At 72.2% G+C, this 57,359-nt stretch carries 52 protein-coding genes, 1 tRNA gene and 1 pseudogene (2 of these 54 running past the window's edge); 36 read left to right on the forward strand and 18 right to left on the reverse strand.

The annotated features are described in order from the left end of the window. Positions 1-130 carry the beginning of a sensor histidine kinase gene (locus G7072_RS04940; protein ID WP_240917254.1) on the reverse strand. The gene continues 1,040 nt to the left of window position 1, outside the view, so the window shows 130 of its 1,170 coding nt (coding positions 1-130); its start codon is at positions 128-130; its stop codon lies beyond the left edge, outside the window. Between the two features lie 138 nt (positions 131-268). Between G7072_RS04940 and G7072_RS04945 the strand changes: the two genes are divergently transcribed. Next, positions 269-946: a DUF4386 family protein gene (locus tag G7072_RS04945; protein WP_166084520.1), complete on the forward strand. Its 678-nt coding sequence runs from the start codon at positions 269-271 to the stop codon at positions 944-946. 25 nt (positions 947-971) lie between these two features. Here the strand turns inward: G7072_RS04945 and valS are convergent, their stop codons facing one another. Further along, a complete protein-coding gene (gene valS / locus G7072_RS04950) occupies positions 972-3,587 on the reverse strand; it encodes a valine--tRNA ligase (RefSeq protein WP_166084521.1) in 2,616 nt (871 codons plus the stop codon). 88 nt (positions 3,588-3,675) lie between these two features. Between valS and G7072_RS04955 the strand changes: the two genes are divergently transcribed. From G7072_RS04955 to ndk, 3 genes are read left to right on the forward strand one after another with little or no spacing between them, the layout of a single operon-like run. Further along, positions 3,676-5,067 (forward strand): folylpolyglutamate synthase/dihydrofolate synthase family protein, encoded by a 1,392-nt coding sequence (locus tag G7072_RS04955; RefSeq protein ID WP_166084522.1) that lies wholly within the window; start codon positions 3,676-3,678, stop codon positions 5,065-5,067. Continuing rightward, positions 5,067-5,411 carry a DUF4233 domain-containing protein gene (locus G7072_RS04960; protein WP_166084524.1) on the forward strand — a complete coding sequence of 115 codons (345 nt, stop codon included), beginning with the start codon at positions 5,067-5,069 and terminating at the stop codon, positions 5,409-5,411. The genes G7072_RS04955 and G7072_RS04960 overlap by 1 nt, the downstream gene beginning before the upstream one ends. Before the next feature lie 42 nt (positions 5,412-5,453). Beyond that, on the forward strand, positions 5,454-5,864 hold the full coding sequence (gene ndk, locus G7072_RS04965) for a nucleoside-diphosphate kinase (RefSeq protein ID WP_166084525.1): 411 nt from the start codon (positions 5,454-5,456) through the stop codon (positions 5,862-5,864). On the opposite strand, the gene G7072_RS04970 is transcribed toward ndk, so the two are convergent. Together G7072_RS04970 and G7072_RS04975 are read right to left on the reverse strand one after the other, a co-directional pair. Further along, entirely contained in the window at positions 5,820-7,157 is a 1,338-nt protein-coding gene (locus G7072_RS04970) for an MFS transporter (protein ID WP_206063286.1), read from the reverse strand. The two genes, ndk and G7072_RS04970, sit on opposite strands and share 45 nt — an antisense overlap. Continuing rightward, entirely contained in the window at positions 7,150-7,791 is a 642-nt protein-coding gene (locus tag G7072_RS04975; RefSeq protein ID WP_166084526.1) for a helix-turn-helix domain-containing protein, read from the reverse strand. Before G7072_RS04975 ends, G7072_RS04970 begins: the two co-directional genes overlap by 8 nt. A gap of 248 nt (positions 7,792-8,039) precedes the next feature. Between G7072_RS04975 and G7072_RS04980 the strand changes: the two genes are divergently transcribed. The 7 genes from G7072_RS04980 to G7072_RS05010 all read left to right on the forward strand — a co-directional run bounded on the left by G7072_RS04980 (position 8,040) and on the right by G7072_RS05010 (position 17,146). Further along, positions 8,040-9,065, forward strand: a complete 1,026-nt coding sequence (locus tag G7072_RS04980) for a rod shape-determining protein (protein WP_206063287.1) — start codon at positions 8,040-8,042, stop codon at positions 9,063-9,065. A gap of 2 nt (positions 9,066-9,067) precedes the next feature. Next, positions 9,068-9,970 (forward strand): rod shape-determining protein MreC, encoded by a 903-nt coding sequence (gene mreC, locus G7072_RS04985; RefSeq protein WP_240917152.1) that lies wholly within the window; start codon positions 9,068-9,070, stop codon positions 9,968-9,970. Continuing rightward, a complete protein-coding gene (mreD, locus tag G7072_RS04990) occupies positions 9,970-10,494 on the forward strand; it encodes a rod shape-determining protein MreD (protein ID WP_166084527.1) in 525 nt (174 codons plus the stop codon). The genes mreC and mreD overlap by 1 nt, the downstream gene beginning before the upstream one ends. A gap of 42 nt (positions 10,495-10,536) precedes the next feature. Continuing rightward, positions 10,537-12,720, forward strand: coding sequence for a penicillin-binding protein 2 (mrdA, locus tag G7072_RS04995; RefSeq protein ID WP_166084528.1), 2,184 nt, complete (start codon positions 10,537-10,539; stop codon positions 12,718-12,720). Then, on the forward strand, positions 12,720-13,973 hold the full coding sequence (gene rodA / locus G7072_RS05000; protein ID WP_166089696.1) for a rod shape-determining protein RodA: 1,254 nt from the start codon (positions 12,720-12,722) through the stop codon (positions 13,971-13,973). Before mrdA ends, rodA begins: the two co-directional genes overlap by 1 nt. A 107-nt stretch (positions 13,974-14,080) precedes the next feature. Next, entirely contained in the window at positions 14,081-16,060 is a 1,980-nt protein-coding gene (locus tag G7072_RS05005; protein WP_166084529.1) for a TIGR03960 family B12-binding radical SAM protein, read from the forward strand. 117 nt (positions 16,061-16,177) lie between these two features. Continuing rightward, on the forward strand, positions 16,178-17,146 hold the full coding sequence (locus G7072_RS05010) for a DUF6454 family protein (protein WP_240917153.1): 969 nt from the start codon (positions 16,178-16,180) through the stop codon (positions 17,144-17,146). A gap of 40 nt (positions 17,147-17,186) precedes the next feature. Here G7072_RS05010 and G7072_RS05015 read toward each other — a convergent pair whose 3' ends face one another. Further along, positions 17,187-18,413 carry an MFS transporter gene (locus tag G7072_RS05015; RefSeq protein ID WP_240917154.1) on the reverse strand — a complete coding sequence of 409 codons (1,227 nt, stop codon included), beginning with the start codon at positions 18,411-18,413 and terminating at the stop codon, positions 17,187-17,189. Between the two features lie 54 nt (positions 18,414-18,467). On the opposite strand from G7072_RS05015, the gene G7072_RS05020 reads away from it, so the two are divergent. The 14 genes from G7072_RS05020 (at position 18,468) to G7072_RS05085 (ending at position 31,167) form a co-directional block, all read left to right on the forward strand. Next, positions 18,468-19,208: a TIGR03936 family radical SAM-associated protein gene (locus tag G7072_RS05020; protein ID WP_166084530.1), complete on the forward strand. Its 741-nt coding sequence runs from the start codon at positions 18,468-18,470 to the stop codon at positions 19,206-19,208. Positions 19,209-19,412: 204 nt separating this feature from the next. After that, on the forward strand, positions 19,413-23,141 hold the full coding sequence (locus G7072_RS05025; protein ID WP_166084531.1) for an Rne/Rng family ribonuclease: 3,729 nt from the start codon (positions 19,413-19,415) through the stop codon (positions 23,139-23,141). A gap of 169 nt (positions 23,142-23,310) precedes the next feature. Further along, positions 23,311-23,622, forward strand: a complete 312-nt coding sequence (gene rplU, locus G7072_RS05030) for a 50S ribosomal protein L21 (RefSeq protein ID WP_166084532.1) — start codon at positions 23,311-23,313, stop codon at positions 23,620-23,622. 36 nt (positions 23,623-23,658) lie between these two features. After that, positions 23,659-23,913 (forward strand): 50S ribosomal protein L27, encoded by a 255-nt coding sequence (gene rpmA / locus G7072_RS05035; RefSeq protein WP_166084533.1) that lies wholly within the window; start codon positions 23,659-23,661, stop codon positions 23,911-23,913. An 87-nt stretch (positions 23,914-24,000) separates the two neighbouring features. After that, entirely contained in the window at positions 24,001-25,479 is a 1,479-nt protein-coding gene (gene obgE, locus G7072_RS05040) for a GTPase ObgE (RefSeq protein WP_166084534.1), read from the forward strand. 17 nt (positions 25,480-25,496) lie between these two features. Beyond that, on the forward strand, positions 25,497-26,636 hold the full coding sequence (gene proB / locus G7072_RS05045; protein WP_166089701.1) for a glutamate 5-kinase: 1,140 nt from the start codon (positions 25,497-25,499) through the stop codon (positions 26,634-26,636). Positions 26,637-26,771: 135 nt separating this feature from the next. Next, positions 26,772-27,116: a hypothetical protein gene (locus G7072_RS05050; protein WP_166084535.1), complete on the forward strand. Its 345-nt coding sequence runs from the start codon at positions 26,772-26,774 to the stop codon at positions 27,114-27,116. Positions 27,117-27,144: 28 nt separating this feature from the next. Next, positions 27,145-28,470 carry a glutamate-5-semialdehyde dehydrogenase gene (locus tag G7072_RS05055; protein WP_166084536.1) on the forward strand — a complete coding sequence of 442 codons (1,326 nt, stop codon included), beginning with the start codon at positions 27,145-27,147 and terminating at the stop codon, positions 28,468-28,470. Continuing rightward, on the forward strand, positions 28,454-29,092 hold the full coding sequence (locus G7072_RS05060) for a CDP-alcohol phosphatidyltransferase family protein (protein WP_166084537.1): 639 nt from the start codon (positions 28,454-28,456) through the stop codon (positions 29,090-29,092). Before G7072_RS05055 ends, G7072_RS05060 begins: the two co-directional genes overlap by 17 nt. Before the next feature lie 10 nt (positions 29,093-29,102). Beyond that, positions 29,103-29,252 carry a hypothetical protein gene (locus G7072_RS05065; protein WP_166084538.1) on the forward strand — a complete coding sequence of 50 codons (150 nt, stop codon included), beginning with the start codon at positions 29,103-29,105 and terminating at the stop codon, positions 29,250-29,252. A 27-nt stretch (positions 29,253-29,279) separates the two neighbouring features. Next, positions 29,280-29,999, forward strand: coding sequence for a nicotinate-nucleotide adenylyltransferase (gene nadD / locus G7072_RS05070; protein WP_277343401.1), 720 nt, complete (start codon positions 29,280-29,282; stop codon positions 29,997-29,999). Continuing rightward, a complete protein-coding gene (rsfS, locus tag G7072_RS05075) occupies positions 29,996-30,379 on the forward strand; it encodes a ribosome silencing factor (protein ID WP_166084539.1) in 384 nt (127 codons plus the stop codon). Before nadD ends, rsfS begins: the two co-directional genes overlap by 4 nt. A 14-nt stretch (positions 30,380-30,393) precedes the next feature. Beyond that, positions 30,394-31,041, forward strand: a complete 648-nt coding sequence (locus tag G7072_RS05080; RefSeq protein WP_166084540.1) for a histidine phosphatase family protein — start codon at positions 30,394-30,396, stop codon at positions 31,039-31,041. Positions 31,042-31,094: 53 nt separating this feature from the next. Then, a tRNA-Ala gene (locus G7072_RS05085) sits at positions 31,095-31,167 on the forward strand. A 460-nt stretch (positions 31,168-31,627) separates the two neighbouring features. Here the strand turns inward: G7072_RS05085 and G7072_RS05090 are convergent. Beyond that, positions 31,628-31,906, reverse strand: coding sequence for a hypothetical protein (locus G7072_RS05090; protein WP_166083598.1), 279 nt, complete (start codon positions 31,904-31,906; stop codon positions 31,628-31,630). Between the two features lie 91 nt (positions 31,907-31,997). Here G7072_RS05090 and G7072_RS19715 point away from each other — a divergent pair, with 91 nt between their 5' ends. Further along, positions 31,998-32,309: a hypothetical protein gene (locus G7072_RS19715; protein ID WP_206063288.1), complete on the forward strand. Its 312-nt coding sequence runs from the start codon at positions 31,998-32,000 to the stop codon at positions 32,307-32,309. Further along, positions 32,270-33,007: a uracil-DNA glycosylase gene (ung, locus tag G7072_RS19720; RefSeq protein ID WP_277343402.1), complete on the forward strand. Its 738-nt coding sequence runs from the start codon at positions 32,270-32,272 to the stop codon at positions 33,005-33,007. Before G7072_RS19715 ends, ung begins: the two co-directional genes overlap by 40 nt. A gap of 232 nt (positions 33,008-33,239) precedes the next feature. Here the strand turns inward: ung and G7072_RS05100 are convergent, their stop codons facing one another. Next, the gene (locus G7072_RS05100) at positions 33,240-33,731 is read right to left on the reverse strand and encodes an SRPBCC family protein (RefSeq protein ID WP_166084542.1); all 492 of its coding nucleotides are present in this window, start codon (positions 33,729-33,731) and stop codon (positions 33,240-33,242) included. A gap of 110 nt (positions 33,732-33,841) precedes the next feature. On the opposite strand from G7072_RS05100, the gene G7072_RS05105 reads away from it, so the two are divergent. Then, the gene (locus tag G7072_RS05105) at positions 33,842-35,113 is read left to right on the forward strand and encodes an alpha/beta fold hydrolase (protein WP_166084543.1); all 1,272 of its coding nucleotides are present in this window, start codon (positions 33,842-33,844) and stop codon (positions 35,111-35,113) included. 9 nt (positions 35,114-35,122) lie between these two features. Here G7072_RS05105 and G7072_RS05110 read toward each other — a convergent pair whose 3' ends face one another. Continuing rightward, positions 35,123-35,896: a hypothetical protein gene (locus G7072_RS05110; RefSeq protein ID WP_206063290.1), complete on the reverse strand. Its 774-nt coding sequence runs from the start codon at positions 35,894-35,896 to the stop codon at positions 35,123-35,125. A gap of 116 nt (positions 35,897-36,012) precedes the next feature. Continuing rightward, complete coding sequence (locus tag G7072_RS05115) at positions 36,013-37,095, reverse strand: glutamate--cysteine ligase (RefSeq protein ID WP_206063291.1); 1,083 nt, start codon at positions 37,093-37,095, stop codon at positions 36,013-36,015. A gap of 93 nt (positions 37,096-37,188) precedes the next feature. Here G7072_RS05115 and G7072_RS05120 point away from each other — a divergent pair, with 93 nt between their 5' ends. The 4 genes from G7072_RS05120 to G7072_RS05135 all read left to right on the forward strand — a co-directional run bounded on the left by G7072_RS05120 (position 37,189) and on the right by G7072_RS05135 (position 40,844). After that, positions 37,189-37,782 carry a hemerythrin domain-containing protein gene (locus tag G7072_RS05120; protein ID WP_166084544.1) on the forward strand — a complete coding sequence of 198 codons (594 nt, stop codon included), beginning with the start codon at positions 37,189-37,191 and terminating at the stop codon, positions 37,780-37,782. Positions 37,783-37,906: 124 nt separating this feature from the next. Beyond that, entirely contained in the window at positions 37,907-39,601 is a 1,695-nt protein-coding gene (locus tag G7072_RS05125; RefSeq protein WP_206063388.1) for a sodium:solute symporter family protein, read from the forward strand. Between the two features lie 10 nt (positions 39,602-39,611). Next, the gene (locus G7072_RS05130; protein WP_166084546.1) at positions 39,612-39,944 is read left to right on the forward strand and encodes a hypothetical protein; all 333 of its coding nucleotides are present in this window, start codon (positions 39,612-39,614) and stop codon (positions 39,942-39,944) included. An 81-nt stretch (positions 39,945-40,025) separates the two neighbouring features. After that, the gene (locus G7072_RS05135) at positions 40,026-40,844 is read left to right on the forward strand and encodes a DUF1206 domain-containing protein (protein ID WP_166084547.1); all 819 of its coding nucleotides are present in this window, start codon (positions 40,026-40,028) and stop codon (positions 40,842-40,844) included. Positions 40,845-40,938: 94 nt separating this feature from the next. On the opposite strand, the gene G7072_RS05140 is transcribed toward G7072_RS05135, so the two are convergent. Continuing rightward, positions 40,939-41,700: an SDR family oxidoreductase gene (locus G7072_RS05140; protein ID WP_166084548.1), complete on the reverse strand. Its 762-nt coding sequence runs from the start codon at positions 41,698-41,700 to the stop codon at positions 40,939-40,941. Between the two features lie 62 nt (positions 41,701-41,762). Continuing rightward, on the reverse strand, positions 41,763-42,767 hold the full coding sequence (galE, locus tag G7072_RS05145; protein ID WP_166084549.1) for a UDP-glucose 4-epimerase GalE: 1,005 nt from the start codon (positions 42,765-42,767) through the stop codon (positions 41,763-41,765). 196 nt (positions 42,768-42,963) lie between these two features. On the opposite strand from galE, the gene leuS reads away from it, so the two are divergent. Continuing rightward, the gene (leuS, locus tag G7072_RS05150) at positions 42,964-45,498 is read left to right on the forward strand and encodes a leucine--tRNA ligase (RefSeq protein WP_166084550.1); all 2,535 of its coding nucleotides are present in this window, start codon (positions 42,964-42,966) and stop codon (positions 45,496-45,498) included. A gap of 617 nt (positions 45,499-46,115) precedes the next feature. Here leuS and G7072_RS05155 read toward each other — a convergent pair. From G7072_RS05155 to G7072_RS05185, 7 genes and pseudogenes are all read right to left on the reverse strand, one after another. Then, positions 46,116-47,126, reverse strand: coding sequence for a sugar phosphate isomerase/epimerase family protein (locus tag G7072_RS05155; protein WP_166084551.1), 1,011 nt, complete (start codon positions 47,124-47,126; stop codon positions 46,116-46,118). Positions 47,127-47,136: 10 nt separating this feature from the next. Beyond that, positions 47,137-48,327: a Gfo/Idh/MocA family oxidoreductase gene (locus G7072_RS05160; RefSeq protein WP_166084552.1), complete on the reverse strand. Its 1,191-nt coding sequence runs from the start codon at positions 48,325-48,327 to the stop codon at positions 47,137-47,139. Beyond that, complete coding sequence (locus G7072_RS05165) at positions 48,324-49,223, reverse strand: sugar phosphate isomerase/epimerase family protein (RefSeq protein ID WP_166084554.1); 900 nt, start codon at positions 49,221-49,223, stop codon at positions 48,324-48,326. The genes G7072_RS05160 and G7072_RS05165 overlap by 4 nt, the downstream gene beginning before the upstream one ends. A gap of 114 nt (positions 49,224-49,337) precedes the next feature. Further along, entirely contained in the window at positions 49,338-50,573 is a 1,236-nt protein-coding gene (locus tag G7072_RS05170) for a substrate-binding domain-containing protein (RefSeq protein ID WP_166084555.1), read from the reverse strand. A 52-nt stretch (positions 50,574-50,625) separates the two neighbouring features. Then, positions 50,626-51,753: pseudogene (locus G7072_RS19970) on the reverse strand (ABC transporter permease). Continuing rightward, on the reverse strand, positions 51,750-52,832 hold the full coding sequence (locus tag G7072_RS05180) for an ABC transporter permease (RefSeq protein WP_166084556.1): 1,083 nt from the start codon (positions 52,830-52,832) through the stop codon (positions 51,750-51,752). Before G7072_RS05180 ends, G7072_RS19970 begins: the two are co-directional and overlap by 4 nt. Then, positions 52,829-54,400 (reverse strand): sugar ABC transporter ATP-binding protein, encoded by a 1,572-nt coding sequence (locus G7072_RS05185; RefSeq protein WP_166084557.1) that lies wholly within the window; start codon positions 54,398-54,400, stop codon positions 52,829-52,831. The genes G7072_RS05180 and G7072_RS05185 overlap by 4 nt, the downstream gene beginning before the upstream one ends. Before the next feature lie 98 nt (positions 54,401-54,498). Here G7072_RS05185 and G7072_RS05190 point away from each other — a divergent pair, with 98 nt between their 5' ends. The 3 genes from G7072_RS05190 to G7072_RS19735 all read left to right on the forward strand — a co-directional run. Next, positions 54,499-55,668, forward strand: a complete 1,170-nt coding sequence (locus tag G7072_RS05190; protein WP_240917155.1) for an ROK family transcriptional regulator — start codon at positions 54,499-54,501, stop codon at positions 55,666-55,668. A 52-nt stretch (positions 55,669-55,720) separates the two neighbouring features. Next, complete coding sequence (locus G7072_RS05195) at positions 55,721-56,599, forward strand: DegV family protein (protein ID WP_166084559.1); 879 nt, start codon at positions 55,721-55,723, stop codon at positions 56,597-56,599. Between the two features lie 253 nt (positions 56,600-56,852). Next, positions 56,853-57,359: the beginning of a ComEA family DNA-binding protein gene (locus tag G7072_RS19735; protein WP_206063293.1), read on the forward strand. Its footprint extends 537 nt past the window's final position; only the first 507 of its 1,044 coding nucleotides appear in the window; its start codon is at positions 56,853-56,855; its stop codon lies beyond the right edge, outside the window.

Consider the following 57,359-nt stretch of genomic DNA (forward strand, 5'->3'; position numbering starts at 1 on the left):
CGCCGAGCGTCCCGACGGTCCGCGAGCCGCCGCCCTGCGCCGACTCGAACGGCACCCAGAGCTCCAGCAGGCCCATGGCGGTGAGCCCGACCGCGAGCGCGAGGTCGAGCGCGAGTCGGACCGGGAGCATCGGCCTCACGGGCCCACCCTAGGACCTCGCGCGGGCCGCTGTCGTCATCCTCAGGTTGACCGCGGAGGTCCTCCGGGGATGACCAGCAGACGTCCCGGGGCCGACGCGGAGGCTGGTCGTCGGCGCTGGACTGGGTCCATGGACACCACCTCACTCCCTGCCTCGGCAGCCGTCCCGACAGCACGCCGCGCGGCGCGTCGTGCGGGCGTCGCTGCCTGCCTCGTGGCCACGGCGGCGCTCAGCGCCGTCTCCAACGCGACCGCCCCCGACTTCCCGGTCGACGCCGCCGACCGGTTGCAGGCCATGGCCGGCGCGGGCGACCGAGCCTGGGTCTCGGCCTTCGCCTTCGTGCTGGCCCAGCTGCCCTTCGTGCTGGCCGTCCTGGGGCTCGGCGCGTTGCTGCGTGAGCGCCTGCCCCGGCTGGCTCCGGTGGCGACCGGGCTCGCCGTGCTCGGAGGCTTCGGGCACGCGGTCTTCGGCGGGGTGTCGCTCACCGGCATCGTGCTGGCCGCGGACGGCGCCCACCGGGCGGTGCACGCCGAGGTGCTGGAGGACGTCGAGAGCTCGCCGATCATGGCGTTCGCGGTGATGGGGCTGCTGAGCACGGTGCTGGGACTGGTGCTGCTGTCGGTGGCCCTGTGGCGAGGACGTCTCGGGCCCCGCTGGGTGCCGGTGGTGCTGGGCGCGTTCCTGGTCGTCGAGTTCGCCGGCAGCGCCGTGACCGCCTGGTCCTTCGAGGTCGCCGCCGTGCTCTACCTGATCGCCTTCGGTGCCCTGGCTCGGGCCCTGCTCGAGCCGGGACCCGACGTGGTCTGACCCGGGACACGCCGGCGGGTGCGGCTCACTCGTTCGTGGGCGGCACCAGCTCGGCGCTGACGGCGAGGGTGTCGCCGGGGCCCTCGGTGAAGCCGAGGTCGCCGACGATCTTCGCCGCGGCGACGAGGTCGGCCTGAGCCTGGGCGGTGAGGTCGAGCAGCCGCTGCGGGCCGGAGACCTGCGCCGAGGACACCTCGGTGCGCTGGGAGACCTTGGCCTGCGACTTGACCCCGCGCAGCCCGGCGAGCGCCGAGGCGACCGCGTCGAGCATGGCCGGGTCGGTGTCGCCGAAGCCCGCGAGCTCCTCGGCAGCCGGCCACGACGCCCGGTGGACCGAGCCGTCCTGCCACCAGGACCAGACCTCCTCGGTCACGTAGGGCAGGAACGGCGCGAGCAGCCGCAGCTGGACGTGCAGCGCGAGCGCCAGCGCCGACCGCGCCGAGCCAGCGGCCTCCTCGCCCCGGCCTCCGTAGGCGCGCTCCTTGACCAGCTCGACGTAGTCGTCGCAGAAGGTCCAGAAGAACCGCTCGGTGACCTCGAGGGCCGTCGTGTAGTCGTAGGCCTCGAACGCCGCGGTCGCGCGCTCGGCGGTGCGGGCCAGGCCGGCCAGCATCGCCCGGTCGACCGGCTCGGTGACCGCGTCGACGTCGTACGACGTGGCGCCGACGCCGGCGAGGGCGAACTTCGAGGCGTTGAGGACCTTCATGGCCAAGCGCCGGCCGACCTTCATCTGGGTCTCGTCGAAGGGCGAGTCCAGGCCCGGTCGGGCCATCGCGGCCCGCCAGCGCACGGCGTCGGCGCCGTACTTCTCGAGGATGTCGGTGGGGACGACGACGTTGCCCTTGGACTTGCTCATCTTCTTGCGGTCGGGGTCCATGACGAACCCGGAGACCAGGGCGTGGGTCCACGGCACGGTGTGGTGCTCGAAGTGGGCGCGCACGACGCGGCTGAAGAGCCAGGTCCGGATGATGTCGTGGGCCTGAGTGCACAGGTCCATCGGGAAGACCCGGTCGAACAGGTCGGGGTCGGACTCCCAGCCGCCCGCGATCTGCGGGGTGAGCGAGGAGGTGGCCCAGGTGTCCATGACGTCGGGGTCGCCGAGGAAGCCGTTCGGGCGACCGCGCTGGGACTCGTCGTACCCGCCGGGGACGTCGGTCGAGGGGTCCATCGGCAGCTGCTCCTCGCGGGGCAGCAGCGGGTGGTCGTAGTCGGGCTCGCCCTCGGCGTCGAGGGGGTACCAGACCGGGAACGGGATGCCGAAGAACCGCTGGCGCGAGATCAGCCAGTCGCCGTTGAGGCCGCCGACCCAGTTGTCGTAGCGGTGCCGCATGTGGGCCGGGCTCCACGTGATCTCCGAGCCGCGCTCGACGAGCTCGGTGCGCAGGTCGGTGTCCCGGCCGCCGTTGGTGATGTACCACTGGCGCGTGGAGACGATCTCGAGCGGCTTGTCGCCCTTCTCGTAGAAGTTCGCCATGCGCTGGGTGGCCGACGGCTCGCCGTCGAGGTCGCCGGAGGCACGCAGCAGCGCCACCATCGCCTCGCGGGCGCTGAAGGTCGTCTTGCCGGCCAGCTCGGCGTACGCCGCCTCGGCGCCGTCGGCCCCTGCCGCGATCCACTCCGGCGTCTCGCGGTGCAGCCGGCCGTCGCGACCGATCACGGTGCGGACCGGCAGCTGCAGCTCACGCCACCACGTCACGTCGGTGAGGTCGCCGAAGGTGCAGCACATCGCGATGCCGGCGCCCTTGTCGGGCTCGGCCGCCGCGTGGGCCCGCACCGGGATCTCGACGCCGAAGACCGGCGAGGTGACGGTGGTGCCGAAGAGGTGCTGGTAGCGCTCGTCGTCGGGGTGGGCGATCAGCGCCACCACGGCCGGGATCAGCTCGGGCCGTGTGGTCTCGATGTGGACCTTCTCGGAGCCCGCGTGGAAGGCGACCCGGTGGTAGGCGCCGGGGTACTCGCGCGCCTCGAGCTCGGCCTGGGCGACGGCGGTCTGGAAGGTGACGTCCCACAGCGTGGGCGCCTCCTGCAGGTAGGCCTCGCCGCGCGCGAAGTTCCGCAGGAACGCGCGCTGGGACACGGTCTGCGCGGCCGGGCCGATGGTGGTGTAGGTCTGCTCCCAGTCGACCGACAGGCCGAGCGTGCGCCACAGCGCCTCGAAGACCTTCTCGTCCTCGACGACCAGGCGCTCGCAGAGCTCGACGAAGTTCGGTCGGCTGATCGGCACCTGACGCTTCGGGTCCGGCTTCTCCGGCGGCGTGAAGCCGGCCTCGTAGGGCAGCGAGGGGTCGCACCGGACGCCGAAGTAGTTCTGCACGCGACGCTCGGTCGGCAGGCCGTTGTCGTCCCAGCCCATCGGGTAGAAGACCTCCTTGCCGCGCATCCGCTGGAAGCGCGCGACGAGGTCGGTGTGGGTGTAGGAGAAGACGTGCCCGACGTGCAGCGAGCCCGACACGGTCGGGGGCGGGGTGTCGATGGCGTAGACCTGCTCGCGCGGGGCGGTGCGGTCGAAGGCGTAGGTGCCCTCGGCCTTCCAGGTCTCGGCCCAGCGGGCCTCGAGGCCCTCCAGCGCCGGCTTGTCCGGTACGGCGACGCCGGCGGCGGGCGTCGGCGTGGTCCGGGGCGGGCTCTGGGTGTCAGTCATGGTGCGAATCCTACGAAGCCGCAGGTGGTCGGGGCGAACCCGTTCCCCTCGGCCGCTGGTCGGGCCGCGCCCGTAGACTCGGCAGGCCATGTCAGACACCCCCGCTCCGTCCTCCACACCGTCCACCACTCCGTCGTACGACGAGGCCGAGCGGGCCCTGCTCGCCCGCTGGCCGGAGACCCGGCTGGAGCCCAGCCTGGACCGGATCGCGGCGCTGACCGAGCTGCTCGGCGACCCGCAGCGCGGCTACCCGGTGGTCCACCTGACCGGCACCAACGGCAAGACCACGACCTCGCGGATGATCGACGACCTGCTGCGGGCGCGGGGCCTGCGGACCGGCCGCTTCACCAGCCCCCACGTGGAGTCGATGACCGAGCGGATCAGCCTCGACGGCCAGCCGCTGACCGAGGAGGCCTTCGCCCAGGCCTACACCGACATCGCGGCGTACCTCGACCTCGTCGACGCCGACCAGCCGCACCCGCTGTCGTTCTTCGAGACCGTGGTCGGGATGGCGTTCGCCGCCTTCGCCGACTCCCCGGTCGACGTGGCCGTCGTCGAGGTGGGCATGGGCGGCTCCTGGGACGCCACGAACGTCGCCGACGGCACGGTGGCCGTGGTGACCCCGATCGCGGTCGACCACGCCCGCTACCTCGGCGACCGGGCCGGGACCATCGCGGTGGAGAAGTCCGGGATCATCAAGCCCGGCGCCACCGTCGTCGTCGCCGAGCAGGAGGACGAGGTGATGGAGGTCCTCGCCGAGCGTGCCCAGGAGGTCGGCGCCACCCTGCTGCGCGAGGGCACCGACTTCGGCGTCGTGCACCGCGCCGCCGCCGTCGGCGGGCAGGTCGTCGACCTCCAAGGGCTGCGCGGCCGCTACGACGAGGTCTTCCTGCCGCTGTACGGCGCCCACCAGGCCCAGAACGCCGTGCTGGCGCTGGCCGCCGTCGAGGTGCTCGCCGGGGAGGACCCGCTGGCCGACGACCTGGTGCGCGAGGCGTTCGGCGCCGTCACCTCGCCGGGGCGGCTCGAGGTGGTCCGACGCGGTCCCACGGTGCTGCTCGACGCCGCCCACAACCCGCACGGTGCGACCGCCCTGGTCGAGGCGGTCCGTGACTCGTTCACCTTCGACCCGCTCATCGGCGTGGTCGCGATGATGGCCGACAAGGACGCGGAGTCCTTCCTCGCCGAGCTCGAGCCGGTGCTCTCGCAGATCGTGTGCACCCGCAACGCCACCGACCGCAGCATGGCCGCCGACGACCTCGGCGAGATCGCGCGCGACCTGTTCGGCGAGCACCGGGTGGTCGTCCACGACCGTCTCGACGACGCGCTCGAGGAGGCCGTCACGCTCGCCGAGACCGGCGGCTCCGGCGGGGAGTCCATCGGCAGCGGGGGAGTGCTCGTCACCGGCTCGGTCGTCACCGCCGGCGAGGCGCGGCGCCTGCTGCGCCGCCGCGACCGCTCCGGGCAGGGCCAGTTCTGATGGGGCGCATCCAGCGGGCGATGTGCTCCGGAATGCTCATGCTCCAGGCCGTGGTCCTGCTCCTGACGACCCCGGTGCTGCTCGTGCTGACCGACGTCAGCACGCCGCTGGCCCTGGCCCTCGGGCTGGGCCTGACGCTGGCGTGCATCGTCGCCGGCGGCACCATGGGACGCCCCTTCGGCGGAGCGCTGGGCTGGGCGGTGCAGGTGGCCACGTTCCTCATGGGCTTCCTCATCACCGCGATGGTGGCGCTCGGCGTGGTGTTCCTCTCGCTGTACGCCGGCTCGTGGTTCCTCGGCGCGAAGATCGACCGGGAGCGCATCGCGCGGGGCCAGACCGCGTAGGTCCTACCACCGGCGCCGGTCGCGTCTGCGAGCATGGCGCCCATGTCACAGCGCACCTTCGTCCTGCTCAAGCCCGACACCGTCAAGCGCGGTCTCGTCGGCGCCGTCGTCCGCCGCTTCGAGGACCGGGGCCTGCGGATCGTGGCGATGGAGCACCGCACCATCGACGGCGACCTCGCCGACCAGCACTACGCCGAGCACGTGGAGCGGGACTTCTACCCGCCGCTGCGCGCCTTCGTCACCTCCGGCCCGCTCGTGGCGCTGGTCCTCGAGGGCGACGAGGCCATCGAGGTGGTGCGCGGCATCAACGGCGCCACGGACGGTCGCAAGGCCGCCCCCGGCACCATCCGCGGCGACTACTCGCTGTCGAACCGCGAGAACCTCGTCCACGGGTCCGACTCGGAGGAGTCAGCCGCGCGCGAGATCGCGCTCTGGTTCCCCGGACTGGCCTGAGCCCTCCCCGTCGGTGGTCGGTCCGGCGCCGGTGTCCGGGCGTCGGTCCAGTCCGCGGAAGCTCGGCACCAGCAGCGGGGCCATGGTGGCGACGAGGTACGCCGTGCCGGCTCCCAGCAGGGTGGCCACCTCGCCGTACCCCGACACGGCCAGGCCGGCCAGCAGCCCGCCGAAGGGCATGCCGGCCCACGACAGCGCCGAGGTCAGGGTGACCACGCGACCGACCAGGTGCGGCGGGATCCGCTCGAAGATGACGGCGCCCAGGATCGGGTTGATGAAGCCCGCTCCGAAGCCACCGACCACGGCGACGACCAGGACCCACCACAGCGGGGTGTCGGCGGCGACGTCGTACGCCATCACCGCGAAGCGGGGGAGCCCGCACAGGGTGAAGGCCACGACGTAGATCGTGAAGCGCGGCAGACGCTCGCCGAGCCGCGAGGCGATGAGGCTGCCGAGCACGGCGGCGCCGCTGAAGAAGCCGAAGAGCAGGCCGATCGCGCGGGCGCCGCCGCCGGTCTGCTCGGCCCACACCGGCACGAGCACCGAGGCGTAGGCGACGTCGAGCAGGTTGGTGAAGGCGACCATGAGCGTGATCGCCAGCAGCACGGGCTCGCGGCGCAGGAAGCCTCCGCCCTCGCGGAGCTGGGCGAGGTAGCCGGTCGTGCCGCCGACCGGCTCCGAACCGGTGTCGGGGGAGGGGGCCGGCACGAAGGCCGCGAGCAGCGCGGCCGCGACCCCGAAGCTGACCGCGTCGATGACCAGCGCCTCGGCCGGACCGACCGCGGCCACCAGCAGCCCGGCGAACGCCGCGCCCAGGGTCGAGGCCAGACGCTCGACGGCGCCGCTGAGCCCGGTCGCCCGCTCCAGCGACACCCCGGAGCTGGCCACCACCGCGGGCACGAGGGCGTGCTTGGCGCCGTCGCTGGGCCCGCGCAGCGTCCCCGCGAGCGCCACCACGACCGTGACGACCGGCATCGTCAGCAGGTCGAGGGCGTGCAGCAGGGGAACGGCGCCGACGACGAGCACGCTGAGCAGGTCCGTCACCACCGAGACCCGGCGTGGCCCGAGCCGGTCGATCAGCGGTCCGGAGGCGGCCTTGGCCACGACGTAGGGGAGCATCTCGGCGAACGCCACGACACCGGTCCAGGTGGCGCTGCCCGACGTGGTGAGCACCAGCCAGGGGATCGCGACCATCGAGACGCGCGTGCCCGTCAGCGACACGGCCTCGGCGGTCAGCCAGCCGCGCAGCGCCCGGTGCGACGGACGGCGGTCCGCGGCCACGGACTCAGTCACCGTCGGCTCCTCGGTCGGCCTCCGACCCAGAGGAGAGACCGGACGGGAGATCGGACGGGGGAGCGGACACGGCGCCGGGGCGCGGGTGGGTGGTGAGCGCGACGACGAACGGGGCGGCGCCCTCGGCGTCCTCGTCGTCCTCCTCCCACCCCGCGACGACCGCCGACATCGCCTGCATCAGCTCGCGCGCCCGCGACGGGGTGAGCACGAGGCCCCAGTCGCTGAACGTGGAGGCGGCGCGCCACTCCGCAGGCAGCAGGGGGCGCTCCTCGACGGCCTGCTGGAGCTGCTCGGTCCGCACGATCGCGACCGCCTGGAGGAACGCGTCGTTGGTGTCGCGGTCGGTGACGGCGTCCGGAGCCGCGTCGTCGGTGGGGACGCGGGTCGACTGGTGCGCCGCGCGCCACCACCGGTCGCGGCCGTTGCCGCGCTCCTCGGCGTCGACCACGAAGCCGTGCTGGGCCAGCTGGCGCAGGTGGTAGCTCGTCGCGCCCGAGTTCAGGCCCAGCCGGGTGGCGAGCGCGCTGGCGGTCGACGGCCCGTCCATCCGCAGCAGCCCGAGCATGCGTAGGCGCACCGGGTGGGAGAGCGCGCGCAGCGCCTCCGGCCCGGGAGTGATCGAGGTGAGCTCCATGCCTCGAGGATAGAACCGCAAAGGAGTCTTTGCAAACACTTCTTTGTGGTTGCGTCGGTTTCCCACGGGATGTCGGGAAACTGGCACTCCCCATGGCGTCGGCACCGTGGGGAGTGCCAGTTCGGCTGCATACCGTGGGAAACCGGCAGCGGGCCGAGCCGCTCGCGCCGCGTGTCCTCCCGGGCGGGAGGCGTCGCGATGCCTACGCTGCTCAAGACACTGGTGTGACGAAAGTGGCGGACGCAACGATGGCGAACAGCTTCATCGGACGGGACATGGCCGTTGACCTGGGGACGGCGAACACCCTGGTCTACGTGCGGGGCAAGGGCGTGCTGCTCGACGAGCCGAGCGTGGTCGCGCTCAACTCGAGCACGGGCGAGATCCTCGCCGTCGGCCACGAGGCGAAGCGGATGCTCGGGCGCACGCCCGACAACATCACCGCGCTGCGCCCGCTCCAGGACGGCGTGATCGCCGACTTCGACTCCACCGAGCAGATGCTCCGGTTCTTCATCCAGCAGGTGCACCGCCGCCGCTACTTCGCCAAGCCCCGCCTGGTGATCTGCGTGCCGAGCGCCATCACCGCGGTCGAGCAGCGCGCAGTGAAGGAGGCCGGCTACCAGGCCGGTGCCCGCCGGGTCTACATCATCGAGGAGCCCATGGCCGCCGCCATCGGCGCCGGGCTCCCCGTCCACGAGGCCACCGGCAACATGGTCGTCGACGTCGGCGGCGGCACCACCGAGGTCGCGGTGATCTCGCTGGGCGGCATCGTCACCAGCCTCAGCGTCCGCACCGCCGGCGACGACATCGACCAGGCGATCATCGCGTGGATGAAGAAGGAGCACTCCCTGATGCTGGGGGAGCGCACCGCCGAGGAGATCAAGATGACCCTCGGCACGGCCTTCCCGCTCACCAAGGAGCCCGAGGCCGAGATCCGCGGTCGCGACATGGTCACCGGGCTGCCCAAGACGATCGTGGTCTCCAGCGTCGAGGTGCGCCACGCCATCGAGGAGCCGCTGCACGACATCGTCGACGCGGTGCGCGCCACCCTCGACCAGACCCCGCCCGAGCTCGCCGGCGACATCATGGACCGCGGCGTGGTCCTGACCGGTGGAGGGGCGCTGCTCCGCGGGCTCGACGAGCGGCTGCGCCACGAGACCGGCATGCCCGTCCACGTGGCCGAGGAGCCGCTGCACTCGGTCGCCCTGGGCGCCGGCAAGTGCGTCGAGGAGTTCGAAGCGCTCCAGCAGGTCCTCGTCTCCGAGCCGCGGCGGTAGTCGTGGCCCTCAAGGACTCCCGCTCGGGTGCCGGACGGTCGGTGGTGGCCGTGCTGGCGCTGGCCTGCGTCACCACGATGGTCGTCGACTATCAGGGCCAGGACGACTCGCCGTTCCAGCCGGTGCGGCGCGGCATCGGCGACCTCCTCGCCCCGGCGCAGGAGGGCACCGCCGTGGTGGCGCGCCCGCTGCACGACATCCCCGGCTTCTTCGAGTCCAGCAAGGACCTCCGCGCCGACGTCGCGCGTCTCGAGGCCGAGAACGCCAACCTCCGCGGCCAGGTCGCCACGACCTCCGAGGTGCGCTACCGCGCCGCCGAGCTCGACGGGCTGCTGGCCGCCTCCCGCACGGCCGACCTCGCCCTGGTCCCGGCCCGGGTGGTCGCGATGGGACCGGCCCAGGCCTTCTCCCACACCGTCACCATCGACGCCGGCACCAGCTCCGGCGTCCACGCCGACATGACCGTCATCAACAACGCCGGGCTGGTCGGGCGCGTGCTCCACGCCAGCCGCAGCACGGCGACGATCCTGCTGGTGGTGGACGAGGCCTCCGTGGTCGGGGCCCGGCTGGGCTCCAACGCCGAGGTGGGCTTCCTGCGCGGCCGCGGCGAGATCGACGGCGACACCCGCCTCGACCTCGACCTCGTCGACAACTCCGAGACGCCGGGCGAGGACGACGTCGTCGTCACGTGGGGCAGCCGCAGCGGCGGACCGTACGTCGCCGGCATCCCGATCGGGTCCGTCGGCTCGGTCTACTCCAGCCCGCGCGAGCAGTCCAAGCACGCCGTCATCACGCCGTTCGTCGACTTCTCCTCCCTCGACCTCGTCGGGGTGGTCGTCGACGGTGACACCCAGGGGGACCGTCCGGTGATCCGCGCCGGCGAGGTCCCGGAGGAGGACCGCTGATGCCTGTCGTCCGCGCCGCCCTGTTCACCGTGCTGCTGCTCGCGGCCGTGGTGCTGCAGACCGCGTTCTTCCCGTACTTCGCCCTCGACGGCGTCACGCCCGACGTGGTGCTCATCGTCGTGGTGGCCGCCGGCCTCACCCGCGGGCCGGAGTTCGCCGCGGTCCTCGGCTTCTTCGGGGGCCTGCTCATCGACCTCGCACCGCCGGCCGAGCACGTCGCCGGCCGGTGGGCGCTGGCGCTCATGGTGGTCGGCTACCTCGCCGGCAAGGTGCGCCCCGAGGCCGGGCGCTCCGCGCTGGCGGCGCTGGCGACGGTGGGGGCGGCGTCCTTCGTCGGCACCTCGATCTTCGCGCTGTCCGGGCTGCTCATGATCGAGCCGTCGGTCACCGCCGGGGAGGCGCTGCGCGTCATTCCGATCGCCCTGCTCCTCGACCTCCTGCTCGCGCCGTTCGTGCTGCCGCCGGCCCTGCGGATCTTCCGCCGGGTCCAGCCACGGCAGGTCGCCTACGAGCGGCGCGCATGACCCGGTCGACGACTCGAGCGGACACGCGCTGACATGGCCATCATGAGCGGGCTCACCGCACTTCGCGCCGACCCCTCGCGCGCAGCCCGGCCCACCTCGGGCCTGCGGGCCGCCGTGAAGGGGCAGCTGCGCATCCGCGTGATCATGGCGCTCGTCCTGGCGCTGTTCCTCACCCTCTTCGGCCGGCTGTGGTACCTCCAGGTCCTCGACGGCGAGGCCTACCAGGCCAAGGCCGCCGACCAGTCGGTCCGCGAGATCGTGGTGCAGCCCGCGCGCGGCCTCATCGTCGACGACATGGGCCGACCGCTGGTCGCCAACCGCACCTCCTGGGTCGTCACCATCGACCGCACGCTGCTCGGCAAGCTCGACGAGCCGGTGCAGAAGCGGCTGCTGCGCCGCATCGCCGGCGCCGTCGACCGGCCCTACGCCGCGATCCGCGAGCGCACGCTGCTGTGCGGGGAGCCCGGCTCCATGGCCGGCACCTGCTGGAACGGCTCGCCCTACCAGCCGGTCCCGGTCGCCAAGGACATCGAGCAGCAGACCGCGATCTCGATCATGGAGCAGAACGAGGACTTCCCTGCCGTCCTGGTCGAGAACCAGACGGTGCGCTCCTACCCGGCGCCCTACGGCATCAACGCCGCCCACCTGCTGGGCTACCTCAGCCCCATCACCGAGGGCGAGCTGGACCGGGCCGAGAAGTCCGAGGACGCCTCGGTCCACGGTGCCTCCGTGGTCGGTCGCGCCGGCCTCGAGAAGGCCTACGACCGCTACCTGCGCGGCTACCCCGGCTACAAGCAGGTCGCGGTGGACTCGGTCGGTCGCGTCCTGGGCGACTCCGGCGAGGTCCAGGGCAGGGTCGGGGACACCCTGGTCACCTCGATCGACTCCCGGGTCCAGGCCGTCGTCGAGCAGCAGCTCGCGCAGACCATCAAGACCGCCCGCGCCACCGTCGACGAGGTCACGGGCCGGCCCTACGTCGCCGACTCCGGCGCCGCCGTCGTGATGGAGGCGGACACCGGTCGCATCGTCGCGATGGCCAGCCAGCCGACGTACGACCCGAAGCTGTGGGTGGGCGGCATCCGCGAGTCCGAGCTGCAGCGCCTCTACTCACAAGCCTCCGGCACCCCGCTGCTGTCGCGCGCCACCCAGGGCCAGTTCGCGCCCGGCTCCACCTGGAAGCCGTTCATGACCGCCGGCGCCCTGGGCGACGGCTACACCCAGAGCACCTCGCTCAACTGCTCCTCGTCGCTGCAGGTGGGCAATCGCCCCTTCAAGAACTACGAGTCCGGGGCCTACGGCTACATCGGCTTCCAGAAGGCGCTCGAAGTCTCGTGCAACACCTTCTTCTACCGGATCGGGCTGAACTTCTGGCAGAAGTACGGCTCCGACGTCGCCGACGTCGACGCCAAGGACCCGCTGGTCGAGGAGGCCAAGGAGTTCGGCTTCGGCTCGACCACGGGGATCGACATCCCCGGTGAGGCGAGCGGTCGCATCGCCGACCGGAAGTGGAAGCTCGAGTACTACAAGACGATGAAGGACTACTACTGCAAGGTGGGCAAGGAGCCGGGCTACGACTTCCTGCACCGCTTCGCGCGCGAGTTCTGCGTCGAGGGCTTCGCCTACCGGGCCGGCGACGCGGTCAACTTCGCCATCGGCCAGGGCGACACCGTGGTGACGCCGCTGCAGCTCGCGCGTGCGTACGGCGCCCTGTCGAACGGCGGCACGCTCTACGAGCCCAGCGTCGGCAAGGCGATCGTCGACCCGGCCGGCGAGGTCGTCAAGCAGATCGAGCCGAAGGTGCAGGCGAAGGTCGACGTGCCGCAGAGCGACCTCGACTTCATCGACGCCGGCCTGCGCAACGTCGCCGCCTCGAGCACCGGCACCATGAACTGGCGGCTGCTGGAGTTCCCGCTCGGGCAGGTGCCGATCCGCGCCAAGACCGGCTCGGCGGAGGTCTACGGCAAGCAGTCGACGTCGTGGGTTGCGTCGTACACGAAGGACTACGTCGTGGTGATGATGGTGTCCCAGGGCGGCACCGGCTCGGGCACCTCGGGTCCGGCGATCCGCAAGATCTACGAGACCCTGTACGGCGTCAAGGGCATGTCCGTGAAGCCCGCCGAGGCCGCCATCCCGGGCGTGACCCCGCCGGCGAGGCTGCCGGTGTTCGCCGAGGACGGCTCGATCCTGCCGCCCTCGACCGACGCCGTGGCGAAGGGCGGTTCGTGATGGCCCTCCTCGCCCCCGGTCGTCCTTCCTCCGGCTCCCGCAACCGCACCCCGCTGGCGCGCCCGCGCACCATCCGCACCGAGTCGAGCCTGGCCCGCGTCCCGCGCCTGGACTGGCTCCTGCTCGTGGCGACCGCGGCCCTGCTGGCGCTGGGCACGATGCTGGTCTGGTCGGCGACCGCCGAGCGTGACGTGCTCACCGGCGGCGACTCGACGGCCTTCCTGCGGCGCCACCTGGTCAACATCGCCATCGGCGTGGTGCTGGCCGTGCTGGTCGCCGCCACCGAGCACCGCTGGGTGCGCATCCTCGCCCCGCCGGTGTACGTCGCCTCCCTCGTCGGGCTGCTGCTCGTGCTCGTCATGGGCTCGACCATCAACGGCTCCCGGTCGTGGATCGTGATCGCCGGCATGTCCATCCAGCCGGCCGAGTTCGCCAAGCTCTCGGTCGTCATCGGCATGGCCCTCGTCGTCGCCGAGCGCACCGAGGGGTCGTGGCGCCAGCGCGAGGTCCGCCACCTCGACGTCCTCGGCATGCTGGCGGTGGCGTCCGTGCCCGCCGTGCTGATCCTGCTCCAGCCCGACCTCGGCACCGTGCTGGTGCTGCTGGCCACCGTCTTCGGGGTCATCGCGGTCTCCGGCGCCCCGCGCCGCTGGCTGTGGATGCTGCTGGGCGGCGGGGTGCTCGTCAGCGCCGCGGCCGTCCGCTTCGGACTGCTGAAGGCCTACCAGATCGACCGGTTCATGGCCTTCACGAACCCGGCCCTCGACCCGCAGGGTGCGGGCTACAACACCGAGCAGGCGCGCATCGCGATCGGCAACGGCGGCGTCTTCGGCCAGGGCCTGTTCAACGGCTCGCAGACCCGCTCGGGCTTCGTGCCCGAGCAGCAGACGGACTTCATCTTCACGGTCGCGGGGGAGGAGCTCGGCCTCGTCGGCGCCGCCGTGATCATCGGCCTGCTCGCGCTGCTGCTGTGGCGGGCCTTCGTGATCGCCGCGCAGGCCCAGGACCTCTTCGGTCGTCTGGCAGCGGCCGGGGTGGCGTGCTGGTTCGCCTTCCAGTCCTTCCAGAACATCGGGATGTGCCTGGGGATCATGCCGGTCACCGGCGTACCCCTGCCGCTGGTGTCCTACGGCGGCACGTCGATGTTCGCCACCCTGATGGCCGTCGGCCTGCTGCTCAACATCCACCTGCGCACCCAGCGCGCGATGGGCCTCGGCATGTCGCGCACCGGGGTCAACCGCTCCCGCTCCTGACCGACCCCCGGCCGCGGGTGGCCGGTCCGGCTCGCGGGTTGGGGTCCGGTGCGCTCGGCGGCGTACCCTGGGCCGGTCCACCGCCCCCGACCGCGAGGTTCCCCGCCATGACTGCGACCGCCGCCCACGCGACGGCTCCCGCGTCCGTCTTCCCCCTGCTGGAGCCGGTGCTGCCCACGGTGCAGAAGCCGATCCAGTACGTCGGCGGCGAGCTGAACGCGACGCCGAAGGAGTGGGGGAGCAGCGAGGTCCGGTGGGCGCTGATGTACCCCGACGCCTACGAGGTCGGCCTGCCCAACCAGGGCATCCAGATCCTCTACGAAGTGCTCAACGAGCGGGACTGGATCCTCGCCGAGCGCACCTACGCGGTGTGGCAGGACCTCGAGGCGAAGATGCGCGAGCACGGCATCCCGCAGTTCACCGTCGACCAGCACCGCCCGGTGCGCGCCTTCGACGTCCTCGGCGTCTCCTTCGCCACCGAGCTGGGCTACACCAACCTGCTGACCGCCCTCGACCTGGCCGGGATCCCGCTGCACGCGGTGGACCGCACCGACGAGGACCCGATCGTGCTGGCCGGCGGCCACTCGGCGTTCAACCCCGAGCCGATGGCGGACTTCATCGACGCTGCCGTGCTCGGCGACGGCGAGGAGGTCGTCCTGGCGATCTCCGAGGTGATCCGGGAGTGGAAGGCCGAGGGCTGCCCCGGCCTGGACGGACGGACCCCCCGCGACGAGCTGCTCTTCCGCCTCGCTGCCTCCGGCGGCGTCTACGTGCCGAAGTTCTACGACGTGACCTACCTGCCCGACGGTCGGATCGCGGCCGTCACGCCGCGTCGCGAGCCCTCGCTGGCCGGTGTGCCGTGGCGGATCCGCAAGCACACGCTGATGGACCTCGACTCCTGGCCCTACCCGCGCAACCCGCTGGTGCCGCTGGCCGAGACCGTCCACGAGCGCTTCTCGGTCGAGATCTTCCGCGGCTGCACGCGCGGCTGCCGCTTCTGCCAGGCCGGCATGATCACCCGTCCCGTCCGGGAGCGCTCGATCGAGACGGTCGGCGACATGGTCGAGAACGGCATCCGCAAGTCCGGCTTCGAGGAGGTCGGCCTGCTGTCGCTCTCCAGCGCCGACCACACCGAGATCGGCGAGATCGCCACCGGGTTGGCCGACCGCTACGAGGGCAGCAACGTCTCGCTCTCGCTGCCGTCGACGCGCGTGGACGCCTTCAACATCACCCTCGCCAACGAGTTCTCCCGCAACGGCCGTCGGTCCGGGCTGACCTTCGCCCCCGAGGGCGGCTCGGAGCGGATGCGCAAGGTCATCAACAAGGCGGTGACCGAGGAGGACCTGATCCGTACCGTCTCCACGGCGTACGCCAACGGCTGGCGGCAGGTGAAGCTCTACTTCATGTGCGGGCTGCCGACCGAGGAGGACGAGGACGTCCTCGGCATCGGCGACCTCGCGAAGAAGGTCATCGCCGAGGGCCGCCAGGTCTCCGGGCGCAACGACATCCGCTGCACCGTGTCGATCGGCGGGTTCGTGCCCAAGCCGCACACGCCGTTCCAGTGGGCGGCGCAGCTCGACTGGGAGACGACCGACGAGCGGCTCAAGAAGCTGCGCGACAGTGTCCGCGACGACAAGAAGTTCGCCCGGGCCATCGGCTTCCGCTACCACGACGGCCGCCCCGGCATCATCGAGGGCCTGCTCTCGCGCGGCGACCGCCGGGTGGGCGCCGTCATCGAGAAGGTCTGGCGCGACGGCGGCCGCTTCGACGGCTGGAGCGAGCACTTCAGCTTCGACCGCTGGGCTGACGCGTGCGTGGACGCGCTCGACGGCACCGGCGTCGACCTCGCGTGGTTCACCACGCGAGAGCGTTCCTACGACGAGGTGCTGCCCTGGGACCACCTCGACGCCGGGCTCGACCGCGACTGGCTGTGGGAGGACTGGCAGGACGCCCTCGACCCCGACAGCGCCGAGATCGACGACTGCCGCTGGACCCCCTGCTACGACTGCGGGGTCTGTCCCGAGATGAGCACCGAGATCCAGATCGGCCCCACCGGCCAGAAGCTGCTGCCCCTCAGCGTCGTCTGACCCGCCAGCCGGCCGCGGGCCCGTCGGCGTGACCGTTCGCCCGGCGTTCACCGAGGGGTTGCGCCGACGTGCGGCCGGGTGCCTACGGTGCCGGGGAACCCGACCCGAGGAGCCACCGTGACCGCACAGATCCGTCGCCTCGCCGCCATCGGCTGCACCACCGTCCTGGTCTCCGGCCTGACCGCCTCCGCCGTCGCCCGGCCGCCTGCGCCGAAGGACGACACCCTCGCCCGGGCGTTCGAGAACGTCTCGCGCAGCACGACCTGGACGAAGACAGGCTCGCTGCGCCTCGACTTCAACACCCACCACCCGCAGGCGATGGAGGTCGTGGGCGACCGGACCTACCTGTCCTCGGTCGAGATCACCGAGGCGCCGGAGAAGTACCCCGAGCCGGTCGGCGGCTACGACCGCACCCCGGGCAAGGGCGTCGGGCACCTGTTCGTGCTCGACCGCGAGGGCAACCTCCTCGAGGACGTGGTCCTCGGTGAGGGCGACATGTACCACCCCGGTGGCCTGGACGTGGACCGCGACGGGGGCATCTGGCTGCCCGTGGCGGAGTACCGCCCCGACAGCCGGGCGATCGTCTACAAGGTCGACCCGCGCACCTTCGAGGCGACCGAGATGTTCACCGTCGACGACCACGTCGGTGGGGTCGTCCGCGACCAGGTCACCGGTCGCGTCGTCGGGCAGTCGTGGGGCTCGCGGCGCTTCTACGAGTGGACCCCCGACGGCCGGCAGAAGGCGCGCTGGCTGAACGACAGCCACGTCGTGGACTACCAGGACTGCGAGTACGTCGCTTCCCGCAAGGCTCTCTGCTCCGGGGTCGCGGGCCTGCCCGCCCAGCCCGGCGCCGGTACGCCGTACGAGCTGGGTGGGTTCGCGCTCCTCGACCTCCGCAGCCGCACGATCCTGCACGAGGTGCCGACCCAGCTGTGGTCGACCGCCGGCCACGTGGTGACCCGCAACCCCACGGACATCGACGCCGCCGGCAGCAGGCTCACGATGTACGCCGCTCCCGACGACTTCGGCGAGGGCAACGACACCGAGCTGCTCACCTACGAGGCGACCGTCACGCCGCTGCGCTGACGGGGGCCTGACGGGCCGCCCGGCTCCGACGCAGGCAGGGTCAGGTACGACGAGCCAGCTCGTCCTCGAGGTAGCGGGGACGGGCGGCCATCAGCCCGAGCACCATCTGGGGCACCAGCAGCGCGGCGAGGAAGACGATCGGGACGTCCCAGCCGCCGGTGGCCGCGTAGATGATGCCGATGCCGAACGGGCCGATCGCCGAGAACAGGTAGCCCACCGACTGGGTGAACCCGGACAGCGCAGCCGTGCCCTGCGGCGTCCGGGAGCGCAGCCCGATCATGGTCAGCGCCAGCGGGAAGCAGGCGCCCCCGACCCCGATCAGCAGCGCCCAGAACCACGCCAGGTCGGCCCGGAAGACGAACAGGCCGAGGTAGCCGAGCCCGTAGGTGCTCACCAGGACCACCACGATCGCGCGCTGGTCGGGCCGTCGTCCGGCCAGCCACGGCACGAGCAGCGAGGTCGGGATGCTCGCCCCGGCCAGCACGCCGACGAGCAGCCCGGCGGTGGCGGCGCTGTAGCCGCTGTCGCGGAAGAGCTGGGCGAACCAGCCGAACGTCGCGTACGCCTGCACCGACTGCAGCCCGAAGAACGCCGCCATGGTCCAGCCGAGCCGGGTGCGGGCGACGTCGCTCCAGCCGACGTTGCCCTCGCCGTGGCGCGCCAGGGTGGCGGTGCGGTCGAGGCGCCAGAGCAGGAACCACGGCAGCGCGGCCACGGCCGCCAGCACCGCCCACGCGCCGAGGCCGACACGCCAGGACGAGTCGGCCAGCAGGTGCGTGAACGGCACGGTCAGGGTGAATCCAGCCGTCAGCCCGATGGCCAGTGCCGTCGTGTAGACGGCCGTCATCACGCCGATGCGGTCGGGGAAGTGGCGCTTGACCAGTGACGGCATCAGCACGTTGGTGGTCGCCATCGCGGACAGGCTCAGGAACGACAGCGCGAGGAAGACCGCGGCGGAGTCGGTCAGCGCTCGCCCCGACAGCCCGAGCACCAGCACCACGAGCGCCACCAGGGTCACCCGGTGGGGTCCGAACCGGGCGGCCAGCGCGGGGGACAGCGCCCCCACGGTGGAGAAGGCCAGCACGGGGAGCGTGGTCAGCAGTCCGGCCCCGGCGCCCCCCAGGCCGAGGGCGGTCGACACCTCGTCGAGGACCGGCCCGACGCTCACCGCGGCCGGGCGCAGGTTGAACGAGACCATCACGATCGCGGCGAGGACGAGGAGACCGCCCCCCGTTCTCTGGGTCGGGCGGGTCGCGGTCGAGGTCACCGGACCATCCTCTCCCGCGGGACCGCGGACCAACCGCCGGTAGGCTGGTCGATCGTGCGTGACCAGCCCCAGCAGCAGCCACCCCCCGTCCAGCGCCTCCGTGTGCGCTACGCCAAGCGCGGCCGGTTGCGCTTCACCAGCCACCGCGACTTCTCGCGCGCCTTCGAGCGCGCGCTGGTGCGCGCCCGGGTGCCGATGGCCTACTCCTCCGGCTTCAACCCCCACCCCCGGATCTCGTACGCCGGGGCAGCGCCGACGGGGTCCGCCAGCGAGGCGGAGTACCTCGAGATCGGGCTCGCCCAGGTGGTGGACCCCGAGGAGATGCGCCAGGCCCTCGACGCCGCCCTGCCCCCGGGCCTCGACGTGCTGGAGGTGCGACCGTCCGCCGGAGGCTCGCTCGCCGACCTGCTCCAGGCCAGCATCTGGCGGCTGAGCCTCCCCGGCGTCGCCGAGGACGAGGCGAGCCGGGCCGCCGAGGCCTTCCTCGCGGCTCCGGAGATCTCGGTCGAGCGGATGACGAAGCGCGGGCTGCGTACCTTCGACGCCCGCGGTGCGGTCGCCGCGCTGGCCGTCGTGGAGTCGGGGTCCTCGGAGGGGGAGTGTGCGATACTCCAGGTGGTCTTGCGGCACGGCGTGCCGTCCGTCAGACCCGACGACGTCCTCGCCGGTCTGCGCGAGGTCTCGGGACTCCAGGCCGGAGCCGCTGCCACGTTCGAGCGGGTGGCCCAGGGGACTTGGGACGCTCAGGCCGGCACAGTGGGCGACCCGTTGGTGCTCGACCGCGACGCGGTGTGAGTCGGATGGTGACAGCTCCGGCCCGCTGACGCCGTTGACCGCGGTCAGGCTCGACAGGTCTCCTCTGACGCAACGCCGGTGGGCGTCGCCGCTGCTCCACTGCCCGTGGCGCACCACCGAAGACTTGCGCTGGACCGGTCGAGGCCGGGACGGCGACCGACACGCTCGTGAGCCGCGTGAAGCGGCATCGCGACGAGGAGAACGATGCTCGAGGAGCACACCGACCAGACCAACCCCGCCGACGAGTCCTCCGGGACCTCGGCACCGCCGGACCCCGGCGCTCCGGCCGCCGCCAGCGACACCGCCGGCAGCGACACGTCCGGCAGCGACACCGCTGCGGGTGACACCTCCGATGCGCCGGCACCGGCCAAGAAGGCCGCGCGGGCGCGCAAGAGCACCCCGCGCACCCGCACGACCAAGAAGGCCGCCTCCGACACGCCGGACGGGGCCGTCGAGGCGCCCGCCGACAGCCCGGTCGACGCCGACCAGGCACCTGTGCCCGACCCGGCCGCCCCGGCCAAGAAGACCGCAGCGAAGCGGACCGCGAAGAAGACCACCAGCCGCACCACGAACAAGGCCGCCGCGGCTCCCGCCGACGCCGCGTCCGGCCCGGCTGGCGACGGCCCGGTCGTCGACCCGGCCGCCCCGGAGCCGGCAGGGGCGCCCGTCCCGCTGTTCCAGGCCCCGGAGGCGCCCGCCGCCCCGGCCAAGCGCGCCAGCCGCCGTACGACGAAGAAGGCCGCCCCGGCCGCGGAGGCTGCTGAGACCACCGCGACCGACGCGTCGGGTGAGGCCGGCCGCACCGAGGGACAGGCGGGGGAGTCGGCCGACGCCGCCCCGGCCAAGAAGGCCACGGCCAAGAAGACGGCCAAGCGCTCCCCGCGCGCGACCAAGAAGACCGCAGCCGCCCCCACGGCGGCCGACGGCTCCGGGAGCGACGCGGCTGCGCAGGACGCCGACAGCGTCGCGGCCGCCGAGTCCGCTCCGGAGGCGCTGGAGGTCGATGCCGAGGTCGACGGCGACCTCGAGGCCGTCGGCACCGCTGACGCCGAGGGCGTCGCGGACGAGAGCGCGGCCTCGGACGACGCCGACGCGTCGGACGACTCCGACGACTCCGACGACGCCGACTCCGACGACACCGACGACACCGACGACACCGACGACACCGACTCCGACGACGACGGCGACGGCGACTCCGACGAGAACCGCGAGGGCTCACCGCGGCGTCGCCGACGCCGCGGCGGACGCCGTCGGCGCAAGGGCTCCGGCGGCGGTGGCTCGAACGGCGGCGACGCCGACGGTGACCGTGACGACCGCGCGTCGAACGACGGCGACCAGGACGACCAGCAGGGCGAAGGACGTCAGCAGGGCGGGCAGGGCGGGCAGGGCGGCCGCGGCGGCAAGGGTGGTCGCGGCAACCAGGGCAACCAGTCCAACCAGGGCAAGAACCGCGACGACTCCGACTCCGGGTCCGACGACCAGGACAGCTCGACCGGGCCGTCCGACGGCGAGGACCGCTCCGGCGGGGACGGCGACAGCAACAGCAGCCGGCGTCGGCGTCGGCGACGTCGCTCCGGCGAGGGCGGCGACGACGGCGGGGACGACCCCGAGAACACCGTCACGCGTGTCCGCAAGGCCCGCAGCGCCGAGGACGAGATCACCAGCTTCTCCGGGTCGACCCGGCTCGAGGCCAAGAAGCAGCGCCGGCGCGAGGGCCGCGAGGCCGGCCGGCGTCGGGCCCCCATCATCAGCGAGGCCGAGTTCCTGGCCCGCCGCGAGGCGGTCGACCGCACCATGGTCATCCGCCAGCGCGACGACCTGACCCAGATCGCGGTGCTCGAGGACAAGGTGCTCGTCGAGCACTACGTGGCCCGCGAGTCGCAGACGTCGCTGATCGGCAACGTCTACCTCGGTCGCGTCCAGAACGTGCTGCCGAGCATGGAGGCTGCCTTCGTCGACATCGGCAAGGGCCGCAACGCCGTGCTCTACGCCGGCGAGGTCAACTGGGAGGCCCTCGGCGCCAAGGACGGCAACCAGCGCAAGATCGAGCAGGTCCTCAAGCCGGGGCAGGCGGTGCTGGTGCAGGTCACCAAGGACCCGATCGGGCACAAGGGCGCCCGCCTCACCAGCCAGATCAGCCTGCCCGGCCGGTTCCTGGTCTACGTGCCCGCCGGCAGCACCTCCGGCATCTCGCGCAAGCTCCCCGAGGGCGAGCGCAACCGCCTCAAGACGCTGCTCAAGGAGATCGTCCCGGACACCGCCGGCGTCATCGTGCGCACGGCCGCAGAGGGGGCCAGCGAGGACGAGCTGACCCACGACGTCGCCCGCCTCAAGGCGCGCTGGGAGGACATCGAGAAGAAGGTCGAGACCAGCAAGTCGGGCAAGTCGCCCGAGCTGCTGTACGGCGAGCCCGACCTGACCCTCAAGGTCGTCCGTGACCTGTTCACCGAGGACTTCGGCAAGCTCGTCATCTCCGGCGACCAGGCCTGGGAGATGGTCCAGAGCTACGTCGACCAGGTCGCCCCCGACCTCGCCGACCGGCTGGAGCGACACGACGACAGCGCCGGCGACGCGTTCAGCGACCACCGCATCGATGAGCAGATCGCCAAGGCCCTCGAGCGCAAGGTCTGGCTGCCCTCCGGCGGCTCCCTGGTGATCGACCGCACCGAGGCGATGACTGTCGTCGACGTCAACACGGGCAAGTTCACCGGCTCGGGCGGCAACCTCGAGGAGACGGTCACCAAGAACAACCTCGAGGCGGCCGAGGAGATCGTGCGGCAGCTCCGCCTGCGGGACATCGGCGGCATCATCGTCGTCGACTTCATCGACATGGTGCTCGAGAGCAACCGCGACCTGGTGCTGCGCCGCCTCATCGAGTGCCTGGGACGCGACCGCACCCGCCACCAGGTGGCCGAGGTGACCTCCCTCGGACTGGTCCAGATGACGCGCAAGCGGATCGGGACCGGGCTGCTGGAGGCGTTCAGCGAGAACTGCGAGCACTGCAGCGGCCGCGGCCTGGTGCTCCACCCGGAGCCGGTCGAGTCGCGCCGCAAGCCCGCCGACGACGAGCCCCGCAAGGGCCGGCGCTCGCGCGGTCGCGGGCGCGACGACGACGACAACGGCTCGGGCAACGGCTCGTCCGGGTCCTCGGGATCCCGCAGCGGGTCGGGTGGAGGCCGTGGCGACCAGCGCGGCGACTCCTCGCGTGGCTCCTCCGGGCGCGACGACGAGGGGTCGGCACAGACCCCGCGGCGCCCCACGCCGGCGGAGTTCGCGGCGATGGCCCGGGCGGAGAAGGCCGAGCGCGACGCCGACCAGACCGGACCGTCGACCTCGGCCGACGCCACGACCGGGACCACCAGCGAAGCCTCGAGCGAGACGTCCTCGGTGAGCAGCCCGCAGGTCAGCCAGCCCCAGGACCCGTCCTCCGACGGGACCGACGCGACTGATCCGGCGGACACCCCGACGAGCAGCCCGGCCGACGCCGGGGCAGCGGCCGAGGCCACGCCGGAGGCCGTCGAGGGCACGGTCGACGAGGCCGTCACCGGTGCAGCACCGGGATCGGGACCGGGGTCGACCCCCGGGTCGGTCACGGACACCGAGCCCGCGGCGACGGCACCGGCCACGGCGGAGACGGCGGCACCCGGCAGGGAGCCCGAGACCGTGGGGACAGCCCCCGAGGCCCTGGACGCGACCCCGGACGCCCCGGTTGCACCCGTGGCTCCGCCGGCCCCGCCGGCGGCTCCCCGCATCGTGACCTCGACCCGACGGATCGGGGCCCGCCGGGCCGCCGGACCGCCGGCGGCGAGCACCGTGGCGGCCACCGACGGCGCGGCTTCCGGTGAGCCGACGGAGGCCGCGGAGGGCTCCGAGACCGAGGAGTCGAGCACCGCCCACGTGCCCGTGAAGAAGAAGGGCACGCGCAAGCGGTGACACCCGGAGGTGCGCGTTTTGACCCGTGCTCGGGTCGAACCGTAAACTCGACCTTTGGCGCGCCGAGCGCGCCCACCGTCGTGTGCAGCGCGTGCCCCCATCGATCCACCGGGCGCAAGCATGCTGCCCGGCGTCCAGACTGATGAAGTGACGAGGAGAGTGAGTCGCGGTGTACGCGATCGTGCGTGGTGGCGGGACCCAGCAGAAGGTCGCCGTCGGCGATGTCGTCGAGATCGACAAGGTCGGCCAGGGCGTCGGCGAGTCGGTGACTCTTCCCGTCCTGATGATCGTCGACGGTGAGTCGGTCACGACCGACCCCGGGACGCTGGCGAAGGCGTCGGTGACCGCCGAGGTGCTCGGCGCCACCAAGGGCCCGAAGATCACCATCCTGAAGTACAAGAACAAGACCGGTTACCGCAAGCGCCAGGGGCACCGTCAGAAGTACACCCAGGTCAAGGTCACCGACATCTCGGCCAGCTGACGGCCACCCTCCACCACGGCGTAAAGGACTGAATCGATGGCACACAAGAAGGGCGCGGCGTCCACCAAGAACGGCCGCGACTCCAACTCCAAGCGTCTGGGCGTCAAGCGCTTCGGCGGCCAGGTCGTCAGCGCGGGCGAGATCATCGTCCGCCAGCGCGGCACCCACTTCCACCCCGGCGCCGGCGTCGGTCGTGGCGGTGACGACACCCTCTTCGCGCTCGTCCCGGGCAGCGTCGAGTTCGGCACCAAGCGCGGTCGCCGGGTCGTCAACATCGTCGCGGGTCAGTGACCTCGTCACCACCCCGGTTCTTCCAGACGCCCTGCTGATCAGGCAGGGCGTCTGCCCTTTTTCGTGCACGTCAGCTGAGGAGCAACCATGGCGGTCCCCACGTTCGTGGACCGGGTCGTGCTGCACGTGCACGCCGGGCGCGGCGGCAACGGTGTCGCCAGCGTCCACCGGGAGAAGTTCAAGCCCCTGGGCGGGCCCGACGGCGGCAACGGCGGTCCCGGCGGAAGCGTGATCCTGCGGGTCGACCCCGACGTCACCACGCTGATCGACTACCACCACAGTCCCGTACGCCGTGCCGAGCACGGTGGCCAGGGAGCCGGGGGGCACCGCAACGGCGGCCACGGCGACGACCTGGTCCTGCCCGTGCCCGACGGCACGTTGGTGCTCGACGAGCGCGGCGAGATGATCGTCGACCTCGTCGGCGCCGGCACCGAGGTGGTCGTGGCCCAGGGCGGTCGCGGCGGGCTCGGCAACGCGGCCCTGGCGAGCGCGAAGCGCAAGGCGCCCGGCTTCGCCCTGCTCGGCGAGCCCGGCGAGGAGCTCACGGTCGCCCTGGAGCTGAAGGTCGTCGCCGACATCGGCCTCGTCGGCTACCCCAGCGCCGGCAAGTCCAGCCTCATCGCGGCCCTGAGCCGCGCGCGTCCCAAGATCGCCGACTACCCCTTCACGACGCTGGTGCCGAACCTCGGCGTGGTGACCGCGGGCGACACGACGTACACCGTGGCCGACGTGCCCGGGCTGATCGAGGGCGCCAGCGAGGGCAAGGGCCTCGGGCACGAATTCCTGCGCCACGTCGAGCGCTGCGCCGCGATCGTGCACGTCGTGGACATGGCCACCATGGAGCCCGACCGCAACCCGGTCGCCGACCTCGACGTCATCGAGAACGAGCTGAGCCGCTACGGCGGGCTCGAGGGGCGTCCGCGCATCGTTGCGCTCAACAAGATCGACGTCCCGGACGGCCGCGACATGGCCGACATCGTCATCGACGAGATCCGCGCCCGCGGCCTACGGGTCTTCCCGGTCTCGGCGGCGAGCCGCGAGGGTCTGCGGGAGCTGTCGTTCGCGATGGCCGAGATCGTCGCGGCCGAGCGCGCCGCCCACGTGGTCGAGGAGGCTCCGCGCATCGTGCTGCGCCCGCGCGGCCGCGGTGACGCCGCGGAGTTCACCATCAGCCAGGAGAACGACGTCTGGCTGGTCCAGGGCGACAAGCCCGAGCGGTGGGTGCGCCAGACCGACTTCAGCAACGAGGAGGCCGTGGGCTTCCTCGCCGACCGCCTGAACCGCCTCGGCGTCGAGGACCGGCTGCTGGCGCTCGGTGCGGCCGAGGGCGACGCGGTCGTCATCGGGTCGCTCGACGGCGGTGTGGTCTTCGACTTCAAGCCGATGGTCGACGCCGGCGCCTCGGTGCTCGGCAGCCGCCGCGGCGAGGACAACCGGTTCGAGGAGCGACGCCCCAGCGAGCAGCGACGCCGCGCCATCGAGTCGGCGTACGACGACCGCGGCGAGGGCGAGACCCGCGCCGACGTGGCGCGGCGGGAGGACGACGCGCGACGGGACCAGCCGTGACCGAGCCCCACGAGCAGGTGGACGACCCGGCCGGCGCCGCGCGCGCAGCGGTCGTCTCGGCGCGTCGCGTGGTGGTGAAGGTCGGCTCCTCGTCGCTGACAACCGCCGCCGGCGGGCTCGACCCGGAGCGGCTCACCGCTCTGGTCGACACCCTGGCCGGTCTGCGGGCACGCGGCGCCGAGGTCGTGCTGGTCTCCAGCGGCGCCATCGCCACCGGTCTGGCCCCGCTCGGGCTCAGCAGGCGTCCGCGCGACCTGGCGACGCAGCAGGCGGCCGCGTCGGTCGGGCAGGGGCTGCTGGTGCAGCGCTACACCGAGGCGCTGGCCGGGCACGGCCTGGTCACCGGCCAGGTGCTGCTCACCCTCGACGACGTGACGCGGCGCAGCCACCACCAGAACGCCTACCGCACGTTCGCCAAGCTGCTCGAGCTCGGCGTGCTGCCGATCGTCAACGAGAACGACACCGTCGCCACCACCGAGATCCGCTTCGGCGACAACGACCGGCTCGCCGCGCTGGTGGCCCACCTCGTCCACGCCGACCTGCTGCTCCTGCTCAGCGACGTCGACGGCCTCTACGACCGCAAGCCCAGCGAGGACGGCGCGGTGCGGATCCCCGAGGTCCGCGACGAGTCCGACCTGACCGCGGTGGACATCGGGTCGGTCGGGGCCTCGGGCGTCGGGACGGGGGGCATGCAGACCAAGGTCGAGGCAGCGCGCATCGCCACCGGGGCCGGCATCCCCGCCCTCCTGGCCGCAGCCCCCGACGCCGCCCTGGCCCTGGAGGGTGCGCCGGTCGGCACCCTGTTCCACCCCACCGGCAAGCGTCGCTCCACCCGGCTGCTGTGGCTCGCCCATGCCACCGAGCCGCGCGGCCGGGTCGTCCTCGACGACGGGGCCGTGCTGGCGCTGACCCACCGACGGGCCTCGCTGCTGCCGGCCGGCATCGTCGCGGTCGAGGGCGCCTTCGTGGCCGGCGACCCGGTCGACCTGGTGGGCTCCGAGGGGCAGGTGATCGGCCGAGGGCTGGTCAACTACGACGCCGTCGACCTGCCCGGCATGATCGGTCGGTCCACCCGCGAGCTCGCCCGCGCCCTCGGCTCGGCGTACGAGCGCGAGGTCGTGCACCGCGACGACCTGGTGATCCTGCGCCGCTCCTGACGACACGCCGCCCGCCGCGCGCGACACCTGTGCACTGGGCGAGTTTCCTCCTGCCCATCTGGTCACTCAGCAGACGCCGCGCCCGGTGCGGGGGGACACTGGGGACCAGAGATGCATACCTTGTCGAGGACCCCCGTGATCGAAGAAGCGCGCCTGTGGCACGTCACCGTCACCGTCGCCGGTGAGCCGGTGGAGCTGCTGCTCGTGCGCGCCGCCCTCCAGCGCCTCACCCAGCAGCGACCCTTCATCAGCACCATCCGCTTCAACGCGACGACGGCCGAGATCTCCTACTGGGACGAGGCCGACACCCTCGTCGACGCCGCCTCCCTGGCGCTGAGGCTGTGGAACGAGCACCGCGACAGCGCCCGGCTCCCGACCTGGGAGGTGGTGGCCCTCGACGTCGCCGAGCGCGAGCGTCGCGCCGACTCCGGCGACACGGCCGACCTGACCGAGCTGAAGCTGCAGGCCCAGCCCTTCTGAGAGCCGGTCGGGACCGTAGGCTGACGCCATGGCTGCCCCGCCCGCCCCGCCCGCACCGCCCGGCTCCCCGGACCCGGCTCCCGACCGACCGCTCCTGGACACCCACGCGGCGGTGCTCGAGGCTGCCCGGCGCGCCCGCGCCGCCTCCCACCCGCTGGCCGTCACCTCGCGGGCCGCCAAGGACGCCGCGCTGCTGGCGATGGCCGACGCGCTCGTGGCACACACCGACGAGGTCCTCGCCGCCAACGCCGAGGACGTGCTCGCCGCCGAGCAGCGGGGGACGCCCGCGGCGATGGTCGACCGGCTGCGCCTCGACGTCGCGCGCGTCGCCGGCATGGCGACCGGCCTGCGCGAGGTCGCCGCACTGCCCGACCCGGTCGGGGAGGTGCTGCGCGGCTCGACGCTGGCCAACGGGCTGGAGCTGCGCCAGGTGCGCGTCCCCTTCGGGGTCGTCGGCATCATCTACGAGGCACGGCCCAACGTCACCGCGGACGCGGCCGGCATCTGCCTGAAGTCCGGCAACGCGGTCCTGCTGCGCGGCTCCTCCAGCGCGCGTCGCAGCAACGAGGCGATCGTCGCGGTGCTGCGCGACGCCGCGGCCGGCGCCGGCCTCCCGGCCGACGCCGTCCAGCTGGTGCCGGGGGAGGGCCACGACGCGGCGAAGGTCCTCATGCAGGCGCGCGGCCTGGTCGACGTCCTCATCCCGCGCGGCGGCGCCGGGCTGATCCGCTCGGTGGTCACCGAGTCGCAGGTGCCCGTCATCGAGACCGGCGTCGGCAACTGCCACGTGTACGTCGACGCGGCGGCCGACCTGGACATGGCGCTGGCCATCGTGCTGAACGCCAAGACCCACCGGCCCTCGGTGTGCAACGCCGCCGAGTCGCTGCTCGTGCACGCCGACGTCGCCGCGGAGTTCCTGCCCCGGGTGCTGGCGGCCCTGGCGGACGCCGGCGTCACGGTCCACGGCGACGAGCGGGTCGCCGCGCAGGCCGGCGACGGGAGCGTCGTACCGGCGACCGAGGAGGACTGGGAGACCGAGTACCTCTCCCTCGACCTGTCGGCGGCCGTCGTCGACTCCCTCGACGACGCCATCGCCCACATCCGGCGCTGGTCCTCGGGCCACACCGAGGCGATCGTGACCGGCTCGCTCGAGGCCTCGCGCCGCTTCACCGCCGAGGTCGACGCCGCGGCGGTCGTGGTCAACGCCAGCACCCGCTTCACCGACGGCGGCGAGTTCGGCTTCGGCGCCGAGATCGGCATCTCCACGCAGAAGCTGCACGCCCGCGGCCCCATGGGGCTGCCCGAGATGACCTCGTCGAAGTACGTCGTGACCGGTGATGGACACACGCGCTGACCCCGCCACCCTCGACATCTGGACCGATGTCGCGGGTGAGCGGATCGGCACCTCGGCCACCGTCGTCACCGGCGTCCGCACCGTGGCCGCCGTCGTGCTGGCGGGCCTCGCCGCGCACCAGGAGAGCCTGGAGCTGCTCGTCGCCTGCCTGGTCGTCTACTGGGTCGGCGACAGCCTCGACGGGTACGTCGCCCGCCTGCGGGGCTGCGAGACGCGGATCGGGGCGTCGCTGGACATCCTGTCCGACCGGTTCTGCGCCGCCGCGTTCTACATCGGGCTGATGTGGCTGGAGCCCGGCTACGCGCCGGCGATCCTGATCTACCTGGCCGAGTTCATGGTCGTGGACTGCTTCCTGAGCCTGGCGTTCCTGGCGTGGCCGATCCGCAGCCCCAACTACTTCTTCGCCATCGACCGGCAGCTGTGGCTGTGGAACTGGTCCAAGCCGGGGAAGGCGGTCAACTCCTCGCTGTTCGCGGTGCTGCTGCTGGTGACCGGCTGGGTGGCGGTGGGGGTCGTCATCGCGACCGCGCTGCTGGTCCTCAAGGTCGTCTCGCTGGTGCGGCTGTCGCAGATCGGGCTGCCGGTGCCCGCCCGGCCCGAGCCCGTCGGCCGGGCAGGATAGGCTTCGACCCATGGCGCTCAACCTGATCACGTTCGCTTCCGAGGCGGAGGCCCACAGCGGTGGCCCCAACCCGTGGGTCATCGGCGGACTCGTCCTGCTGCTGCTCCTCGGCCTGCTGGCCGGGGTCGTCGCCATCGGCGGCGGCCGCGAGCACTCCTGACGTGCCTGGGGTGACGTGCAGCCCGAGGTGACGACGGGGCAGCCTGACGCTCCGGCGCGCTCGACCCGCCGCGCCCGGATCGGCGTCATGGGTGGCACCTTCGACCCCATCCACCACGGCCACCTCGTGGCCGCCAGCGAGGTGCAGGCCTGGTACGACCTCGACGAGGTCGTGTTCGTGCCGACCGGTCAGCCCTACCAGAAGGCGGAGCGGTCGGTCTCCCCGGCCGAGCACCGCTACCTGATGACCGTCATCGCGACGGCCTCGAACCCGCGCTTCACGGTCTCCCGCGTCGACATCGACCGCGACGGCCCGACGTACACCGTCGACACGCTGAGCGACCTGGCCGCGGTCTTCCCCGACGCGGACCTCTACTTCATCACCGGAGCCGACGCGCTCCAGGACATCCTCGGCTGGCGTGCGGCCGACGACCTGTTCGAGCTCGCGCACTTCGTGGGGTGTACCCGACCCGGCTACGCCATGGACCACGGCACGCTCGCCGGGATGCCGCACGACCGGGTCACCATCGTGGAGATCCCGGCCCTGGCGATCTCGTCGACCGACTGCCGTGCGCGCACGGCGCGCGGCGAGCCGGTCTGGTACCTCGTGCCCGACGGCGTCGTGCAGTACATCACCAAGCACCGGCTCTACCTCTCCGACCGGCCCAGCGCCCCCGAGGCGCTCGGGCCGTCGCCCGAGCCGGACCCCGAACCCACCGATCGCACCACCCCGCAGGGAGTCTCGTGACCGCCACCGACCATGCCCTCGAGCTCGTCCGAGCCGCCGCCCAGGCCGCCTCGGACAAGCTCGCCGAGGACGTCATCGCCTTCGACGTCAGCGACCAGCTCGTCATCACCGACGCGTTCGTCCTCGCCTCCGCCTCCAACGACCGGCAGGTCAAGGCGATCGTGGAGGCGGTCGAGGACTCGTTGCGCGAGCTCGGCGCCAAGCCGGTACGCCGCGAGGGCGAGCGCGACGGACGCTGGGTGCTGATGGACTACGCCGAGATCGTGGTGCACGTCCAGCACGAGGAGGAGCGCGCGTTCTACGCCCTCGAGCGGCTGTGGCGCGACTGCCCGCTCATCGAGCTGCCCGAGTCGGTCACCAGCACGCGTCGCTCCAGCTGACGCCGGACCCGCCGATGTCCCAGCAGCCGTCCAAGCGGCTCTTCCTGCTCCGGCACGGCCGGACCGAGTGGAACCACACACGCCGTGCCCAGGGCCAGGCGAACGTGCCCCTCGACGAGGTCGGTCATGCCCAGGCTCAGGCCGCCGCCCCCCGGCTCGCCCTGGTCGGCGCGGTGCGGCTGTGGTCCTCCGACCTCGCGCGCGCTCGGCAGACCGCCGACCACGTGGCGGCGGCGACCGGGCTGACGGTCGAGGAGGACCCACGGCTGCGCGAGTTCTCCGTCGGCGAGCGGGAGGGCATGACCTGGGACGAGGCCGTCGCGGAGTTCCCCCAGATGGCCGACGGCATCTCGCTGGGCGAGCGCCTCAAGGGCGTGCCGGGGGCCGAGGACAACGACGACGTACGCGCGCGGATCGTGCCCGCCGTGGAGGACTGCTTCGCGGCGCTGTCCTGGGGCGAGACCGGGATCGCGGTGTCCCACGGGGCCGCGCTCAAGCTCGCGCTGGGCGGTCTGCTCGGCTGGGACGAGCATGCCGTGAACTCGCTGGGCGTCCTCGACAACTGCCACTGGGCCACCGTGCTGGAGCCGGGGGAGGGGCGAGCGCGGCGGCTGCTCGCCTACGGGGTGGGCGATTTCGCATCCGCCACCACCATTGGCTAAGATTCCCGGGTTGCCTCGAGCCGGGCGGGAGACCACCGGGTGATCGAAGCGGCGGGGCTGTGGCGCAGCTGGTAGCGCACCTCCATGGCATGGAGGGGGTCAGGGGTTCGAGTCCCCTCAGCTCCACCGAACACGACGAAGGGCGGTCCTCACGGGCCGCCCTTCGTCTCTTTTCTGGGCCTCTCGCTCCCGGGTCTCTGAGGCCCGCCAGATGCGTGGGAAAAGCACCTCCGGGAGCCCGGAACGCGTGCTTTTCCCACGCATCTGCGCTCACGGTCGCGTGAACGGCAGGTCAGATCGCGGCTCGGTGGGGGTGTCGGTAGCGATCCCGCAGCACATGCGCTGGGCGAAGGCCCGGATGTCCTCGTCGTCGAGCCCGCTCACGCCGGCCAAAGGGCGGGTCTGCACCTCGAGGAGCGCCGCGAGGATCGCCCTTACCGTGTCCTGACCATTTCGGGTCTGCAGGCTTCGGACTACTTCAATAGTCCGGTCGGAAGTGCAATCTGCACCGAGGGCCAACCATGCAAAGCACCACTTGCGCCACTTGCGCTACCTGCGGCGCATAGAGGCAAGTGGGTGCCGTGGCTCACCAGGCCCCAGCGCGAACCCGCGGGTCCATCAAGATTGCCCAGGTGTAGGCGGAACCCTGCCTATCCTTGATGTCGCTCGGCTTCGATGTCGGCATGGCAGCGGCCGCTTTCATGAAGTTGGTTCTCGAAAGCGAACGGTTGATTTCGCGACCATCGCGAGACACTTTGAGGTAATCACCTGGTACCCGGTAGGTGAATGGGAGACCGGTCGCCGTGATGAACTGCTGACCGGCATGCTGTTCTATGCGTGTCCAGACGTCGTCGAAACTAGCCATGTCTCGATTCTGGGGCAGGCTCCACGCAACCGCCACATCGCTGTCGGCGGGCCTCGTCACGATCGGGGGACGGCCGACCGAGGGAGACATTGTGATCAGTGCGAACACAGCGAAGAAGCACGCGAACGGGCACCTGCGCGCCGAGGGTTCAAACCTGGTGGCGCTCCACGCTTCCAAAAACAAGCGGCACGGCGTTTGGATCGTCGACTACCACGACCCAGACCACCCCAACGAGATGCTGATCGGGGGCGCACTGGTCGTGACGGACGATGGAGAGGTGCACACCATCGGCTCGACGCCCGATGCGGTGGATCGTCTGATGGAATCGTTGGGGCGCAGCCCGTTCGGATCGGCGGACGACGTGTGGGCTCGCGAAGGCGAGAGGCCCTGCTGGCCGACGTAGATCCCGAGGAGGCGGCCGGCCTGGCAGCGCTTGCTCGTACGCGGCGCCCATGGCCGGGGGTGCTGGACGATGAGCTCGAGAAGCCGTACTTCAGGGACCTGATGGGCATGGTTGATCGGGGGCGGCGTACCGGTGTTGTCTACCCACCGGCTGGCGATCTCTTCGCGGCGTTTCACCTGACGCCCTACGACAAGGTCAAGGTGGTCATCCTCGGGCAGGACCCATACCACCAGCCCGGTCAAGCCAACGGCCTGTGTTTCTCGGTCCCGCGGGACGTGCCTAGATTGCCACCGTCCCTGCGGAACATTTACGCAATGATGACGCGCGACGGGCTCACTCCGCCGCCTCACGGCGACCTCACCGAGTGGGCCCAGCGAGGCGTCTTGCTCCTTAACACCGCGCTTACGGTCCGCGACTCCAGAGCCAACTCGCACGCGAAGCAGTGGCGCCAGTTCGCCGATGCTGCGATCACTAAACTCAGTGATCGCGACCGTCCGGTCGTCTTCGTCCTGTGGGGCAAAGCCGCCCAACGCAAGCGTGACCTGATCGACGAAGACCGACATGCGGTCGTCACTGCCCCGCACCCCGCTGCCAGAGGACGCTCCCAGACGGAGTTCCGCGAGGCGAAGACGCTCACGGAGGTCAACCGACGTCTCGACACCCTCGGGGTGACACCCGTCGACTGGGCCATCACCTGAATCTCATTGGCGCAACATTGCTTGCCTGCATTTCTCGAAGTGCCAATGACTGGCACCACACTTCGCCACGCGGCGCGGCGAACATGCTGGACGGTAGGGACGGCTTCCGGGTCCTGTTTGCGGCGGAGTGACTCGCATCGGGCCTCAATCGAAAGCGCCCCCGAGATGCCAAGGGTTCGAGGACCGATGTACGCGGACCAGCGTCACCTGATGCGCTGCGGGGCTCTGGTCGTCACGTGCGCGCGTCAGCCGCGGGGTATCCGCGTCGGACGGTGCGGTCGAGGATGCCGAGCGTGGCCCGCAGGTTGGCCTCGGAGATCACCGGGAAGACGCCGTTGTCCTTGAAGTCCTGCCGGGCCTCGGACCAGTCGTAGATCGACGTGACGCGGGTGCCCTCCTCGGCCGGCTCCAACCGGTAGCCGTAGCGGTGGCCGATCTGAGGACGGATGCGGCCGAGGATCGACCAGGTGATGAGCTGGTCGGGCTCGAGCTCCTCGATCCGCACGGTCACGTCGTACCGGCCCCAGTCGGGCAGGTCGCCGAGCGCTTCGCGGTCCATGTGGACGACGAAGGAGTCCCCGACGGCAGTGACGGGCTCACCGGTGGCGTCCTGGAGCATCCCGGAGGCGTCGATGGCGACGTGGCCCTGCGGGTCGCAGAGCAACGCGAAGATCTCGCTCGCCGGAGCGGGGATGAGCCGTGAGGTCTCGAGGCATTCGGACATGCGAGCAGCTCCTGGAGCCGGGGGAGGGGACGTGCCACCCCTACCCACTGCGGCGCCGGTCGGACCGTCGGGGTCGCGAGCTGTCGGTGTCAGCGGGCACAGTAAGCGGCATGACTGAGCACCCCACTGCCGGACAGCGCCGCGAGGTCGCGGGCGTCGTCGTCACCGACCACTGGCTGGACCTGCCCCTGGACCATGCGGACCCCACCGGTCCGACGATCGAGGTGTTCGGCCGCGAGGTCGCTGCCCCGGGCGGCTTCGACCGCCCGCTGCTCGTCTTCCTCCAGGGCGGCCCGGGCCACGAGGCACCGCGTCCGACCGGCTTCCCGGCCGCCCCGGCCTGGCTGGAGCGTGCCCTGCAGGACCACCGGGTGCTCATGCTCGACCAGCGCGGGACCGGCCTCTCCACGCCGTACGGCGACCCGGACCCCGACCCGGCTGCCGACGCGAATCGGTTGCGCCACTTCCGCGCCGACGCGATCGTGCGCGACGCCGAGGCGTTCCGCGAGCACCTGGGGGAGCGGAAGGTCAGCCTGCTGGGGCAGTCGTTCGGCGGCTTCTGCACGCTGCACTACCTCAGCAGCGCGCCCGACTCGGTCCGCGCGGCGATCTTCACCGGCGGACTGCCCGTGGTCGGGCGGCCGGTCGACGACGTCTACGCCGCGACCTTCACCCAGATGCGGCGGCTCAACGAGCTGCACCACCGTCGCTACCCGATGGACCGCGACCGTCTGGCCCGGCTGCTCGCCCTGTGCGACGCCGGCGAGGTGCTCGACCCCGAGGGACGCCCGCTGAGCCGGCGCATGGTCCGCACCATCGGGAACCGGCTCGGGTTCGACGGGGGCAGCGAGGAGCTGCACTATCTCCTCGAGCGCGACCCACACTCAGCGGCGTTCCGCCACGACGTCGTCGGGCTCTTCCCCTTCGGCGCCCGCAACCCGATGTACGCCGTCATCCACGAGTCCAGCTACGCCGACGGCGTCATCACCGGCTGGTCGGCGGCGCGGGTGCAGCCCGACGACTTCGCCGCCGCCGACTCGCTGCTGCTCACCGGCGAGCACCTCTTCCCGTGGCACTTCGAGGAGGACCCCGCCCTGCGCCCGTACGCCGAGGTGGCCGGCCTGCTCGCCGACGAGGCGTGGCCGAAGCTGTTCGACGCGGGCGTGCTGGCGGACCTCGACGTGCCCGCGGCCGCCGTGGTCTACGCCGAGGACCCGTTCGTCGACCGCGGGCTCTCGCTGCAGACCGCGGCGCTTGTGCCGTCGCTGCGGACCTGGGTCACGGACCAGTACCTCCACGGCGGGCTGCGCCACGGCGGCGGCGACCTCCTCGACCGGCTGCTCGGGATGACCAAGGCAGCCGTCGCGGTCCGAGGTGACTGACGCGAGACGTCAGGTCCCGCGGACGGTGGGGGCGGTCCGCTCCGCCAGCCGCACCAGGGACTCCCGGGTCCAGGACTCCGCGCCCGGCCACCGGCCCACGTAGTCCGCACACTCCTCGGGCGACCAGCCGTGGGCCGCGCGCAGCCCGTCCATGAGCATCGTCAGGTACGTCGCTCCCGGTGCGTTCGGCGGTGGCGGGTCGGTCGCGGCCAGCGCCACGAGCGGGTGACCGTCGAGCTCGCCGGTGACCAAGGCGTCGTACCACCCGGCGCCGCCGAGGGGCGCCTCCAGGACGCTCACCGCGCCGGCTTCGCGGCGGGTCTCCTGTGCCACGATGTCGCAGACCTGCTGGTGGGTGAGGAGGTAGGCCTGGGCGGCGACCTCGCCGGATCTCGACACGGTCGCTGCGCTCCCTGCTCGATCACCGGGGGCCTGGGCGGCGACCTCGCCGGATCTCGACACGGTCGCTGCGCTCCCTGCTCGATCGACGGGGGTGGGGCTCCCTGCTCGATCACCCGTCTCGAGGACGGCGACGCCGCCGCCCCACACGGGGGAGTCACCGGCGAAGCGGAGCCGGCCCGGGAGCCAGACCGAGGCGGTGGCCCGTGGTGGGGAGGGATCGCGGGCGCCGAGGTAGGTGCGCCGCGAGCCGGGCGGGGTGCCGCCGGCGAGGTAGCAGGTGAGCCGCGGCACGTGCAGGTTGGAGCCGTAGGCGGCATACCAGACGAGGGCGTGCGGGTTGACGGATCTCGACGACGGGCGCGGGGCGCCCTGCTCGATCACCGGGGGACCGATCTCGACGACGGGAGCGGGGCGCCCTGCTCGATCACCGGGGGGCCGATCTCGACGACGGGCGCGGGGCGCCCTGCTCGATCACCGGTCCCGCTCGATCACCGGGCTCAGCTCGCCGCGGTCCGGCGGGCCAGGTCGGCGACGACCTCGGGCATCGTGGCGCCGTCGCGCACGAGCGCCCGCTGGCGCTCCGCTCCGCCGCCGTCGGCGAGCACCCGCGACGCCAGCTCACGGACGAGGTCGAGGTCGCCGGTGTCCTCCAGCGCGTCCCGGACGTGCTCGACGAGGGCGTCGAGGACGGTGGCCGCGGGCGACAGCTTCCACGTCGTCGGGTCGACGAGGCCACCGGCCAGGCCGTCGTGGGCGGCGCGCCACTGGGCCGCGCGCAGCAGGTCGGCCCGCCACCCCTCGGTGGACGTGCGGCCGGCGGCGGCGGTGGTGACCAGGGCCCGGCCGAGGGCGGCAAGGAGGATCGCGTCGTCGACGTCGGTGCACACGTCGGCCACACGGATCTCCACGGTGGGCAAGCCGTTGCCCGGCCGGACGTCGAAGTAGACCATCGGCTCGTCGAGCGAGGCACCCCACTCGACGAGCAGGCGGGTGGTGCGGTCGTACTCCTCCGACGACCCGAACTCCTGCCGGGGCCCGGCCGAGGGCCAGCGCGACCAGACCTGGCTGCGCCACGAGGCGTGCCCGGTGTCCTCGCCGCGGTTGAACGGGGAGTTCGCGCTGATCGCCAGCAGTGACGGCAGCCAGGGGCGGACGCCGTCGACGACCCGGACGACCTCGTCGTCCTCGACCGCGACGTGCAGGTGCATGGCGCAGGCGACGGCGTCGCGGGCCAGCCGCCCGTAGTCCGTCTGGATCCGCTCGTAGCGCTCGTCCGGCGTGAGGTCGGGGTGGCGCGGCACCGACAGCACCGGCACGGGCATCGCGACCGCGGAGGCCCCCGCGGCACCCGCCGCGGCCACGACGGCGGTGCGGGCCTCGACGAGCCGGCGCCGCAGGGCGTCGAGGTCGTCCTCGGGCGCGGTGGCCAGCTCGATCTGCTGCTGGTAGAGCTCGAGCTCGATGGTGGTCTCCGCGCTGGTCGCGGCCCGCGACTCCACCGCGCTCTGCGCGACGGCCGTCAGCTCGCCCGTCGCGGGGTCGACGAGGAAGAGCTCCTCCTCGATGCCGATGGTGCGCACGACGCTCCTCCCGGACGGACGGGTGCTGGGGGACGGCTGACGCCGGGAACCTACCCACCGCGGTCGCCGCCACCCGCCTGGCAGGATCGGGACGTGAGCGACGTACCGCAGGACCTGCCCACCTGGGACGAGGCGGCGCGGCCGCGCGGGGCCGGCTACCCCGACGCGACGCCGGCTGAGCGGTCGCAGGGCGAGCACCTGCGGATGGTCCACGACATGTACCGCCGCAGCCTGGCGCAGGTCGACGACGTTCTCGAGCAGGTCAGGTCCGGCCGGCTGACGGTGGGGGAGGCACGCGGAGCCGTGCACGCGCTCGGCGTACGCGTCACCTTCGCGCAGCTCGGCTCCTTCTGCGGCCAGCTGTGCCAGAGCGTCGAGACCCACCACCGGATCGAGGACGCCCACCTCTACCCGGCGCTGCGGGCGGCCGACAGCGCGCTCGACCCGGTGCTCGACCGCCTCGACCTCGAGCACCGCGTCATCCACGACGTGCTCGAGCGCTTCGACCGGGTGCTCGTCGCGCTGGCCACCACCAGCGCCGACGGCGACGGACCGGGGGAGGGTGAGAGCGGGCTGCCCGACGTCTACGCCCACTTCGAGCACCTGCGCGGCCTCCTCGAGTCGCACTTCCGCTACGAGGAGGAGCAGATCGGTACGGCGCTGGGCGTGCACCGCGTCATGGTCTGAGGGCTCGGACCGGCGACGGCGATCGTCGGTTGCCGGTGTGTTCTTGTGCCGGTGATCACAATGCTGAGGCATATTGGCTCCAGCCCACCGCACGAGCGGAGGGCGGGCGGAAGGACCTCGGGTGATTCTGAACGCGTCGACGGAGCTGCGGCTCGACACCAACTGGATCGACTACCTGCTCATCTTCCTGTACTTCGGGTTCGTGCTCGGCATCGGCATCCTCGCCCGCCGCTCGGTCTCCAGCAGCATCGACTTCTTCCTGTCGGGACGCTCGCTGCCTGCCTGGGTGACGGGTCTGGCCTTCATCTCGGCCAACCTCGGCGCCGTCGAGATCATGGGCATGTCCGCCAACGGTGCGCAGTACGGCATCGCGACGGCGCACTACTTCTGGGTCGGCGCCGTGCCCGCGATGCTGTTCCTCGGCGTCGTGATGATGCCGTTCTACTACGGCTCCAAGGTGCGCTCGGTCCCCGAGTTCATGCTGCGTCGCTTCGGCCCGGGCACCCACCTCGTCACCGGCCTCAGCTTCGCCCTCGCCCAGCTTCTCATCGCCGGCATCAACCTGTTCCTGCTGGCCACGATCGTCGAGATCCTGCTGGGCTGGCCGCTGTGGGTCTCGCTCGTCATCGCTGCCGCGATCGTGCTCTCCTACACCGCCCTCGGCGGCCTGTCGGCCGCGATCTACAACGAGGTGCTCCAGTTCTTCGTCATCGTCGCCGCGCTCGCCCCGCTGACCTTCGTCGGCCTGCACAAGGTCGGCGGCTGGAACGGGCTCACCAGCGAGGTCGAGAACCGCTGGGGCGCCGAGGAGATGTCGTCGTGGCCGGGCACCACGCTCACCGGGATCGACAGCCCGCTGCTGTCGGTCATCGGCATCGTCTTCGGTCTCGGCTTCGTGCTGTCCTTCGGTTACTGGACGACCAACTTCGTCGAGGTGCAGCGGGCCATGGCCAGCAGCTCGATGTCCGCGGCGCGACGCTCGCCGATCATCGGCGCCTTCCCGAAGATGTTCATGCCGTTCATCGTCATCGTGCCCGGCATGGTCGCCGCCGTCGCGGTCTCCGAGGTGGTGCAGGCCAAGGAGAGCGGGGCGACGTTCGACTACAACAACTCGCTGCTCTACCTGATGCGCGACCTGCTGCCCAACGGCATGCTGGGCCTCGCCCTCGCCGGTCTGCTGGCGTCGTTCATGGCCGGCATGGCGGCGAACATCTCCGCCTTCAACACGGTCTTCTCCTACGACATCTGGGAGACCTACGTCGTCAAGGACAAGCCCGACCACTACTACCTGTCGGTGGGCCGGCTCGCGACCGTGGCCGCGACGATCGTCGCGATCGGTACGGCGTTCATCGCCTCGCAGTACTCGAACATCATGAACTACATCCAGACGCTGTTCGGGTTCTTCAACGCCCCGCTCTTCGCCACGTTCATCCTCGGCCTGCTCTGGGCGCGGATGTCGCCGGCCGCGGGCTGGACGGCCATGGTGGCCGGGCCCGGCGCCGCGGGAGTGGTCGGGTGGCTCTCGGAAGACACCTTCGGCGGCCTGAGCATCGGCGTCCTGCCGTTCGCCGGACAGGGGGCGAGCTTCGTCGCCGCCGGCGCGGCCTTCGTGGCGAGCATCGTCGTCGGCACCGTGGTGACGCTCATGAGCAGGACGTTCAAGTCCGAGTCCGAGCTGCGCGGGCTGGTCTGGAAGCTGACGCCGAAGGAGGACATCAGCCACACCGACGAACCAGGTGCCCGCTGGTACCAGAAGCCCGTGCCGCTCGCCGGCGTCGGACTCGCCACCGTCATCGTCCTCAACCTCCTCTTCTGGTGAAGGAACCGTCATGAGCGAGCACACGAGCCCCACCTCCGGCCACGACGACGGGTCGACCCCCGAGAAGGCGCACAAGGCAGGGGCGTTCGACGTACGCAACTTCATCGGCGCGCTGCTCGGCCTCTACGGGCTGATCCTGCTGCCCACCGGGCTCTTCGCGACCGACGACGCCGCGCTGGCCAAGGCCGACGGGCTGAACGTGAACATCTGGACCGGCGTGGCCCTGCTGATCGCGGGAGGGGTGTTCATCGCCTGGGCCAGGCTGCGCCCCGTGGTGGTCCCGGCCGACCCCGACGACCAGCCCGCCGGCCAGGGCGACGACGGCCAACGCCCCGCGCACTGACCCGCACACCGACCCATTGCCGCCCCGGCGCGGCCGCACGGATGTGACGGCTGCACCCTCCCGGGGGTGAGACCATCAGCCATGGCGGCTACTCCCTCGTCCTCGACGAGCCCTGACATCGACGGCAGCGACGTGCTCGACCAGGGCGTGAGGCTGGGCCTCGTCGCCTACGGTCTGGTCCACCTCGTCGTGGCCTGGACCGCGATCCAGCTGGCGCTGGGCGAGTCCAGCGGCAAGGCCAGCCAGACCGGCGCGCTGCAGCAGCTGGCCGAGGACAGCATGGGCGGCGCCTCGCTGTACGCCGTGGCGCTCGGCTTCGCGGCGCTGGTGTTCTGGCAGGCCGCGGAGGCGCTGATCGGGCACCGCTCCGAGGACGGCGGCAAGCGCGTCTTCAAGCGCGTCGGGTCCGGGGTCAAGGCGGTGGTCTACGGCGCGCTCGCGGTCTCGTCGGTCAAGATCGCCTCGGGCAACGGCGGCCGGTCGAAGGGCACCGACACCGTCACCGCCCAGGTCATGTCCGCGCCGGGCGGGCAGCTGATCGTCGGTGCAGCCGGTCTGGTGGTCGTGGCGGTCGGGTGCTACCTGGCCTACAAGGGCGTGACCCAGAAGTTCACCAAGCGCCTCGACACGGAAGGCACGTCGGGCAACCGCCGTACGCCGGTGGTGGTGCTGGGAACGGTCGGCTACGTCGCCAAGGGCGTGGCGCTGGCGGCCATCGGCGGGCTCTTCGTGAGCGCGGCCGTCCAGCACGACGCCCAGGAGTCCGGCGGGCTCGACCAGGCCCTCCACGCGTTGCTGCAGCAGCCCTTCGGACGCCCGCTGCTCATCGCGGTCGCGCTCGGCCTGGCGGCGTACGGGCTGTTCTGCTTCCTGTGGGCCCGCCACCTCAAGCGCGACTGACCCACCCCGCGGCGCTCACCGGGTCTCGACGACGCTCGCTGGCGTTCGCTGCTCCTTGGATCGAGCCTGTCGAGATCGACCACCGGGACGATGCTCAGGTGATGGTCATGCCGCCGTCGACGGCGATGGTCTGGCCGGTCACGTAGCCACCGGCGTCGCCGGCGAGGAAGACCAGCGCGGCGGCCAGCTCGGCGGCCTCGCCCTTGCGGCCCATCGGGATCCGCTGCCCCATCGCGTCGAGGTAGCCGTCGGGGTACTGGTCGGTCATCTCGCTGGCGAAGAAGCCCGGCGCCAGCGCGTTGACGCGAATGCCCTTGCGCCCGGTCCACTGCTGGGCCAGGTCGCGGGTCAGCCCGATCAGGCCCGCCTTCGAGGCCGCGTACGCCGCCTGCGGCAGCCCGGCCGTCGTGAGACCGAGCACCGAGGAGATGTTGACGATGCTGCTGCCCGGCTCCATCACCCGCCCGCACGCCTGGGCCATCCAGTAGCAGCCGTTGAGGTTGACGTCGATGACCTGGCGGAACTGCTCCGGGGTCTCGCGGGTCGCCGGCACGGCGGTGCCGATGCCGGCGTTGTTGACCAGGATGTCGACGCGGCCCAGCTCGGAGACGGCGGCGTCGACGAGCGCCTGGCAGTCCTCGGGGGAGGAGACGTCGGTGGCGACCGCGATCGCGCGGCGACCGAGCGCCTCGACCTTCGCCCGGGTCTCGTCCAGCTTCTCGACGCGGCGGGCGCCCAGCGCGACGTCGGCCCCGGCCTCGGCCAGCGCCTCGGCGAAGGCGACACCGAGCCCGGAGGAGGCCCCGGTCACGACGGCGACCTTGCCGTCGAGGCGGAACAGGTCGAGCACGCTCATGGGGACTCCTGGGGTGAGAGGGGTGCGGTCGCGCGGTCAGGCTTCGGAGGGGACGGGCGGCCTCACTCGTAGCCGAGGATCTCCTTGCGCTTGCGGCCCCAGGCCAGCGCGGAGGCGATCGCGTCGTCGATGGTCAGGCTCGCGGTCCAGCCCAGGACCTCGCGGGCCTTGTCGACGTTGGCGAAGGCGCCGACGGCGTCGCCCGGCCGCGGCGGGGCCTCGCGCACCGGCACCTGCTCGCCGAACACCCGCTCGAAGGAGGCGACCAGCTCGCGCACGGTCACCCCGTCACCGGTGCCGACGTTGATGATCGTGCTGGGGGCGTCGACCGTCGCGAGCACCTCGTCGAAGGTCTCGACCGCGCGCACGTGGGCCTCGGCCAGGTCCCACACGTGGATGTAGTCGCGGATGCCCGTGCCGTCGCGGGTCGGGTGCTCGACACCGGTGATGGTGAAGGCGTCCTTGAGGCCCTGGGCGGCCATCACGAGCTGGCCCAGCACGTGCGAGGGCTCCCGGGCGTAGATGCCCGACTCCAGGTCGGGGTCGGAGCCGATCGGGTTGAAGTAGCGCAGGCTGATCGCGCGCAGGTCGGTGGCGGCGGCCATGTCGGTCAGCACCATCTCCATGACCCGCTTCGTCCGGGCGTACGGCGAGCCGGGGTCGAGCGGGTCGACCTCGGTCACCTCGAACCCGTCCTTGGTGGCGTAGAGCGAGGCGCTGGAGGAGAACAGCACCCGCGGCTTGCCCAGCTTCGTGAGCTGGTCGAAGAGCGTGAGGGACTTCGCGACGTTGTCGCGGTAGTACTCGTAGGGCTGCTCCACCGACTCCGGCACCACGATGCGCGCGGCCATGTGGATCGTCGACTCGATGTCGGGGTGCTCCTCGACAACGCGGCTGAGCAGGTCGCGGTCGGCGATGTCGCCCTCGTAGAAGATGCGGTCCTTCACGAACACCCGGGGCCCGGTGAGCAGCGAGTCCAGCACCACGGGGGTGTGGCCGGCCGCCTCCAGCGCCTTGCACGTCGTCGAACCGATGTAGCCGGCACCGCCGGTGACGAGAACCTTCATGGTCAGCGACCCTAGCCCAGCCCGCCCACGCCGCCGGGGAGCCCTGCCCGGTCGGTGCGGTAACCTGGGCACGTGACCAGCCGTCTGCTTCTTGGACAGCCGCTCTGAGTCGACCGCGATCGACCCCAGAGCGGCCACCCTCCTGCCCGGAGGGTTTTTTTGTGCCCCGGAGCGACCACCCAGGAGACCCGAACCGATGAGCGACCACCAGACCAGCGACCCCGGCACCGACCGGGACGAGCGCGCGACGTACGACGTGCCGGGCGTGCAGGAGAAGTGGCTGAAGGCCTGGGAGGAGCACCCCTTCACCGCGGGCCAGGGCGGCATCCACGGGGACGGCGAGAAGCGCTACGCGCTGACGATGTTCCCCTACCCCAGCGGCGACCTGCACATGGGCCACGCCGAGGTCATGGCGCTGCACGACGTCATCGCGCGCTACTGGTGGCAGCGCGGGTACGACGTGCTCAACCCGATCGGGTGGGACTCGTTCGGGCTGCCGGCCGAGAACGCCGCGATCCGCAACGACGAGAACCCGGCCGTCTACACCTACGCCAACATCGACACCCAGGCCGAGTCGTTCCGCCGCTACGCCATCTCCTTCGACTGGTCGCGGCGGCTGAACACCTCCGACCCGGAGTACTACCGCTGGACGCAGTGGCTGTTCCTGAAGTTCCGCGAGCAGGGACTGGCCTACCGCAAGTTCTCCCCGGTCAACTGGTGCCCCAACGACCAGACCGTGCTGGCCAACGAGCAGGTCGTGCAGGGGATGTGCGAGCGCTGTGGCGCCGAGGTCACCAAGCGCGAGCTGTCGCAGTGGTACTTCAAGGTCACCGACTACGCCCAGCGGCTGCTGGACGACATGGTGCCGCTGGAGGGGACCTGGCCCTCGAAGGTGCTGGCCATGCAGCGCAACTGGATCGGTCGCTCGGAGGGCGCGCACGTCGACTTCGTCGTCGAGGGGGCCTCGACGGGCTCGACCACCGAGTCCACGCCGATCCGGGTCTTCACCACCCGCCCCGACACCCTGTTCGGCGCGACGTTCATGGTCGTGGCCGCCGACGCGAAGCTCGCCGCTGAGATCGTGGCGCCGGAGCGGCGTCAGGCGCTGGACGACTACCTGGTCGAGGTCCGCAAGGCCACCGACATCGACCGGCTGGCCACCGACCGGCCCAAGACCGGCGTCGACCTGGGCGTCACCGCGGTCAACCCCGTCACCGGCGCCCGCATCCCGGTCTGGGCCTCCGACTACGTGCTGGCCGACTACGGCACCGGCGCGATCATGGCGGTGCCCGGCCAGGACCAGCGCGACTGGGAGTTCGCCGCGACCTTCGACCTGCCGGTGATCCGCACGGTGCAGCCGACCGAGGGCTTCGAGGAGTCCGGCGGCGAGGCGTTCACCGGCGCCGGTCCGGCCATCAACTCCTCCAACGACGAGATCTCGCTGGACGGGCTGGGCATCGACGAGGCCAAGACCCGCATCATCGACTGGCTGGAGTCGAAGGGCACCGGCACCCGCTTCGTGAACTTCCGGCTGCGCGACTGGCTGCTGAGCCGTCAGCGCTACTGGGGCGCCCCGATCCCGATCATCCACTGTGAGACGTGCGGCGAGGTCGCCGTACCGGAGGACCAGCTGCCCGTCGAGCTGCCCGACCTGCGCGGCTCCGACCTGAAGCCGAAGGGTGTCTCGCCGCTGGCCGCGGCCGAGGACTGGGTCAACGTCGACTGCCCGCAGTGCGGGGGAGCGGCGAAGCGCGACAGCGACACGATGGACACCTTCGTCGACTCGTCGTGGTACTTCCTGCGCTACTGCTCGCCGCAGTACACCGACGGCCCGTTCGACCCCGAGGCCGTGCGCGAGTGGATGCCCGCTGCGCAGTACGTCGGCGGCGTCGAGCACGCGATCCTGCACCTGCTCTACAGCCGGTTCTTCACCAAGGTGCTGCACGACCTGGGGATGGTCGACTTCACCGAGCCGTTCACCGCGCTGCTCAACCAGGGCCAGGTCATCAACCGGGGCAAGGCGATGAGCAAGTCGCTGGGCAACGGGGTGAACCTGGGCGAGATGATCGACGCGTACGGCGTCGACGCCGTTCGGCTGACGATGGTCTTCGCCGGCCCGCCGGAGGACGACATCGACTGGGCAGACATGAGCCCCGGTGGGTCGCTGAAGTTCCTGCAGCGGGCGTGGCGGCTGTCGGGCGACGTGACGGCCCCCGTCGGGGCGTCCGCCGCCGAGGGCGACACGGCCCTGCGCCAGGTCACCCACCGCACCGTGCGCGAGGCCGAGCAGCTCATCGAGTCGCACCGCTTCAACGTGCTGGTGGCGCGGACCATGGAGCTGGTCAACGTCACCCGCAAGGCGATCGACTCGGGCTGCGGCCCGGCCGACCCGGCCGTGCGGGAGGCCGCCGAGACGGTGGCGGTCCTGCTGTCACTCGTCGCGCCCTACACCGCCGAGGAGATGTGGGAGCGGCTGGGCCACGAGCCCACCGTCGCCCGCGCCGGCTGGCCCGTCGTCGAGGAGGCCCTGCTGGTGCAGGAGTCCGTCACGGCGGTCGTACAGATCCAGGGCAAGGTCAAGGCCCGTCTCGAGGTGTCCCCGGAGATCTCCGAGGCCGACCTGGAGGCCGCAGCTCTGGCCGACGAGTCCGTGCAGCGGGCGCTGGACGGCAAGACGGTCCGCAAGGTCATCGTGCGGGCCCCCAAGCTGGTCAACATCGTCGCCACCTGACCTCTCGCGGTGATCGATCTCGACAGGCTCGATCCAAGGAGCCGCGAGTCCCCGGTGGTCGAGCAGCGAGCGCCAGCGAGCGTCGTCGAGACCTCGTGGGGCGCTCACCGGGTCTCGACGACGCTCGCCCAGGGGCTCGCTGCTCGACCACCGGGTTGGACCTGGCGAGGTGGTCGCGTCCGGGAGGCGATCCCTTAGGTGGCGGCTCGACAGGTCTATCGCCTGTCCAGCCACCACATAAGCGTGATCAGAACCCGTTGGTCGAGCAGCGAGCGCTAGCGAGCGTCGTCGAGACCTGGTGGGGTGGTCACCGGGTCTCGACGACGCTCGCCCAGGGGCTCGCTGCTCGACCACCGGGGTGAGGCCCGGTGAAACGGTCGCGTGGTCTCGACGACGCTCGCCCAGGGGCTCGCTGCTCCTTAGATCGAGCTCGTCGAGATCGACCACCGGGCTGAGACCTGGGGGGTGGTCACTGGGTCTCGACGACGCTCGCCCAGGGGCTCGCTGCTCCTTGGATCGAGCCTGTCGAGATCGACCACCGGGGTGAGGCCCGGCGGGACGGTCGCGTGGTCTCGACGACGCTCGCCCAGGGGCTCGCTGCTCGACCAGCGGGGGAGTCAGTCCTGCTTGAAGGCGGCGTCGAAGGACGCGGTCGCGGGCGGGAAGTCGAGCCGCCGCAGGTAGGCGAGCGCCTCGGGGGCGCCGTGGAGGCGGTCCATGCCGGCGTCCTCCCACTCCACCGAGATGGGGCCGTCGTACCCGATGGCCGACAGCGCCCGGAAGCAGTCCTCCCACGGCACGTCGCCGCGGCCGGCCGAGACGAAGTCCCAGCCGCGGCGCGGGTCGCCCCACGGCAGGTGCGAGCCGAGACGGCCGTTGCGGCCGTTGCCGACCCGCATCCGGGTGTCCTTGCAGTCGACGTGGTAGATCCGGTCGGCGAAGTCGGTGATGAACGAGACCGGGTCGATGTCCTGCCACACCATGTGGCTGGGGTCCCAGTTGAGCCCGAACCCGGGCCGGTGGCCGATCGCCTCCAGCGTCCGCACGGTCGACCAGTGGTCGTAGGCGATCTCGGAGGGGTGCACCTCGTGGGCGAAGCGCACGCCGCACTCGTCGAAGACGTCCAGGATCGGGTTCCACCGGTCGGCGAAGTCGGTGAACCCGGCCTCGATCCGCTCGGCGGACACCGGCGGGAACATCGCGACGTAGGGCCAGATCGAGGAGCCGGTGAAGCCGACGACGGTCTTCACGCCCAGCTTCTGCGCCAGTCGCGCGGTGTGCTGCATCTCCTCGGCCGCCCGCTGCCGGACGCCCTCGGGGTCGCCGTCGCCCCAGACGCGGGACCCAACGAGGTCGCGGTGGCGCTCGTCGATCGGGTCGTCGCAGACGGCCTGACCCTTGAGGTGGTTGGAGATCGCGAACAGCTGGAGACCGTGGCGCTCGAGCAGGGCGAGCCGTTCGGCGACATACGCCTCGTCGTCCCAGCGCCACGCGTCGAGGTGCTCGCCGGAGACGGCGATCTCGAGACCGTCGTAGCCCCAGCCCGCCGCGAGGCCCGCGACCTCCTCGAGGGTGAGGTCGGCCCACTGGCCGGTGAACAGGGTGAAGGGACGGGGATGCGTCGTCATGTCGTTCCTCTCAGGCGGTCACGGGGACGGAGACGGCGAGCTCGTCGGCGCCGACGGCGACGCAGCGCGAGCCGTCGGCAGCACTCTGCTCCATCGCGGCCAGCACGCGCTGCACCGCCAGGCCGTCCTCGAACGATGGGCGCGGGTCGGTGCCGGTGGCCAGGCAGCGCAGCAGGTCGGCGGCCTGGTTGGTGAAGGTGTGGTCCCAGCCGAGCACGTGGCCGGTGGGCCACCACGCCTCGAGGTGGGGGTGCCCGGGCTCGGTGACCATGACGTCGGTGGTGCCGGCTGTCAGTGTCGAGCCGCCGGGGGCGTCGTGGACCCGCAGCTGGTTGAGGTGCTCGAGGTCGAAGGACACCGACCCGCGCGAGCCGTAGACCTCGATCTGGAAGCCGTTCTTGCGACCGGCCGCGACCCGGGAGACCTCCAGGCTCGCGACGGCGCCACCGTGGGTCTGCAGCGTCGCCCAGGCGGCGTCCTCGACGGTGACGGCCTCGGGCCCCGCGGGGCCGGTGCGCTCGGGCACGAAGGTGCGGGTGGTGGCCGAGACCGAGGCCACGCTGTCGCCGGTCAGGAACCCGAGCTGGTCGACGGCGTGCGAGGCCAGGTCGCCGATCACGCCGGAGCCGGCCTGCTCGCGCCGCAACCGCCACGTCATGGGGGCCGACTCGTCGGTCAGCCAGTCCTGGAGGTAGCAGATCCGCACCTGTCGCACAGTGCCGATCCGGCCCTGGGCGACCAGGTCGCGGGCGAGCTCGAGCGCCGGCACCCGCCGGTAGTTGAAACCGACCATCGACCGCACGCCGTGGGCCCGGGCGGACCGGGCGGCCTCCACCAGCGCCTCGGCCTCGGCGACGTCGTTGGCCAGCGGCTTCTCCAGCAGCACGTGCTTGCCGGCGGCCAGCGCCGCCTGGGCGACCTCGGCGTGGAGGTGGCCGGGCAGGCACACGTCGACGAGGTCGACGTCGGGCCGCTCGATCACCTGGCGCCAGTCGGTGGCGGTCTCGTCCCAGCCGTACGCCGCTCCCGCCGCGGCCACCTGCGCGGCGTCACGGCCGACCAGGACCGCCTGGCGGACCGGGGGCACGTCGGGGAAGAAGGCCCTCACGTTGCGCCACGCGTTGGAGTGGGCCTTGCCCATGAAGGAGTAGCCGAGCACGGCGACGCCGAGGGGGCGCTCGTGCGGGTGGGCGGCAGTCATCGGGAACCTCCGGGGGTCGGTGCTCCGGAGCCACTCAGGTGGCGCAGGAACGCCAGGCCGTCACGGGCCAGGTCGTCCTGGGTGGGAGCGAGGGGTCGCCAGATCGACGCGGCGGTGGCGATGGATGCGTTGTCGGCGGTGAAGCTCTCCAGCACGAGGGGGCCGTCGTAGCCGACCTCGTCGAGCGCAGAGAGGAGGGCGGGCCAGTCGGTCTGGTCGCCGCCGGGAGCGCCGCGGTCGGAGCCGCAGACCTGCACGTGGACCAGGTGGTCGCCGGCGGCGCGGACGGCGTCGGCGCTGGAACGCTCCTCGATGTTGAGGTGGTAGGTGTCCAGGGCCAGGCCCACGGCGCCGCCCGGACCGCCGTGGGTGTCGAGCAGCGGGCCGAGCGCGCTCAGCCCCTGGGCCACGGTGTTGACCAGCGAGGTCTCGTAGCGGTTGAGCGGCTCGATGCCGATCCTCACCCCGGCCTGGGCGGCGTGGTCGACGACGGGTGCCAGGTGGGTCCGCAGCTCGTCGTATGCCGTCTCCCGCTCGAGGGTGCCCATGCGCCAGACGCGGCCGGTCGATGCGGTGAACGGTCCGCACACGGCGGCGGCGCCGATCCCGTGCGCGAGGTCGATGCACGCGCGCAGGTAGTCCTGGGTGCTGCGCACGCGCTCGGGGGGAGCGGCGACGAGGTCACGCCCGGGCGCCATGGCCCCGACCACGCAGGGAACCAGCGCGGTCTCGTCGAGCAGCGGGCGCAGGACCGCGGGGCTCAGGTCGCCGACGTCCTCCAGGGGCAGCTCGACGGCGTCGAAGCCCAGGTCGGCCACGTGGTGCAGCAGCTCGGGGGCGTTCGCATCGGTCAGCGGCGAGGTCCAGACCCAGGTGTTGACGCCGAGCGGTCGCATGACGACACCTTTCGCGGGGGCGGGAGCACGGGAGAGGACGGGGGAGGGGTAGGGCCCCCCGGTGGTGCTGCGCGCGGCGGGTGCACCGCGCGCAGCACCGGTGAGCAGGTCGGGTCAGGGGATCTGACGCTCCTGCCAGACCTCCGGGTAGCCGGGAAGGTCCTCGCCACCGAACTTCGCGTAGTGGCCGTCGGGCATGCCCTCGTTGGCGGAGATGAAGTCGGCCCGCTCCTCCTCGGTGATCGGCGTCTGCGGGAGCACCCACTCAGCCGGCACCTCCTCGCCGGCGAAGATCATCTGCGCGGCGAGCAGCGGCGTACGCCACTGGAAGTTGGAGTACACCGGGGCGAGCCCGGTCAGCCCGGTCTCCTCCCACTTGCGCAGGAAGGTCATCTCGTCCTCGCCGGTCATGACCGGCAGGTCGGCGCCGGCGTCCTCGAAGGCCTCGATGGCGGCGACGGCACCGTCGCCGGCGTCCATCCAGACTCCCTGCACGTCACCCTTGGCCAGCTCGTCGGAGACGATCTTCTTGATCTCGGCCGGGTCGGCGCCGGTGAAGTAGTCCACGGCCTCGATGCCGTTGTCGGAGAAGATCTTGTCGGCAGCGGCCCACCGGTTCTCCAGCACGTCGACGCCGGGCAGGATGCGCAGCGCGACGACCTTGTCGCCCTCCTCGAGGTTCTCGGAGAGGAAGTTGGCGGTGTCGATGCCCCAGGCGTAGCCGCCGATGGGGTGGATGAAGGTGGTGGCGCAGTCGGTCTCGACGCCGCGGTCGAAGACGATGACGGGCTTGCCGGTGTCGCACGCCCGCTCCACCGCCGGGGTCAGCGCGGCCGTCGAGTTCGGCGAGATGATGAAGACGTCGCAGTTGCCCTCGTCGATGAAGTAGTCGATGTCGGCGATCTGCGTGTTGTCGTCGTCCTCGGCGTCACGGGTCTCCATCTCGGAGATGACGCCCTCCTCGACGAGCACCTCGAGCTGCTGGTTCATGGTGATCCAGCCGGTCTGGCGCCACGGGTTGCTGATCGAGGCGTTGGCGAAGCAGGCCTTCTGGGGGCCGTCGGCGGCGAACTCCGCGGTGTCGGTCATCTCGCCGTCGATGTACTGCAGCCACGGCTCGGACTCGTCGCCCTCGAAGGTGGCGCCGCGCTGCTCGTCCTGCTCGTCGAACACGGCCTGGTCGAACCACTTCGAGTCCTCGCCCGACTCCTCCGTCGAGCCCGAGGACTCCGAGGACGACTCCCCGGACCCCTCCTCCGCGGCGGGTGCCGACTCGTCGGTCGAGCAGGACGTCAGGACCAAGGCGGCAGCGGCGGCCGTCACGGCGGTGCGGTACGTGCGTCTGGTCATGTGCGGTTTCTCCTGTGTTCGGTGCCCGGCGGGCGCGGTGGGTTCGGGAGGGTCAGGGGGACGGGGCGGAGGGCGGTGCGCCCTCGGCCCCGGCGGTGGTCGCGGGCGCGGGGCCGGGCGCGGCCCCGGGGCGACGCAGCAGGCGGGGGAGCCGGTTGCCCGAGCTCCAGGCGCGTCCGGCGAGCGCGACGGCGAGGATGATGATCACGCCCTGCACGGTGTCCCTCCAGGTGGAGGGGATGTCGCGGAAGTTGAGCAGCGTGAAGAGCAGGTCGAGCGCGATGGCGCCGATCGCGGCCGAGATCACCCAGCCGCGGCCGCCGCCGAGCACGACGCCGCCGAGGACGACCGCGGTGATGGCGATGAACTCGTAGCCCTGCCCGACCGAGGGGTGCACGCCGGCCTGGCCGACCAGGATGATCCCGGCCAGGGTCGCGGACAGCGAGGACAGGATGAAGGCCCGGGTCTTGACCCATCAGACGGTGGCGCCGCTGACCTCGGCGGCGCCGGGGTTGTCGCCGGCGGAGACCAGGGTCATGCCGTAGGGGCGGCGCACCAGCCACGAGGCGAGGGCCCCGACGACGATCAGCAGGATGAGCGGGTAGGGCAGCAGGTCGAGGACCGGGACGCCCTCGATGCCGCCGCGGCCGATCTCGCGGAAGTTGTCCGACGGGTTGCCGGTCGCGGCCCCGCCGGTGAGGTAGAAGACGAAGCCGGACAGCGCCAGCATCATCCCGAGCGTGACGATGAAGCTGGGTACGCCGAGCAGTGTGGTGGCCACACCGTTGAGGAGCCCGACGAGGGCGCCGACGGCGATCATGAGCAGCATCACCGGGAGGATCCGGCCGTCGTCGTCACCGATGAGGTTGCCGGCCATCACGACCTGGGCGGCGATGACCGAGCCCATCGACAGGTCGAACTCGCCGGAGACGATGACGAAGTACTGCCCGATGGCGAGGATGGCGATCGGGGCGCTGCGCGCCAGCGACCGCACCAGCCGGTCGGGCTCGCCGAAGCTCGGGTTCGAGGCGACGATCAGGACCAGCAGCACGACCGCGAGGACGTAGACGGCGCCGCCGGGGGTGGCCAGGGCCCCGAGGAAACGCCGCAGGGGCGTCCCCTCGTCGGCCGGCAGCTCACGACGTACGCCGCTCCCGTGCGGCGAGAGGGTGGTGCTCATGCTCGCTCCTGGCTCGACGGGGTGGTGGCGGGTGCGCCGGTCAACGGGGAGGCGTGCAGGGGGAAGCGCGTGGGCCGGCGGGGGATGGCGCGGCGGGCGTAGACCGCGACGGCGACCACGATGACCAGCCCGCGCACGACGTCGCGGAGGAAGGAGTTGACCTCCATGACGCTCATGACGTTGTCGAGCACGGCGAAGATCGCGACGCCGCCGAGGGTGCCGACGATGGAGCCGCGACCACCGGCGAGCAGCGTGCCGCCGAGGACGACGGCGGCGATCGACATGAGGTCGTAGCTGCCCTGGCTGCCGATGGTCGGGCTGCCGACGCTGGTGCGCGAGAGCAGCAGCAGGCCCGCGACGCCGGAGAGCATGGAGCACAGCACGTGGGCCGCCACGAGGGGCCGGTCGGTGCGCACCCCGGACATGCGGGCTACCTCGCGGCCACCGCCCACGGCGTACAGCTGGTGGCCGAGGCGGCTGCGCCGCAGCATCAGCACCGCGGCACCGGCGCACGCCAGCATGACCAGCGTGCTGACGGGGACCGGACCGATGAGGCTGATGCCCCACAGCTGGAACGACCGGGGCGCGGAGCCGGAGCTGCCCTGGTAGTTGGAGGCGAGGAAGCCGCTGACGATCAGCCCGGTGCCGAGGGTGGCGATGAACCCGTGGACGTGGAGGCGCGTCACGATGAGCCCGTTGGCGAGTCCGATCAGGCCGCTGACCGCGAGCGCGGCGAGCACGCCGGGAACGACGTTGCCGGTCTGGCCCGCCATGATGCCGCCGGCCACGAGGCTGGACAGGCTGATGACGAAGGGCACCGACAGGTCGAGGCTGCCGCCCAGGATGACGAGGGTCTGCCCGATCGCGACGAAGCCGAGGGTGCTGGTCAGGGTGAGGACCGAGACGATGTTGCCGTTGCGGAAGAAGTTGTCGCCCGAGATCGCGGCGAGCACGACTCCGACGAGGACGACCACCACGAAGGCGATCCACACCAGCTGCGTGCTGTCGAGGCTGCGGCGTCCCGAGCGGCCCGCGCTCGGGGTCGCGGTGCCCGTGGGACGCTCCACGGTCTGGCTCATGCGACCTCCTCGGTCCGGGCGCCGGTGGCCAGCTCGAGCACGGTGACCTCGTCGGAGCCGGCCGGCAGCTCGCCCGCGATCCGGCCGTCGCGCATCACGACGATCCGGTCGGACATGCCGATGACCTCGGGCAGCTCGCTGGAGACCATGAGCACGGCCTTGCCCTCGGCGGCGAGGGTGCGCATCAGCTCGTAGATGCCGCGCTTGGCGCCGACGTCGATGCCGCGGGTGGGCTCGTCGAGCAGCACGACCTCGGGGTTGGTGCCCAGGCAGCGGGCGAGCACGACCTTCTGCTGGTTGCCGCCGGAGAGGTACTGCACCTCCTGCGCCTGGCTGCGGGCGTTGACCTCGAGCGAGCCGAGCAGGCCGGGCAGGGCAGCGCGGGCGGCCGGGGTGCGGCGGGGGAAGACGGCGCGCACGACGCTGAGGGCGTTGGCGGCGATGCTCTGGTTGAGCGCCAGGCCGGTGGCCTTGCGGTCCTCGGTGACGAACGCGAGCCCGCGTCGTACGGCGCCGCGGGGGCTGCGCAGGCGGGTCGGCTGTCCGGACACCCGGACCTCGCCACGGGTGAAGGGGCGGACGCCGAAGACGCCCTCGAGCAGCTCGGTGCGACCCGACCCCTGGAGGCCGGCCAGCCCGACGATCTCGCCGGCGTGGACGGTGAGGTCGACGGCGTCGACGTACCCGTTGCCGCAGCCGCGGAGCTCGAGCCGCGGCTCGCCAAGGGTGGTGCCCTTCTGCTTGTCGGGGAAGAAGGCGGAGATGGTGCGTCCGACCATCAGGCGGACGATGGTGGACTCGTCGAGCTCGCTCGCCGGGCGGGAGTCGACCAGCGCCCCGTCCTTGAGGACGGTGATGGTGTCGCAGAGGTCGAAGATCTCCTTGAGCCGGTGGGAGACGTAGAGGATCGCGACGCCGCGGTCAGTGAGCCGCCGGATGATGGCGTAGAGCAGCCCGACCTCGTGGTCGGCGAGGGCGGCGGTGGGCTCGTCCATCGAGATGATGCGCGCGTCGTGGCTGACGGCCTTCGCGATCTCGACGACCTGCTGCTCGGCGATCGACAGGGTGCGGACCTGGTCGTCGGGGGAGAGCCCGCTGACCCCGAGCCCGTCGAGCAGCTCCTGGGTGTCGCGGCGCATGCGGGCGGAGTCGACGAGGACCCCGCGGCGCGGCTCGCGGCCGAGGTAGATGTTCTGGGCGATGGTGCGGTCCGGCAGGAGGTTGAACTCCTGGAAGACCGTGGAGACGCCGGCGGCCTGGGCCTGCACCGGGTGGTGGAAGTGCTGCACCTCGCCGCCGACCTCGATGCTGCCGCTGTCGGGCACGTGCACACCGGCGAGGAGCTTCATCAGCGTGGACTTGCCGGCGCCGTTCTCGCCGACGAGCCCGTGGACCTGGCCGGGCACGAGGTCGAGGTCGGCGGCCTCCAGCACCACGTTGCCGAGGAAGGACTTGGTCAGTCCCCGGGCCCGCAGCACGGGTCCGGTGCCCCTCCCGGTCCCGGACCCGTGCGCGGGCAGCGCGGAGGCGTTCGCCGGGGGCTCGTGGGCCGCGTCGCGATCTGCCATGACCGGACTGTGGCACGCATCACTGCCTTTTGTCGAGTATCCGGCAAAAGTTGATGGATGCGTGTCGGAAGGGGGTGGGGCGTGGTTGGATGTGCTCCATGCAGGCCAGTGACCTCTTCGAGCTGCTGCGGGATGGCCGTCCCCGCACCCGTGCCGAGCTCGCCGAGTCGACCGGCCTGGCGCGTTCGACCGTGGCCGCGCGGGTCGACCAGCTGATGGCCCTCGGGCTCGTGGCCCCGAGCGGCGGCACGTCGACCGGCGGCCGCCCGCCGTCGCTGTTCTCGATGAACCCGCACGCCCGGGTGGTGGCCGGCGTCGACGTCGGCGCGACCCACGTGTCGCTGGTGGTCGCCGACCTCGCGGGCACCGTGCTCGCCGAGGCCGGGGAGTCGCTGGAGGTGGCGCAGGGGCCGGAGGTGGTGCTCGCGTGGGTGACCCGGACGGTGCGCGACCTGCTCGCCGCCCACGACCTGCGGCCCGGCGACCTCGCCGCCGTCGGGATCGGGCTCCCGGGCCCGGTCGAGCACTCGACCGGTCGGCCCACGAACCCGCCGATCATGCCGGGCTGGGACCGCTACGACGTACCGGCGCGGGTGCAGCAGGACCTCGACGTGCCCGTCCTCATCGACAACGACGTGAACATCATGGCGCTGGGGGAGCGGCAGGTCGCCTTCCCCACCACCTCGGACCTCGTGTTCGTCAAGGTCGCGACCGGCATCGGCGCCGGGATCATCTCGGGCGGCGAGCTGCAGCGGGGAGCCCAGGGCACGGCCGGCGACCTCGGTCACGTCCGGGTGGCCCGCGCCGACGACGTGCCGTGCCGCTGCGGCAACACCGGCTGCCTCGAGGCCGTGGCCGCGGGCCCGGCACTCGCCGACGCGCTGCGGGCCGCGGGGGTCGACGCCCGCACCAGCCAGGACGTCGTGGACCTGGCCCGGGCCGGCGACGTCACCGCCCACCAGGTGGTGCGCCAGGCCGGGCGCGACCTGGGCGACGTGCTGGCCACCCTGGTGAACCTCATCAACCCCTCGGTGCTCGTCATCGGCGGACGGCTCGCCGGCGCGGGCGAGAGCCTGCTGGCCGGCATCCGCGAGGTCGTCTACCAACGGTCGCTGCCGCTCGCGACCGAGCACCTCCAGGTCGTGGCCTCGGTCGCCGGCGACCACGCCGCCGTGCGGGGAGCGGTTGCGCTGGCCGTCGCCCACGTGCTGTCCCCGGAGCAGATCGAGCTCGGCGTCCGCCGGTTGGCGGAGGCGCGCACGTCGTAGCCCGGGTGGGCGTGCAACGTCGTCGACACACGGCTCGCCTATCCTTCGCTCCATGTCCCCGGTCGTCGTCGTCACCGACTCCACGGCTGGAGTGCGCGCGGAGACCGCCGAGGCGCTCGGCATCGTCGTGGTGCCGCTGCAGGTCGTCATCGGGGCCACGTCGTACGCCGACGGGGTCGACCCCGAGGCCAGCCCCGAGTCCGTCGCCCAGGCGCTGCGCGACTACCTCCCCGTCAGCACATCCCGGCCCAGCCCCCAGGTGCTGCTGGACGCCTACGAGCAGGCCGCCGCCGGGGGGGCGACCGAGATCGTCTCGGTCCACGTCTCCTCCGAGGTCAGCGCCACCCACGAGTCGGCGCTGCTGGCGGCCAAGCGGTCCCCGGTGCCGGTCCGCGTCGTCGACACCGGCCAGATCGGGGCCGGCACGGGCTGGGCCGCGGTCGCCGCCGCCCGGGCCGCGGCCGACGGCGCGTCGGGCTTCGAGGCGGCCGACGCGGCGCAGCGACGGGCGGACCACACGACGGCGCTGTTCTCGGTCGACACGTTGGAGTACCTCCGCCGCGGCGGTCGGATCGGCTCCGCCGCTGCGCTGCTCGGGTCGGCGCTCGCGGTCAAGCCCATCCTCGAGGTCACCGGCGGCCGGGTCGCACCGCGCGAGAAGGTGCGGACCCAGGGGCGAGCGATCGCCCGGCTGGAGGAGCTCGCGGTGCTCGGCGCAGCGGCGTACGACGTCGAGGTGACGGTCTGCCACCTCGCCAACGAGTCCGCGGCGACCGGCCTGGCCGGGCGCCTCGCCGAGCGGCTGGCCGACAACCTCGGCGGCCGGGAGATCGAGGTCTGCGAGGTGGCGGCCGTGCTCGGCGCCCACGTCGGCCCGGGCGTGGTCGGCGTCGTCGTGGCGCCGCTCCTGCCGCCGCACCACGAGGACTGAACCCCCCAGCCCGCCGCGGCGGGGCGGGCTGGACCAGCGTCGCTGTGGACTCTCGCCTTCGTCGGCCGGCGACGCTCGCCACGGCGGGACCGACCCCAGATGCGTGGGAAAAGCACCCGCGCAGGCTCGTGCGGGGTGCTTTTCCCACGCATCTGACGTGGAGACCCGCATCCGGCGTGGGTGAACAGGCCGGTTCTCCACAGCCGGCGAGCGGGCGCCCCGCGCCCGTGTCGAGCGCGCCTAGCGTGCCCGGATGCGCAGACGACCCGCCGCTGATGCCCATGCGACCGAGGTCGCCCGCCGACGCCTCGAGGCGCTGAGCCGCGAGCTCGGTCTGGACGGCGGTCGCGACGACCTGGACGGCACACCGAGCTTCGAGCGCGAGCCGGGTGACGACCGGCTCGTGGCCGCCGTCGGCGCGATGCACGGAGCGAGCCCCGTGCCGCGACGACGACCGGCGGCGTGGGCCATCGAGGAGAACGTGCCGCGCGGTGCGGTCGAGGGGCCGGATGAGCCCGCGCACCGGGGACCGGGACGCCACGCGCTGCCGCGGCTCTCGTGGCGCGAGCGCCTGGGCCTGTGGCTGACCGAGCGCTCCGGGGGCGGGCGCCAGTTCGGGGCCGCTCACCTGGCGGTCGTGGCCCTGCTGGTCGCGGGCAGCCTCGCGCTCGGGGCGTGGCACACGATGCGGGGCTCGGTCGAGCAGGCACCGGTGTCCGCTCCCACGCTGACCGCCCCCTCCATCGAGGGTGACGACGCC

The organism is Nocardioides sp. HDW12B, from assembly GCF_011299595.1.
GTDB lineage: Bacteria > Actinomycetota > Actinomycetes > Propionibacteriales > Nocardioidaceae > Marmoricola_A.

Bases quoted from the DNA above. Each gene is read 5' to 3' on its own strand.
- G7072_RS04945 (WP_166084520.1), top strand. From the start codon at position 269: ATGGACACCACCTCACTCCCTGCCTCGGCAGCCGTCCCGACAGCACGC.
- valS (WP_166084521.1), bottom strand. From the start codon at position 3,587: ATGACTGACACCCAGAGCCCGCCCCGGACCACGCCGACGCCCGCCGCC.
- G7072_RS04955 (WP_166084522.1), top strand. From the start codon at position 3,676: ATGTCAGACACCCCCGCTCCGTCCTCCACACCGTCCACCACTCCGTCG.
- G7072_RS04960 (WP_166084524.1), top strand. From the start codon at position 5,067: ATGGGGCGCATCCAGCGGGCGATGTGCTCCGGAATGCTCATGCTCCAG.
- ndk (WP_166084525.1), top strand. From the start codon at position 5,454: ATGTCACAGCGCACCTTCGTCCTGCTCAAGCCCGACACCGTCAAGCGC.
- G7072_RS04975 (WP_166084526.1), bottom strand. From the start codon at position 7,791: ATGGAGCTCACCTCGATCACTCCCGGGCCGGAGGCGCTGCGCGCGCTC.
- G7072_RS04980 (WP_206063287.1), top strand. From the start codon at position 8,040: ATGGCGAACAGCTTCATCGGACGGGACATGGCCGTTGACCTGGGGACG.
- mreD (WP_166084527.1), top strand. From the start codon at position 9,970: ATGCCTGTCGTCCGCGCCGCCCTGTTCACCGTGCTGCTGCTCGCGGCC.
- mrdA (WP_166084528.1), top strand. From the start codon at position 10,537: ATGAGCGGGCTCACCGCACTTCGCGCCGACCCCTCGCGCGCAGCCCGG.
- rodA (WP_166089696.1), top strand. From the start codon at position 12,720: ATGGCCCTCCTCGCCCCCGGTCGTCCTTCCTCCGGCTCCCGCAACCGC.
- G7072_RS05005 (WP_166084529.1), top strand. From the start codon at position 14,081: ATGACTGCGACCGCCGCCCACGCGACGGCTCCCGCGTCCGTCTTCCCC.
- G7072_RS05025 (WP_166084531.1), top strand. From the start codon at position 19,413: ATGCTCGAGGAGCACACCGACCAGACCAACCCCGCCGACGAGTCCTCC.
- rpmA (WP_166084533.1), top strand. From the start codon at position 23,659: ATGGCACACAAGAAGGGCGCGGCGTCCACCAAGAACGGCCGCGACTCC.
- obgE (WP_166084534.1), top strand. From the start codon at position 24,001: ATGGCGGTCCCCACGTTCGTGGACCGGGTCGTGCTGCACGTGCACGCC.
- G7072_RS05055 (WP_166084536.1), top strand. From the start codon at position 27,145: ATGGCTGCCCCGCCCGCCCCGCCCGCACCGCCCGGCTCCCCGGACCCG.
- G7072_RS05060 (WP_166084537.1), top strand. From the start codon at position 28,454: ATGGACACACGCGCTGACCCCGCCACCCTCGACATCTGGACCGATGTC.
- G7072_RS05065 (WP_166084538.1), top strand. From the start codon at position 29,103: ATGGCGCTCAACCTGATCACGTTCGCTTCCGAGGCGGAGGCCCACAGC.
- G7072_RS05080 (WP_166084540.1), top strand. From the start codon at position 30,394: ATGTCCCAGCAGCCGTCCAAGCGGCTCTTCCTGCTCCGGCACGGCCGG.
- G7072_RS05090 (WP_166083598.1), bottom strand. From the start codon at position 31,906: ATGGCTAGTTTCGACGACGTCTGGACACGCATAGAACAGCATGCCGGT.
- G7072_RS05100 (WP_166084542.1), bottom strand. From the start codon at position 33,731: ATGTCCGAATGCCTCGAGACCTCACGGCTCATCCCCGCTCCGGCGAGC.
- G7072_RS05105 (WP_166084543.1), top strand. From the start codon at position 33,842: ATGACTGAGCACCCCACTGCCGGACAGCGCCGCGAGGTCGCGGGCGTC.
- G7072_RS05130 (WP_166084546.1), top strand. From the start codon at position 39,612: ATGAGCGAGCACACGAGCCCCACCTCCGGCCACGACGACGGGTCGACC.
- G7072_RS05135 (WP_166084547.1), top strand. From the start codon at position 40,026: ATGGCGGCTACTCCCTCGTCCTCGACGAGCCCTGACATCGACGGCAGC.
- G7072_RS05140 (WP_166084548.1), bottom strand. From the start codon at position 41,700: ATGAGCGTGCTCGACCTGTTCCGCCTCGACGGCAAGGTCGCCGTCGTG.
- galE (WP_166084549.1), bottom strand. From the start codon at position 42,767: ATGAAGGTTCTCGTCACCGGCGGTGCCGGCTACATCGGTTCGACGACG.
- leuS (WP_166084550.1), top strand. From the start codon at position 42,964: ATGAGCGACCACCAGACCAGCGACCCCGGCACCGACCGGGACGAGCGC.
- G7072_RS05155 (WP_166084551.1), bottom strand. From the start codon at position 47,126: ATGACGACGCATCCCCGTCCCTTCACCCTGTTCACCGGCCAGTGGGCC.
- G7072_RS05160 (WP_166084552.1), bottom strand. From the start codon at position 48,327: ATGACTGCCGCCCACCCGCACGAGCGCCCCCTCGGCGTCGCCGTGCTC.
- G7072_RS05165 (WP_166084554.1), bottom strand. From the start codon at position 49,223: ATGCGACCGCTCGGCGTCAACACCTGGGTCTGGACCTCGCCGCTGACC.
- G7072_RS05170 (WP_166084555.1), bottom strand. From the start codon at position 50,573: ATGACCAGACGCACGTACCGCACCGCCGTGACGGCCGCCGCTGCCGCC.
- G7072_RS05180 (WP_166084556.1), bottom strand. From the start codon at position 52,832: ATGAGCCAGACCGTGGAGCGTCCCACGGGCACCGCGACCCCGAGCGCG.
- G7072_RS05185 (WP_166084557.1), bottom strand. From the start codon at position 54,400: ATGGCAGATCGCGACGCGGCCCACGAGCCCCCGGCGAACGCCTCCGCG.
- G7072_RS05190 (WP_240917155.1), top strand. From the start codon at position 54,499: ATGCAGGCCAGTGACCTCTTCGAGCTGCTGCGGGATGGCCGTCCCCGC.
- G7072_RS05195 (WP_166084559.1), top strand. From the start codon at position 55,721: ATGTCCCCGGTCGTCGTCGTCACCGACTCCACGGCTGGAGTGCGCGCG.